Here is a 56,036-nt window from a genome sequence, read left to right on the forward strand (position 1 = left end):
CGGTGATCAGCAATTCGAAGCGGCCGGCCTCCTGGCGACTGTCCACCCCGAGGATGACCGGGCGGCGAGCCTCGGCCGACCAGGGATCGGGATGGGTGCGCTGGTACACCAGCTGGCCGATGATCATGCCGAACAGGCCGGCGCCCAGGGCCGCCGAGGCCAGCCAAAGGGTCAGGCGCTGGCGCTGGCTGCGCCATTCAGCCTTGAGCAGCTCGGGATCCTCCACCCGCGCCAGTTCGTCCCGGCGGGCACGCTGTTCGCGCAACAGCCAGTCGACCAGCCGGTGCCAGAGGTTCATCGCCCTACCCCGCTCGCGACGGCGCGACGGCGGCGCAGTACCATAGGCGCTTTGCCAGGCGCCCTGCCCTTCATGTTCGACATCATCCTCTACCAACCGGAAATTCCGCCCAATACCGGCAACGTCATTCGCCTGTGCGCCATCACCGGCTGCCGCCTGCATCTGATCGAGCCGCTGGGCTTCGCGCTGGACGACAAGAAATTACGCCGCGCCGGCTTGGACTACCACGAGTGGTCCAGCGTGCGGACCCATGCCAGCCTCGCGGCCTGTATAGCAGATTTACAGCCACCCCGACTGCTGGCCTTCACCACCAAGGCCAGCCATCCCTTCACCGAGATCGCCTACGCGCCGGGCGATGCCCTGCTGTTCGGCCCGGAAAGTCGCGGTCTGCCGGCCGAGGTGCTGGAGTCCCTGCCACCCGAACAGCGGCTGCGCCTGCCCATGCTGCCCAATCGCCGCAGCCTCAATCTGTCCAACACCGTGGCCGTGGCCGTCTACGAAGGCTGGCGTCAGCTGGGCTTCGCCGCACCGCCTGGCTGACCGCCAGAACCTTACTGCCAGACGCGCCGTCCCATGACCTACAGGCACATCGCCAGACCGTCACACGAGGCGCACCATGAGCAAGATCGGCAAACCCAAGGTTGAACGCTACGACGCGCCCTCCGGTGGTTGGGGCTCGGCGCGCTCGGTGACCGAGATCGTCTTGCGCGAGCGGGTGCCGCTCAAATCTGGTGCCCTGCTGACCCGGCAGAACAAGCATGGCGGCTTCGCCTGCGTGAGTTGCGCCTGGGCCAAGCCCGGCAAGCCTCACCCACTGGAATTCTGCGAGAACGGCGCCAAGGCCACCGCCTGGGAGGTCACCAGCAAGAGGTGCGGACCGGAGTTCTTTGCCGGTCATTCCCTCACCGAACTGCGCGGCTGGCGCGACTATGATCTGGAAGAAGTCGGACGCCTCACCCACCCCCTGCGCTACGACGCCGCCAGTGATCGCTATCGCCCGGTAAGCTGGGCGGAAGCCTTCGCCGACATCGGCGCCGAGCTCAAGGCCCTGGATCCGGATTCGGTGATCTTCTACGCCTCGGGTCGCGCGGCGCTGGAGACCTCCTACCTCTATCAGCTCTATGCCCGCCTGTACGGCACCAACAATCTGCCGGACAGTTCCAACATGTGCCACGAGAGCACCTCGGTAGCCCTGCCCAAGAGCATCGGCGTGACCGTGGGCACCGTGACCCTCAACGATTTCGATCAGGCCGACTGCCTGCTGTTTTTCGGCCAGAATCCCGGCAGCAACAGCCCGCGGATGCTGCATGACCTGCAGGAAGCACGCAAACGCGGCGCGCCCATCATCACCTTCAATCCCCTGCGCGAGCGTGGCCTGGAGACCTTCGTCAATCCGCAGTCGCCAGTGGAGATGCTGACCGATCACCCCACCCAGATCAGCACCCAGTACCATCAGCTCAAGCCGGGTGGCGACATCGCCGCCCTCGCCGGCATGTGCAAGGCGCTGCTGACCGCCGATGACCTGGCTCTCGAGCAGGGCCAGCCCGCCGTACTCGACCATGCCTTCATCGCCGAGCACTGCCATGGCTTCGCCGAGTTCTGCGAGTGGCTGCAGCGTCAGGAATGGCCGCAACTGGAGCGCCAGTCGGGTCTGACCCGCAGCGCGCTGGAAGCGGCTGCCGCCGTCTATGGCCGTCGCCAGAAGGTCATCGGCATCTATGGCATGGGGCTGACCCAGCATCGCCATGGTGTGGAAACCATCCAGATGCTGACCAACCTGCTGCTCATGCGCGGCAACATCGGCAAACCCGGTGCCGGCATCTGCCCGGTGCGCGGCCATTCCAATGTCCAGGGTCAGCGCACCGTGGGCATCACCGAGAAACCGGAACTGGCGCCGCTGGAGCAGCTCGGCGAGCGCTTCGGCTTCACCCCGCCGCAAGACAAGGGCCGCAACACCGTGGAGGCCTGCGAAGGCATCCTCGATGGTTCGGTAAAGGCCTTCATCGGCCTGGGTGGCAACTTCCTGCGCGCCATTCCCGAGACCAGTCTGATGGAACCGGCCTGGCGCACCCTGCGCCTGTCGGTACAGATCGCCACCAAGCTCAATCGCAATCACCTCGTCCCGGCGGACAAGGCCTATCTGCTGCCCTGCCTGGGTCGTACCGAAATCGATCGCCAGAATGGCGTGGAGCAGGCTCACAGCACCGAGGACAGCACCGGCTGCATTCACGGCTGGCGCGGGGTGGCCGAGCCGCCTGAAGGTGACCTGCTGTCCGAGTCGGCCATCGTCGCTGGCCTGGCCAAGGCCACCCTGCCGGACAACCCCAAGGTCACCTGGGATGCCTGGGTGGCCGACTATGCACTGATCCGCGACGAGATCGCCCTCTCTTTCCCGGAGATCTTCCACGACTTCAATGCCAGGATGTGGGAGGTGGGCGGCTTCCATCGACCGCTGCCGGCGGCCAAGCGCGAGTGGAAGACCGAGACCGGCAAGGCCAATCTCATCGTGCCGCGCAGCCTGGATGCAGACCCGGACATGCCCGCCAGCGGGCGTGACGTCCTCACTCTGATGACGTTGCGCAGCAACGATCAGTTCAACACCACCATCTATGGCTATCACGATCGTTTCCGCGGCGTGAAGGGCACCCGCGCGGTGCTCCTGATGAATCGCAACGACATCGAACGCCTGGGCCTGGCCGAGGGCGACAAGGTGCAGGTGTCGACGGTGGCCGACGACGGCGTGCGTCGTGAGGTCGGGCCGCTGCGGGTCACGCCCTACAACATCCCGGAAGGCGCCTGCGGCGGCTATTACCCGGAATGCAATGCCCTGATTCCGCTCTGGCACCACGCCGAAGGCAGCAAGGTACCGGCGGCCAAGGCCATCCCGGTGCGTTTGAACAAGCTGATCGTCGCCAACGATGGCGGCTTTCCGGTGGAGCCGGAGGGGTATGGGGCGCAGTACTGAAAGTGGATCAAACCAAGCGTAGAAAACGCTGAAGCCTGGTCCATACCACTGCCTTCCGGAAAACGAAAAGCCCAGCATTGAAGTGCTGGGCTTTTTTGCAACGCTCGATCCAATCTACGGGTAACCGAGCTGAGACAGCTCCACCGTCGAAGCCCAACGGCAAGGCTGACTGTTGGGCATCGCTGCGCTCAACCCAACCTACGAGCTGTCCGTGCTACGGACAAGGCTGCGACCGCCCGGAAAGTAAAAAGCCCAGCACTCACGTGCTGGGCTTTTCGTTGCGCTCAGGCTACGCGCTTCGCAGCCCGATACTTCTTAGCCGATCGTCATCAGACTGGCATTGCCGCCAGCGGCCGCAGTATTCACGCTCAGGGCGCGCTCAATGAGCAGGCGCTCTAGCGGAATGGCGGTCTCGCCGCGGGCCAGGCCCTGGACGCCGACGATGGGGCCGTTGCGCTTGGCTACCAACTGGCAGATCTGGCGCAGCTGGTCGGAGTCACCGTGGTGCAGGACCGCCTCGAAGGCGACTTCATCCTTGCGCCAGTCGGCGGCTACCTGCACCCGCGACCGCACCGTTTGCGGCAAACGATTCAGGGTGACCTTGTGCGCCTCCTCGACCAGCGCGGTGCTGCCCACCGCCATGACCGCCGCCAGCTGTAGCAGCAGATCGCTTTCGTCTGCTGCCAGGCACAGTACTCGGCTGCGCGGCAGCAGGCTGTAGCTGTTGCGCTCGCCCGTCGGGCCGGGCAGCAGGCGGGTCAGGCCGCTCAGGGACTCCTCGGCGAATCTCAGGCAGGCCTGCTCCAACTCGCCCAAGCCCTGCTGCTTGGCCCAGTCATGCAGAGCGCCCAGCGGATTGCCGGCCTGTTGACGCAGGGCATCACGCACCTGCCACTCGGTCTCGCCAGTACTACCCTTGGCCAGGGCCACGGCCGGATCGCCATCCGGACGGGTGCTGAGCAGGCGATAGAGGTATAGCGGACCACCGGCCTTGGGACCGGTGCCCGAAAGGCCTTCGCCGCCAAAGGGCTGCACTCCGACCACCGCGCCGACCATGTTGCGGTTGACGTAGAGGTTGCCGGCATGGGCGCGCTCCACCACCTTGGCGATGGTCTCGTCGATGCGGGTGTGGACGCCAAAGGTCAGGCCGTAGCCGGTGGCGTTGATCTGGTCGATGACCTTGTCCAGGTCCTTGCGGCCATAGCGCACCACGTGCAGCACCGGCCCGAAGACCTCGCGACCCAGTTCGGCCAGGCTCTCCAGCTCGATCAGGGTGGGCATGACGAAGGTGCCGCGGTGGATGGCATCGCCTTCCACCCGTCCACCCTGGTGCACCCGGCGGCCTTTGCCGCGCAGGGCCTGGATGTGCTTGTCGATGGTGGCCTTGGCCTCGCCGTCGATCACCGGGCCGATGTCGATGGCCAGGTTCTCCGGGTTGCCCAGGCGGCATTCGGCCATGGCGCCCTTGAGCATTTCCAGTACGCGATCGGCCACGTCCTCCTGTACGCAGAGCACGCGCAGGGCCGAGCAGCGCTGACCGGCGCTGTCGAAGGCGGAGGCGACCATGTCGGCCACCACCTGCTCGGCCAGCGCCGAGGAATCGACGATCATGGCGTTCTGGCCGCCGGTTTCGGCGATCAGCGGGATCGGCCGGCCCTGGGCGTCCAGGCGTCCGGCGATGTTGCGCGCCAGGATCTGGGCCACCTCGGTGGAGCCAGTGAACATCACGCCCTTGACCCGTACATCGTTGACCAGGGCAGCGCCGATGCTGGAGCCCTCACCCGGCAGCAGCTGCAGCACGCCTTCGGGAATGCCGGCTTCCAGCAGGAGGCGCACGGCCTGGGCCGCGATCAGCGGGGTCTGCTCGGCCGGCTTGGCCAGCACGGTGTTGCCAGCGGCCAGGGCCGCGGCGATCTGGCCGCTGAAGATGGCCAGGGGGAAGTTCCAGGGGCTGATGCAGACCACCGGACCCAGCGGGCGGTGGCTGTCGTTGGCGAAGTCGCGACGCACCAGGGCGGCGTAGTAGCGCAGGAAGTCCACCGCCTCGCGCACCTCGGCGATGGCGTTGGCGTAGGTCTTGCCGGCTTCGCGGACCAGCAGGCCCATCAGCGGCTGGATCTGCGCCTCCATCAGTTCGGCGGCACGGTCCAGGGCGGCGGCGCGCTGCTCGGGCGGCGTGGATTGCCAGATGGGCGCGGCGGCCAGGGCTTCTTCCAAGGCGATGTCGACATCGGCGCGGGTGGCGTTGCTGACCTGACCGACGCGGTCGCGGCGATCGGCCGGATTGAGCACCGGCTGCGCAATCGACGGCTCACTGGCGCGACCCAGCAGCGGACGCGCCTCCCAGGCGGTGTTGCCACTCGCCAGCAGCGCAGCGGACAGCGAACCCAGGCGGTGTTCGCTGGACAGGTCCAGACCGCTGGAATTGCAGCGCTCGGCGCCGTACAGGGCACTCGGATGGGGAATGCGCGGATGCGGCAGGCCGATGCCGCCTTCGTTGGTGGACTGCTGCTCGATCTGCACCACCGGATCGGCCACCAGCTCGTCCAGGGAGATGGAGTGGTCGGCGATGCGGTTGACGAAGGAGGTGTTGGCGCCGTTTTCCAGCAGGCGGCGGACCAGGTAAGCCAGCAGCGTCTCGTGGGTGCCCACCGGAGCATAGATGCGGCACGGGCGCGCCAGCTTGCCGTCCTTGACGCTGCCCACCACCTGCTCGTACAGCGGCTCGCCCATGCCGTGCAAGCACTGGAATTCGTACTGGCCGGGATAGTAGTTCTGCCCGCCCAGCTGGTAGATGGCCGCCAGGGTGTGGGCGTTGTGGGTGGCGAATTGCGGGTAGATGGCTTCCGGCGCGGCCAGCAGCTTGCGCGCACAAGCCAGGTAGGCCACGTCGGTGTAGACCTTGCGGGTATAGACCGGATAGCCCTCCAGGCCCTCCACCTGGGCGCGCTTGATCTCGCTGTCCCAGTAGGCGCCCTTGACCAGGCGGATCATCAGGCGGCGACGGCTGCGGCGGGCCAGGTCGATCAAATAGTCGATCACCAGCGGGCAGCGCTTCTGGTAGGCCTGGATGACGAAGCCGATGCCGTTCCAGCCGGCCAGCTGCGGCTCGAAGGACAGGCGCTCCAGCAGATCCAGGGAGATCTCCAGGCGATCGGCTTCCTCGGCGTCGATGTTCAGGCCGATGTCGTAACGCTTGGCCAGCAGGGTCAGCTCCAGCAGGCGCGGATAGAGCTCGCTCATCACCCGGTCGTACTGGGCGCGGCTGTAGCGCGGATGCAGCGCCGACAGCTTGATGGAGATGCCCGGGCCTTCGTAGATGCCACGACCGTGGGAGGCCTTGCCGATGGAGTGGATGGCCTGCTCGTAGGAGGCCAGGTAGCGGCGGGCGTCGGCCTCGGTCAGGGCGGCTTCGCCCAGCATGTCGTAGCTGTAGCGGAAGCCCTTCGCCTCGAACTTGCTGGCATTGGCCAGGGCCTCGGCGATGGTCTCGCCGGTGACGAACTGCTCGCCCATCAGGCGCATGGCCATGTCCACGCCCTTGCGGATCACCGGCTCGCCGCTCTTGCCGATGAGGCGATTGAGCGAACTGGTGAGGCCGGCTTCGTTATGAGTCGAGACCAGGCGGCCGGTCAGCAGCAGACCCCAGGTGGCGGCGTTGACGAACAGCGAGGGGCTGTTGCCCAGGTGCGGCTGCCAGTTGCCGGTGCTGATCTTGTCGCGGATCAAGGCATCGCGGGTGCCCTTGTCGGGGATGCGCAGCAGGGCTTCGGCCAGGCACATCAGGGCCACGCCTTCCTGGGACGACAGCGAGAACTCGCGGAGCAGGCTCTGCACCATTCCGGAGCGCCCGGTTGCACCCTTGGCATTGCGCAGCTTCTCGGCGATGCGGTGGGCCAGTTCATGGGTAGCCTTGGCCTGGGCCGCGGGCAGTCGCGCCTGCTCCAGCAGCAGCGGCAGCAGCTCCTCTTCCGGCCGGCGATAAGCGGCGGTGATGGCCGAGCGCAGCACCGATTGCGGCAGGATGCTTTCGGCGAACTCCAGGAACGGCTGGTAGACCGGATCGGCCAGGGCCTCGACGGCTTCGTTGTCGCCCTCGGCCAGACGCTGGGCGATGCCCTGCAGATCGGCCAGGCTCGCGCCACTTTCCAGGGTCTCCAGATAGGTATAGATGGCCTGCTTGATCAGCCAGTGAGGTGTCCGATCGATACGACGTGCCGCTTCCTTGAGGCGATCGCGGGTGGCTTCGTCGAGCTTTACGCCCAGGGTAGTGGTAGTGGCCATGCGCAGGTCCTCAAGCAAGAAGGCATCGAAATTCGGCGCAGCTTAGCGCCGCTCGAAATAAAAGTGCAACCAAGTGCAACCCTTGATGCTCTACCGTCGATCCGGTTGCACCAGCAGGCGGGTAACAGATCGCAAAACTATGCAGAGATCAGGCCAAGGGGTGCGACCGGGTTGAACCCCTGGCATAGGGGAATCCGGCATCAGGAGGAAATCGTTAGCCCGGCAAGTGTTACCCGGCTTCACACCAGGGCGGCGCTTACTACTGCAGGGAGGGAAAATGCGGCAGCACGAATTCGCCCAATTCCTGGACGACCTCGCTGGCCGGACGCCGGGAGGGACGCAGGTTTAGAGCCAGGTGATTGACACCCGCCTCCTGCAACTGGGCGAGGTAGTCCACCAGCGCCCGGCGTCCACAGGACAGCCCGGCATGGATGGGCCGTGGCGGCTGGGCCGGATCGCTGGCCAATTCAAAGAACAGCCCCTGAGCGAAGGGCTTGAACAACTCGCGCCCGCCGATCTCGTCCAGCGCCTCGCGCCAGACCCGCGTCAGGGCCGGGACGTGTTCGACCGGCACGAAGTAATAGAACCAACCATCGGCCTTGGCGGCGATCCAGTCCACCGTTTGCCGACTACGCCCGGTCACCAGCGCCGGGATGCGACCGTGCACCGGCTTGGGCACCAGATCGGCCTGTCCCTGCAGATCGCCGAAACGGCGGAATTCACCCAGGGGGAAGTTAGTCTCGCCGGCCAGCCGGAACATCTCGAAGGCATCGCGAAAGCGCTCGCCCCGTCGCTCGAATTCGCTTTCCAGGCCGAAGGCCGGGTACTCCACCGGGCGATCGCCGGACGCCACCCCCAACACCAGCCGACCATCGCTCAGCTGATCGACCGAGGCCGCCATCTTGGCCAGGTGCAGCGGATGGCGCAGGGTGATGACGGCGCTGCCGGTGGCCAGGGTCAGGTGCTGGGTGATACCGGCCAGGTAGCCAAGATAGGTGAAGGGCTCGAACACCTGGCCAGCATCGTTGAAGCCAGGGTCATAGAAGGGTACATCGCGCGCCCAGAGCGCGGCGAAGCCCAACTGGTCGGCCAGCCGCGCCAGCCGGGCATGGTCGCGCAGGGTCGGCATGGGGTCATCGGGATAGCCTTCCAGCGGCAGCAGAAAGCCCAAGGTCAGGCGACCGGGCGCGAACAGCCGCGAAAAGCCCGGATGACGAATGAAGGCGCGGCGGCGGTCCGTGGTGGACATGGGACTCCTGGCCGGAAAGGGTAAGCCTAATCTCCTCTATGGAGTCTAACCCTCCGGCAGGGTTCGGTCAGCTTCGCTGCAGCGGACATCCCGCCCCCACCTGGCAGCAGCCCCGAGTCAGGGACTCGCCGGACTCGCGCCAACCATCGCCCGGTCATTCTCAACCTTCCAGAGCCGGAAAATCCGACTCAATCTAGTAATACCTTTGAATTAAAAATATTTACCACTGAACATTCAAATCCAGATAACTACTTATATTCATTGAGTCATTTCTGATGTCGGCAGTTCAGGCCTTGATGCCGAGACGAAACTATTCATAAATAATTATACTAAATAAATAACTTGTTGACAGGGTTGGCAATTTCCATCTTCATTCAATCGCTTAATACCTTACTTTTCAGTGACCGCGGTAGTGCGGCCAGGGTCTCGTCATGCAATTGAAAAATATCAGTGTCCGCTCGAAGCTGTTCCTGGGCTTTGCCTTGCTCATCATCCCTACGCTACTTGTCGCCTATAGCGGCTGGAGTGGCATCGAGTCGCTGAATCGACGCAGCACCCGCATCGAGTCCATCGATCAGCTGGGTTTCTATAGTCGGGACATGCGAATCGAAAGCCAGGCGTTCTCTCTCGACGATACGCCCGAGCAGGCGAACCAGTGGTTAAAAGTCACCAATCTTTTCGCGGACGAATTGCAGAGCATCGGCGCAGGCTCCAAAGTCCTGCGGAATCAACAACTCACTCAACAGGCAGAAGAGTTGCTCAAGCGGTATCGGGCCTTGCAGCAGACCCGAGTGAGCCTGTCAGCGGAGCAGGGCAAAAGTCGCGAGGCAGGAACCAAGATCGGCGATGACCTTACCGAGAGCCTCAAGTCGCTGTTGCACGCTAAGCAAGAGACGGAACAGGTGGCAGCCCAGCAGCAACTCAGCGAACTCTTCGCCGCCAGTCAGAAGATGCGCCTGGAATTACGTTCCTATAGAGCCGCTCCCAGTGCCGCTCAGCAGCAGCGCGTCAACCAGAGCCTCGATCAGGCCAGGACTGAGCTGCAGGACGTGACGACCTACGTACCTGCCGAGCAATTCCAGGCACTACAGAGCCAGATCGACGCCTATGCCCGCTACTTCGCGCAGCAGGTCGACCTGCAGGCGAAGGTGACCGAAGTGCGCCAGGGACTCGACCAGAGCATCCAAAAGCTGCTGGATATCTCCAACGAGCTTAAGAACGTCCAAAGCGAGTTACGCCAGGCCGACATGAGCAACGCCAGGTATTCGCTACTGGGTTGGCTACTCGCCATCATCACCCTGAGCCTGGCCACGGCCTGGATCATCACCCGATCCATCGTGACTCCCTTGCGCGAGACGATACGCCTGGCCGAACAGGTCGCCAGCGGCGATCTGACCGTACAGGTCGCGGTCACGCGTCAGGACGAACTCGGCATGCTCCAGAGCACCATGCAACGCATGACCGGGAATCTACACGCCCTGATCAGCGAACTGCGCGATGGCGTGGTGCAGATGGCCAGCGCCGCCGAGGAGCTTTCCGCCATCACCCAGCAGACCCGCGCCGGCGCCACGGCGCAAAAGATCGAGACCGAGCAGATCGCCACTGCCATGCAGCAGATGAGCGCCACCATCGGCGAGGTGGCCCGCAATGCCGGGCTGGCCTCCCACTCGGCTCGGGATGCCACGCGCAAGACCCGCGACGGCGACACCATGGTCAATCAGGTCATTACCCAGATCGAAGCCCTGGCCCAGGAGGTGAACACCACTCAGGACACCATGGAATCGCTCAAGCAGGACGCCGATCGCATCAATGGCGTGCTGGACGTGATCAAGGCGGTTGCCGAGCAGACCAATCTGCTGGCGCTCAACGCCGCCATCGAGGCCGCCCGTGCGGGTGAGGCCGGTCGCGGCTTTGCCGTGGTGGCCGACGAGGTACGCGGCCTGGCCCAGCGCACCCGTTCCTCCACCGACGAGATCGCCGGCCTGATCGCCAGTCTGCACGGCAGTACCGACCAGATGACCGCCGCCCTGGAGCGCAACATCCAGTTGACCGACAACAGCGTCGCCTTGACGCGCCAGGCAGGGGCCGTGCTCGGCAGCGTCAGCACCGCGGTGGGCGAGATCGAGACCATGAACGAGCAAATCGCTGCCGCAGTGGAACAGCAGAGCGCCGTCGGCGAAGACATCAGCCGCAGCGTGGTCAAGGTGCATGAGGTGACCGACCAGACCGCCGCCGCCAGCGAGGAAACCGCCCGCTCCAGCGGCGAACTGGCGCGCCTGAGTCTGCAGCTGCAGGAGTTGGCGGGCCGCTTCAAGGTCGGCTAGCTCGGGCCCAAGACCGCGGTCAGGGCTCTTGCACCTGTAACCGCGGCCAACGCTCCAGCCAGCCCTTGGTCGCGAGCCGCTGGCGAAAGGCCGCGGGCCGGGGCCGCCAGGGATTGGGCGTGAGGTGCAGGGCGAACAGCCCTTCTTGGGCGAAGGGGCTGACGACTTGGATCTCGCCGTCGGCGGTCAGGCGCGCGGCCAGGGCAGACTCGACCTCGACCCAAAAACGCATGGCGTCCAGGCTATCGCCATAAGGCGCATCGTCATTGCGCAGGTGCATGGCGGCTTGATTGCGTACCGACCAGGGCCAGCCCGGCGCCTGCGCCGCCAACAGCGCTTCGGTTTCCCTGTCCCGCTCGGGCCGGCAATCAGTCGCATCGAAATAGATGACATCCAGATCCGCCAGTGGCGTCGACTCGGCATGGCCATGCAGTCGATCCCACACCAGGTCGCGCACGAAGCCCGCAGCCAGCCAGGCGTCGGGCAGGTGCAGGTCGGCGAGGACGCGCAGCAGGTGCAGACGCTCGGCGTCCGTCTTCAACCAGGACGCTATCTGGGAGAACTCCGGGGTCATGGCACGGCTACAGGGTCGGAAAATCCCGAAGATGACCGTCTACACCCGCTTTCGCAACGTCCATCGCCAATAATCGCAATAACCTTTAGCCCTCTTAAGTTTTACAAACAGATGTCGAAAATGTGACGGCTTCGCTTGATTACGTTTGCGAGGCCAACAGGACGTGGTGACCGGTCAGGACATGACCACTGGCAGCCCTCGCTGAAAAGAGGGCGCCGCACCTCGCTGCTCGCTACTGCCCAAGCTTTCCGAGGTGTAGATGTTCCGTAACCTGTCGCTGACGCTCAAGCTGTCGCTGCTGCCCGCTGCCGCTCTGCTGGGCCTGCTGCTCTACGTGGCCTACACCTCGGCCCAGCTGGCTGGCAACGATCAACGCCTCGACCAGCTGGAAAATCACAGCTATCCGCTGCTGGAAAAGGCTGACGCCGTACTCTTCCAGTTTTCCCGTCTGCCCGGCCTGTTCAACAGCGCGGTGACAGCCAGTGAGCTGGAAACCCTGGGCGAGGCGCGCAAGGTGGTCGACGACATCGACCACCGCCTGCAGGAAATGGCCGATCTCACCCGTCAGACCTCGGCGCGCAACGACGAGATATCCGGCTGGCGCCAGGGCATCCATCGCTATGCGGACAACGCCCTGGGCGCCTCCGAGCAGCTGATCAAGGGCAGTGGCTCCTTCGACTCCCTGCGACCCAACCTGGACCGCATGGCCACGGATCTCGCCGCCGCCCAGCAGCTGGGCACCACCCTGCGCAGCCATGCCTATACCGACTTCCAGCAGACCCTGGCCCAGGCTCGCGACCAGAACGCCGACACCACCCGGGTGGGTATCTGGCTAAGCCTGCTACTGGTGGTGATCCTGGCCGGCGCCGCGGTGCTGACCATCCGCAGCGTGCTCGGCAGCGTGCGCGAGGTGATCGCCTCGCTGCGCGCCATCGCCGAAGGCGACGGCGACCTCACCCGCCGCCTGCAGGTGGGCTCGCGGGACGAGATCGGTCAGATGACCGCGCTGTTCAACGTCTTTCTCGATCAGCTGCAGGGCACCATCAAGGCCATCGTCGATGCCGCCCATCCGCTGGGCCAGGTGTCCGGCGAGCTCTATCGACTCACCCAGACGGTGGAGAACAACGCCCGTTCCCAGCAGGGTCATACCGAGTCCATTGGCCGTGACATCCAGACCATGAACACCAACCTGCACGAGGTGGCCGACCGCTCGCGCGAGGCCGCCGACCAGGCCTCCGCTGCGGCCGAGCAGTCCGCCGCCGCCCGTACCAGCATCGGCCAGCTGTCGCGCAACATGGGCGAACTGGACGACAGCGTGCGCCAGTCGGCCGAGTCCATGCAGCAGCTGGAACAGGAAACCCGCCAGGTCGGGCTGGTGCTGGACGTGATCAAGTCCATCGCCGAGCAGACCAATCTGCTGGCGCTCAACGCCGCCATCGAGGCCGCGCGCGCCGGTGAACAGGGCCGCGGCTTTGCCGTGGTGGCCGACGAGGTGCGCAATCTGGCGCAGAAGACCGCGCGTTCCACCGCCGAGATCCAGCAGATCATCGAACGCCTGCAGGGCAACGCCCAGCGCGTGCTGCAGGCCATGCAGGGCAGCCATACCCAGGCGCAGGTCAGCGCCAGCAGCTCCCAGGCCGCCACCGCGATGCTCGAGGGCATCGCCCAGGCCGTGGCGCGGATCAACGACTACAACGCTCAGATCGCCCTGCTCACCGGCGAGCAGCTGAGCCTTTCCGATTCGATCAGCAGCGACACCCGCCGCCTGCAGAGCGATACCCAGTCCAGTGCGGACAGCACCACCGCCACCGCCCGTATGGGCGAGCAACTGGTGGTGGTCGACACCGACCTCCGGCAGGCGACCTCGCGCTTCCGCATCTAGCCGTCCCCGTACCGATTTTCCCTATACCGAGAAACCTCTAGGAGCACTTCCATGGCTTTTGCACGTCTGCTCGCCTTCGGCGCGGCCCTCACCTGCGCGGGATCCGCGCTCGCCCTCGATCAGGGTGACTATCGCTTCAACGGCTTCGGCACCGCCGGCATCACCCACCTGGGCGGCGAAGACGACGGCCGCAGCTTCGGCATCAACGGTCAGACCAACGACCACTGGCGGGGCGACCAGCTGAGCAAGCTGGGTGGCCAGTTCCAGTACGGCCTGACCGACAAGCTGGACGCCACCGTGCAGGTCACCGCCAAGGCCGAGCAGGATCAGTGGAAAGCCAACCTGGAATGGGCCTACCTGGCCTTTCACGCCACCGACAACCTGACCTTCCGCGCCGGCCGCCTGCGCACGCCGGTGTTCATGTATTCCGAGACCCTGGACGTAGGCATCACCTACCCCTGGCTGCGTCTGCCCGACGAGGTCTACAGCCAGGTGCAGGTCTCCAACTACGAAGGCGCCGATGCCCTCTGGAGCCTGCCGGTCGCCTTCGGCACCCTGAACCTCCAGGTGAGCGGCGGCCAGGCGGTCAATCGCAACTTCTTCGTCAACGACGACCTCTACGACATCGACTACAAGCGCATCGCCGCCGCCAACGTCAGTCTGGCGACCAACGAGTACGGCACCGTGCGCCTGGCCTACACCGAGTCCAGCATCGACCTGCACTATCCGCTGCTGACCCTGGACGACCAGAAGGGCAAGTTCACCTCGCTCGGCTACCAGTACGACAATGGCACCTGGCTGACCAGCAACGAATGGACCCGCCGCGTCATCGAGGGTGACAACCAGGGCAGCAGCAACGCCTTCTACCTGATGGCCGGTCGCCGCTTCGGTGACTTCCTGGCCCACGTGACCTACGCCCAGCTGGACGAGGAGCGCGCCGGTCGCCAGAGCTCCTGGACCTACGGCCTGAACTACAACATCACCCCCAGCCTGGTGCTCAAGAGCGAGTACAAGCGCGTCGATACCCGGGGCGGCTACAGCGGCGCCTTTGTCACCACCGACAGCGAGACCATCGCCAATGCCGTCTACGACCGCAGCGGCGGTCGCTTCGGCGCGCCGGCGCGCAACTTCGACGGCGACATCATCAGCATCGGCCTCGACTTCATCTTCTAAGGAATCCGCCCATGAGTTCTCTCCGCCTGCTCACCGGCGCCGCCCTGCTGTTCAGCGTCAGCCTGGTCCATGCCGAAGTCGCCGTGATCGTCAATCCGGCCGCCACCAAGACACCCGGCCAGGATGAAGTGGCCAATATCTTCCTCGGCAAGGACAAGTCGCTGAAGGGCGTCGACCAGAAGGACTGGTCGGCCACCAAGGAAACCTTCTATGCCAAGGTCGCCAACAAGAACGAAGCCCAGCTGAAGTCCTACTGGTCGGGCCTGGTGTTTACCGGCAAGGGCCAGCCGCTGCCCAGCGTGGCCGGCGACGCCGCCGTGGTCGCCCAGGTGGCCGGCGAAGCCGAAGCCATCGGCTACGTGGACAAGGCCGCGGTCACCGACAAGGTAAAGGTCCTCTTCACCCTGCAGTGATGGCCGCGCCATGAAAAAAGCCGTCTCGCGACGGCTTTTTTCATTTCCGGGGAGGCCTCAGGCCACCGAAGCGATACGGTTGCCGGCGCTGGCCTTCTCGACCTTGATGGCGACGAACTTGGAGGTGGGCGTGAAGCTGCCCTCGCCGTAGCTCTCCAGGGGCACCAGCGGATTGGTCTCCGGGTAGTAGCCCGCAGCCTGGCCGACCGGGATGTCGAACGGCAGCGCGGTAAAGCCGCGGACCCGGCGCTCGAGGCCGTCGTCCCACAGGGCGACCAGATCCACCTTCTCGCCGGCGGCCACGCCCAGGCGATCCAGATCGGCCTGGTTGACGAAGACCACGTCGCGCTGGCCCTTCACGCCGCGATAGCGGTCGTCGAGGCTGTAGATGGTGGTGTTGTACTGATCGTGGGATCTCATGGTCTGCAGGATCAGGTCGGGCTTGATGCCCTGGCGGCGGACCGCGTCCGGCAAGAGGTCATGCAGCAGCGCATTGGCGGCGAAGTTGGCCTTGCCGGTGGGGGTATTCCACTCCCGACGCCCGGCCTTGTTGCCCAGGTAGAAACCGCCGGGTGCGGCGAGACGCGCGTTGAAGTCCTGGAAGCCAGGAATGACGTCGGCGATCAGATCGCGGATGCGGTCGTAATCCTCGATCAGCCAGTCCCAGTCCACCGGATGGTTGCCCAGGGTGGCCTTGGCCAGACCGGCGACGATGGCCGGCTCGGACTTCATCTGCGTCGACAGCGGCCGCAGGATACCGGCCGAGGCGTGCACCATGCTGAAGCTGTCTTCCACGGTGATGGCCTGCTTGCCGCCCTTCTGCACGTCCATCTCGGTGCGGCCCAGGCAGGGCAGGATCAGCGCCTGGCGACCGGTCACCAGGTGGCTACGGTTGAGCTTGGTGGCGATATGGACGGTCAGGTCGCACTTGCGCAGCGCCTTGTGGGTGCGCGGGGTGTCCGGGGTCGCCTGGGCGAAGTTGCCGCCGAGGCCGATGAACACCTTGGCCTTGCCCTGCTCCATGGCGGCGATAGCCTCCACGGTGTTGTGACCGCGATTGCGCGGCGGTTCGAAGGCGAAGCGCTTGGCCAGGGCATCACTGAGCCAGGCCGGGGCCTTCTCGTCGATGCCCATGGTGCGGTCGCCCTGGACGTTGCTGTGGCCGCGCACCGGGCAGAGACCGGCGCCAGGCTTGCCGATCTGGCCGCAGAGCAACTGCAGGTTGGCGATCTCCTGCACCGTGGCCACGGAATGGCGGTGCTGGGTGATGCCCATGGCCCAGCAGATGATGACCTTCTCGGCGCGGGCATACATGCGCGCGGCCTGCTCGATCTCGTGCAGCGACAGTCCCGACTGGTGCTCGATCAGCTCCCAGGAGGTGGCGTCGACCTGAGCCAGGTAGTCGTCCATGCCCAGGGTATGGGCAGCGATGAACTCATGGTCGAAGATACGCTTGGCGCCCTTGGCGGCGGCCTCGCGCTCCCACTGCAGCAGGTACTTGGCAATGCCGCGCAGCGCGGCCATGTCACCACCCAGGGCCGGACGGAAGTAGGCGGTATTGGTCGGCCGCGAGTCGTTGGTGAGCATCTCCAGCGGATTCTGCGGATGCTGGAAGCGCTCCAGGCCACGCTCCTTGAGCGGGTTGAAGCAGACCACCTGGGCACCCCGCTTCACCGCGTTGCGCAAGGTCTCGATCATGCGCGGGTGGTTGGTGCCCGGGTTCTGGCCGATGACGAAGATGGCATCGGCCTCGTCCAGGTCGTGATAGGTCACGGTGCCCTTGCCGACGCCGATGCTGCGGCCCAGGCCCACGCCGCTGGCCTCGTGGCACATGTTCGAGCAGTCGGGGAAGTTGTTGGTGCCATAGGCGCGCACGAACAGCTGGTAAAGGAAGGCCGCCTCGTTGCTGGCGCGACCCGAGGTATAGAACTCGGCTTCGTCGGGGCTGGCCAGGGCCTTGAGCTCCTTGGCGATCAGCGCGAAGGCGGCGTCCCAGCCGATGGGCACATAGCGATCGGTGGCCGCGTCATAGCGCAGCGGCTCGGTCAGCCGGCCCTGGTATTCGAGCCAGTAGTCGCTCTGCTCCTGCAGCGAGGTCACGCTGTGGCGAGCGAAGAAGGCCGCATCGACGCGGCGCTTGGTGGCCTCCCAGTTGACCGCCTTGGCGCCGTTCTCGCAGAACTTCACCAGGCCGTTTTCCGGCGCCTCGCCCCAGGCACAGCCGGGGCAGTCGAAGCCGTGGTCCTGGTTGGTCTTGAGCAGCGTACGCAGATTCTTGAAGGCGTTGCCGCTGTCGAGCCAGAAGTGCACCACGCTCTTCAGGGCGCCCCAGCCGGCGGCGGGGCCTTGATAGGGTTTGAAGGACTGCTGAGGTTTGTTCATGGCGATTCCCGTGGGATCAAGGGGCAACGGGCGCCGGGGCATAGACCCGCGGTGGCGACCGGTGCGGCAGGTGGATCAGATTGAGACGATGGCGGCGCGCCCATTCCACGGCGAGCCCAGTGGGCGCCGACAGGGTGATGAGGGTGGCGAGCCCGGCACGCACCGCCTTGTGGATGAGTTCGAGACTGCAGCGACTGGTGATCACCACGCAGCCCTCGCGCACCGGCTGGCGCTGGCGCAGCAGAGCGCCGATGAGCTTGTCCAGGGCGTTGTGGCGGCCGATGTCTTCGCGGCACAGGGTCAGCTCGCCCTGAGCGTCGATGAACAGCGCGGCATGGACCGCCCCGCTGCGTTGCCCGAGATCCTGGGCGGCGTCGATACGCTGGCGCAGGTCATGCAGATGGGCGGCCGGGGGCAGCCGCACCTTGCGCAGTCGATCCAACTGCGGCAGCGCCTGCTCCAGGGCCTCGACCCCGCACAGGCCGCAACCGCTGGTGCCGACCAGTTGCCGACGCTGCTGCTTGAGCGCCCAGAAGGTGCGGCTGCTGATCTCGACGTCGACATTGAGCGCCTCGCCCACACGCCGCACCTGGATGCCATAGATGTCGTCGATGGCATCGACGATGCCGGCGCTGAGGCTGAAACCGACCACGTAGTCTTCCACGTCGGCCGGCGTCGCCATCATCACCGCATGGCTGATGCCGTTGTAGGCGATGGCCAACGCCACCTCTTCGGCCAGCGGCTGTTCGCCCCGCACGGTAGGCTGCTCCAGCTCGGCGAAGGCATAGCCGGCAGGAGGCGCGGCAACAAGGTCTGGCGATTGCTGGGACATGGGCGAAAACGACCTGCGGCGGTTTGACACAGATCAAAGATTAACCAGCACATCCCGGGGCGTCTAATCGCTATGACCGATGCCTTGATAAACGCTATCTATCACTCTCGGCGTAGAGCGCCTTGACCGCCTGGAAACAGGCATCGGCGACCGCCAGTCGGGGCTCGGTCCGACGAATGAGCAGGCCCAGGGGCGTCAGGGTGCGGGCCGTGTCGATGGGAATCAGCCGGGCATGGGGAGTAAGGCGATCGAAGCCGCCGGCCAGGGGCACCACGGCGCAGCAGAGTCCGGCATTGACCGCCTGCAACAGCAGATAGACCGCATCGGTCTCCAGCACCGGCTGCGGCGTCAGGCCCAGGCTGCGAAAGCCGTGATCCACCGACTGGCGAAAATGCATGGCGCCGGTCAGCAGACCGAGCGGCAACCCGGCCACCGCCTGCCAGTCCAGCGCGGCCTGGTCGAAGCTGAAATGGCGCTCGTCATAGAGCAGGCCCATGCGCGTCTCGGTCAGGGTCAGGCTGTCGAAGCGCGTCGGATCCAGGTGTTCCAGGTAGGAGATGCCCAGCTCCAGGCGATTGCTGGCCACGGCTTCGAGGATGCGCTCAGTGCTCAGCACCTGCAGCTGGAAATGCAGCTTGGGGTGCAACAGGCGCAGGTGCTGCAGCAGCGGCATGGGATCGAAGCTGGCCAGGGGCACCAGGCCGACCCGCAGCGTACCCACCAGTTGCCCCTGGAAGGCCTGGGCTTCGGCATAGAGACCGTCGTGGGCGGCCATCAGGGTACGCGCCCAGGCGAGGATACGCTGACCGGCCTCGGTGAAACCCTCGAAACGCTGCCCGCGGCGCACCAGCTCCACGCCCAGTTCGTCTTCCAGACCGCGCAGGCGCATGGACAGGGTCGGCTGGGTGACGTGACAGCGCGCCGCCGCCTGGCCGAAGTGGCGCGTCTCGTCCAAGGCGATGAGAAAGCGCAGTTGCTTGATATCCACAGATTACCTCCAGGCGCTCTGCCCCCTCTCCCACTGGGAGAGGGCCGGGGTGAGGGTCGCCAGGACTGCGGCAGTCGTCACTGCGGCAGCAACTCCCGATAGTCCCGCACCGCCTCGAATTCCTCGCTGTCCTTGGGCCCGCGGCGGCTGTCCGGCTCGTGGATCGCCAACAGGTGGGCGACCCCGTAGTCGCGGGCGCTGCGCAGGATCGGCAGGTTGTCGTCGATGAACAGGGTGCGTGCCGGATCGAAGGCGAAGTCCGCCTGCAGGGCGTGCCAGAACTGCTGCTCTTCCTTGGGGAAGCCATAGTCGTGGGAGCTGATCAGCCGGTCGAAATAGGGCGCCAGCTCGATGCGCTCCAGCTTCAGCGACAGGGAGTCGCGATGGGCGTTGGTGATCAGCGCCACCCGCTTGCCGGCGCGCTGCAGGGCGGCCAGGAAGGTGTCGGCGTCGGGTCTCAGGGCGATCAGGTGAGCGATCTCCTCCTTGAGTTCGCGCATGGAAAAGCCCAGCTCGGCGCTCCAGAAGTCCAGGCAGTACCAGGTCAGCTTGCCCTGATGGCTGAAAAACAGCGGCTCCAGCTCGGCCTTGGCCAGCGCCAGGGACTGGCCGTGGCGCTCGGCATAGCGCTGCGGCAGGTACTCCAGCCAGAAATGGTTGTCGAAATGCAGATCGAGCAGGGTGCCGTCCATGTCCAGCAACACGGTATCGATACGGCTCCAGTCGAGAGGGGTCATGGTGACTCCGGATCATGTAACAGGCGGGTTATCATACCCGTCCGCCCAGCCCAGGAGCCGTCCATGCGCCAGAAACCCACTGTTCTCGCCCGACAGATCGTGGCCAAGAGCCGTCTGTTCACCGTCGAGGAGATGCAGTTGCGCTTCGCCAACGGCGAGGAGCGCACCTACGAGCGCCTGGCCAACAAGGGCACCGGTCACGGTGCGGTGATGGTGGTGGCCCTGCAGGACGCCACCCGTGCCCTGCTCATCGAGGAATACTGCGGCGGCGTGGAAGACTACGAACTGTCGCTGCCCAAGGGTCTGGTGGAACCGGGCGAAGAGATCCTTGACGCCGCCAATCGCGAACTCAAGGAAGAAGCCGGCTTCGGCGCGCATCAGCTGGAATACCTGACCGCCCTGTCGCTGAGCCCGGGCTACATGAGCCAACGCATCCATGTGGTGCTGGCCCGCGATCTCTATCCCGAGCAGCTGCCGGGCGACGAACCCGAGCCGCTGGAGGTCAGCAGCGTCGACCTGCGCGAGCTGTCGCAGCTGGTGCAGAATCCACGCTTTTCCGAAGGCCGCGCCCTGGCCGCCCTCTACTTGGTGCGCGACCTGCTCACCCAACGCGGAGAACTGCCGGCATGATGGCGCCCGTTTCCATTACCGCTCCGCTGGTACTCAACGTCATCGACCTAGTGCGCCAGGCCGGCGCGGCCATCCTGCCCTACTGGCGCCAGGGCGTGGCGGTGCGGCAGAAGAGCGACGACTCGCCGGTGACCGCCGCCGACCTCGCCGCCCACCGGGTGCTGGCCGAAGGCCTGGCCCGGCTGACCCCGGACGTGCCGGTGCTGTCGGAAGAAGCCTGTGACATCCCCTTCGCGGCGCGCAGCGCCTGGGACGTCTGGTGGGTGGTCGATCCCCTGGACGGCACCAAGGAATTCGTCGACGGCAGCGAGGAATTCACCGTCAACGTGGCCCTGGTCGAGCGTGGCCAGGTGATCTTCGGCGTGGTCGGCATCCCCACCCGGGATGTCTGCTTCAGCGGCGGTCGTGAACTGGGCGCCTTCCGCATCCAGGGTGAAGACGGCGTCGAGATCGGCGTGCGCAACCAGCCGGAAGACGCCTTCACCGTGGTCGCCAGTCGCCGCCACGGCAGTCCGGCGCAGCAACGGCTGCTGGAAGAACTGGGCAACACCCTCGGCGAACCCAAGCTGGTCAGCGTCGGCAGCTCGCTGAAGTTCTGCCTGCTGGCCGAGGGGCTGGCCGACTTCTATCCCCGACTTGCCCCCACTTCTCAATGGGACACTGCCGCCGCTCAGGGCGTGCTGGAAGGCGCCGGCGGCGAGGTCCTGACCCTGGACGGTCAGCCCCTCACCTACGAGATGCGCGAGTCCTTCCTCAATCCGCACTTCCTCGCCCTGCCCCGCGAGGCCGCCTGGAGGCAGCAGGTGCTGGAGCTGGCCGGCTCCTTGGGCGACGCCTGAGCCGTCAGACCACGACCCTGGCCAGCTCCGGCACATCACCCGACAGGCCCAGGGCGCGGCGCACGAACAGCGCCTTGGCCTCGAAATGGCGATCGACCTGCTTGAGCGCGGCGTTGCGCAGCCAGCGTAGCGGCAGGCGGTCGTCCTGGAACAGGCGCTGGAAGCCTTCCATCGCCGCCATCATCGCCAGGTTGTGCGGCATGCGGCGGCGCTCGTAGCGTTCCAGCACCCGCTGTTCGGCGATGGATTCACCGCGCGCCTGGGCATGACGCAATTCCTCGGCCAGCACCGCGGCGTCGAGAAAGCCCAGGTTGACGCCCTGCCCGGCCAGCGGATGGATGACATGGGCGGCATCGCCGATCAAGGCCAGGCCAGGCTCCACATAGCGCTTGGCATGGCGCTGGCGCAGCGGGATGCACAGTCGCGTGTCGCTGCACTCCACCTTGCCCAGGCGATGCTCGAAAGCCTCGCCCAGGGCCTGGCAGAAGGCCGTGTCGTCCAAGGCCATCAGCCGCTCGCCCTGCTTGGGCGTGCAGGACCAGACGATGGAGCACCAGCGGGTATCGCCACCGCGGTCCAGCGGCAGGAAGGCCAGCGGGCCGTCGTCGGTGAATCTCTGCCAGGCGGTGCGCTGGTGCGATTCGGCACAGCGCACGCTGGTGACGATGGCATGGTGCAGATAGTCCCACTCGCGGGTTTCCAGCCCGGCCAGGCGACGCACGGCGGAGGTGGCGCCATCGGCGGCCACCACCAGCGGGGCACGGATCTGACGATCGCCGGCCAATTGCACCAGCCACTGGTCGCCGGAGCGACGCAGCAACTCCAGGCGCGCCTCCGGCAGGAGCAGGACGTTGGCCTCGGCCAGGCGTTCGAGCAGGGCGTCCTGCACCACGCGATTCTCGACGATATGGCCGAGCACCTCGGCGTGCACGCTGGTGGCATCGAAATGCACGGCGCCGGTGCCGGAGCCGTCCCAGACGTGCATCGCCTGGTAGGGACTGACGCGGCGCGCGAGGATGCCGTCCCAGGCACCCAGGCGCTGCAGGATGCGCTGGCTGGCCAGCGACAGGGCGCTGACCCGGGGCTCGAAGGGCAAGTCGCTTTCGACCGCGCCCGGCGTGAGTGGGCCGCGGTCGAGCAGCACCACCGACAGGCCGCTGTCGGCCAGCGCCAGGGCCAGGCCGCTGCCGACCATGCCGGCACCGACGATCACCAGATCCGCATGGGTCAGCATGCTCGTTTCTCCTCGCAGGTCAGGGACGGGTACCCAGGCCCATGGCCTGGCGGGCGAAGGCACTCTTGGCCGGTGGGCACAGCTCCAGGCCGACCAGGCCCAGGTTGCGTCCGGCACTGAGCCAGGGCCGGCTGTTGGAAAACAGCCGGGTGATACGATCGGAAAAGCCGATGGTCAGCTGCTGATCCAGACGCTGGCGCTGCAGATAGTCCTGCAAGGTGGCGAAATCACCGGGCGCCGCGCCGCTTTCCAGCAGGCACTCGGCCAGGCTGTCCACGTCGCGCAGAGACAGATTGAAGCCTTGGCCGGCGATAGGGTGCAGGCTGTGGGCGGCGTTGCCCAGCACCACCAGATGCGGGCGGACCTGTTCGTTAGCCTCCAGCAGGGTCAGCGGATAGGCGTGACGGGTGCCCACCTGGGTGAAGCTGCCCAGGCGATAGCCCACCGCCTGCTGCAATTCGGCGAGAAAGACGGCATCGGTCGCCTGTTGCAACCGCAATGCCTCGGCATCCGGCTGGGTCCAGACCAGGGCGCTGCGCTGGCCCGGCAGGGGCAGCAGCGCCAGGGGACCATGGGGCGTGAAGCGCTCGAAGGCGCGACCCCCATGCCCCAGATTGGTCGAGACGTTGGCGATCAACGCGGTCTGCTCGTAGACCGTGCGGCGCACCTCGATGCCGAGGGATTCGCGCAGCGCCGAACGCCCACCGTCGGCCAGTACCGCCAGGCCGCATTCGAGGACGTCGCCATCATCCAGTTCCAGACGATAGCCATCGGGTATGGCGGTGAGCGTGCGCACCTCGGCCGGGCAGCGCCAGTCCACCACCTCGCGATCCAGCGCCTGCCAGAGCACCTGGCCGATCCAGGCGTTCTCCACCACATAGCCCAGCGCCGGCAGATTCTCGTCACGGGCGAGCAACTGGGTCACGCCGAAGCGGCCCTGGTCGGAGACCTGGATCTCTTGGATCGCCTCGGCATGTTCGGCCAGAGCCTCCCACACGCCGAGACGCTGGTAGATCAGCCGTGAACCATAGGACAGCGCCGAGGAGCGGGCGTCGTAGCTGGGCTGATAGGTATCGCCGGGGGCGAAGGGTTCCACCAGCAGGATGCGCCAGCCGCGCGCCTTGGCGCCGGCCTGCAGGGCCAGGGCCAGGCTGGCACCCACCAGACCGCCGCCGATGATGGCGATATCAGGACGTTGCATGAGCGTTCTCCCGGCGGTCGCGCGCGGCCGCCATCAAGCCTTCGATCTCCGCGACCGCCTTGGGCAGGCCGGCGGTCAGCACCTCGCAACCACTGCGCGTCACCAGCACCTCGTCCTCGATGCGGATGCCCAGGCCACGCCATTTGCGCGGCACCTCGGCGTCCGGCGGGATATAGAGTCCGGGCTCCACGGTCAGCACCATACCCGGCTCCAGCATCCGCCACTGGTCGCCGATGCGATATTCACCCACGTCATGGACATCCAGCCCCAGCCAGTGACCGGCGCGGTGCATGTAGAACTCGCGACAGGCGCCCGCCTCGATCAGGTCGTCCAGTTGGCCCTGGAGCAGGCCCAGGGCCAACAGCCCTTCGGTGATCACCCTGACCGTGGCCTCATGGGGTTCGTTCCAGTGCCGCCCGGGTGCCACGCAGGCGATGGCGGTCTGGCTGGCCGCCAGCACGATGTCGTACAGCTGCCGCTGCTCGGGCGAGAAGCGGCCATTGACAGGAAAGGTACGGGTCACGTCGCTGGCATAGCACTCCAGTTCGCAGCCGGCGTCGATCAGCACCAGGTCGCCGTCGCGCAGGGGCGCGTTGTTGGCCTGGTAATGCATCACGCAGGCGTTGGCCCCCGCGGCGACGATGGAGCCATAGGCCGCCAGCCGTGCGCCCCCCTGGCGAAAGCAGTAGTCCAGCTCCGCCTCCAGGTGATACTCGCGCAGCCCCGGCCGGCAGGCCTGCATGGCGCGCAGGTGGGCGGCGCAGGTCAGCTCGGCGGCGGCCTTGAGCAGGCGCACCTCGGCGGCCGACTTGTACAGTCGGCTGTCGTGCAGCAGGGTATCCAGCGCCAGCAGCTCCCGCGGCGGCGAAGCGCCCTGATCGGCCTTGGCGCGGATCAGTTCGATCCAGTTGAGCAGTTGCCGCTCGAATTCCGGATGGGCACCCATCGCGTAGTAGACCCGCTCGCGGCCTTCCAGCAGGCCGGGCAGGATGTCGTCCAGATCGCCGATGGGAAAGGCGTCGTCCGCGCCATAGTCGGCCAGCGCCCCTTCCTGACCCGCGCGCCGGCCCTCCCAGCGTTCCATCTCCAGATCCCGCTCGCGGCAGAACAGCAGATATTCACCATGGGCACGGCCGGGAATCAGCACGGCCAGGGCTTCCGGCTCGGGAAAGCCGGTGAGGTACTGGAAATCGCTGTCCTGGCGATAGGGCTGCTCGATGTCGCGGTTGCGCAGGCACACCGGCGCAGCGGGCAGCAGGGCGATGCCGCCGTGGCCGATCTCGGCCATCAGGGCGCGGCGGCGGCGGGCGAATTCGGCCTTGTGGATTCGCGGCATGGCCGCTCAGTGCACCACGGGCGCAGGTTCGGGGAGGGAGCCGCGGCCGTACTCGCCATAGAGCAGCAGCGGGGCCACGCGCAGGTATTCGGTGACTTCCATGAAGTCGTTCTCACCCTCTTCGCCTTCCTCGGCGGGCTCCTGAATCTGCGCGATGGCTGCCAGATCTTCGAGCACCTCGCGCGCCTCGCCGGAGACTTCGCCCGTGCGCCCGGACAGGCCGAAGCCGGCCAGAAAGCCCTGGCACCACTCGCCCAGGGCGGCGGTGCGCTCGACCAGGGAGAATTCGTCAGGTGGCAGCATTAGTACCAGGGCCACCTGCTGGCCGGCGAATTCCTGTTGCACCATGCCCAGCAGCCCCGAGAGCGCCGCCTGCAGACGTTCGCCCGGCGCGCCACCGAGCAGCTCGCTGGCCGCGGCCAGCCAGTCGTTCTCGTCGAAGCCCGCGCCGCCACAGACCCGACCGAGCAGGTGACCGTGGAGTTCGGCGGGCGAGACCGGCAGAGCGGCCTCGGCGAGCAGGGTTGAGAAGGCGGCGTAGGCGGATGCTGAGCTGGACATGGCGTCGAGGTGAGGCGCTGGCTAGAATGAAGCCTTATCCTACGCGCTGACCCCGCCGGCGGCCAATCTCGTTGCACCCTTCTGGAGCTGTAGCCCTCATGAGCGAGTCTCGCGACACGCCCCTCGACGCCGATCTGGAAGCCCTCGGTGACCGTGTGGAGCGCCTGCTCCTGCGGCTTGAGGAATTGCAGCGGCAGAATCGACAACTGCGCCAGGGCGAGCGCAACTGGCGCCAGGAGCGCGCCGAGTTGATCGAAAAGAACGAATTGGCCAGATCGAAGGTCGAAGCGATGATTTTACGCCTGAAAGCTTTGGAGCAGGACTCATGAGCATCGAGACCGTGACCGTCCAGATAATGGAAAAGGAATATCGCATCAGCTGCCCGGCTGACGAGCGCGCCAACCTGGAGAGCACCGCTCGCTACCTGGACGGCAAGATGCGCGAGATCCGCGCCAGCGGCAAGGTCATCGGCGCCGACCGCGTGGCCGTGATGGCCGCCCTCAACATCACCCACGAACTGCTGCACCGCCAGGACGACGTCAGCCTGGAAGTCAGCAGCACCCGCGAGCGGGTCCGCGACCTGCTGGATCGCGTCGACCGGGCACTGATCACCGAACACGACACCACTGCCTGACCGCCGACCCGGGGATCGGCGGGGGTTTGCATCCTGGCTCAGGGGCGTATACTGGAGGTCACTCTCTGGTGTGTGCGCCAGTCGGTCATGTCCCCGAGCCGATAAGCAACACCCCGGGGGTTGCTCGTAAGACTGGTGTGCATGTCCGCTACGGCGGAAAGCCTAAAGGTCTACGACTTCTCCCACCTTGAACCAAGGGTTCAAGGGCTACACCGGCAGCGGCATTCCGGAGAGCTCATTTCTTCCATGACCACCCCGCCTTCTACCGATCTCAGCAGGCCCGCGCTGCGCAAGCTTCTCCGCCAGCGACGTCGCGCCCTCACCCCCGTACAGCAACGCCAGGCCGCCCGCGAACTGTATCGCCAGCTTGCCCAGCATCCGCTGTTTCGTCGCGCCCGCCATATCGCCTTCTACCTGCCCAGCGATGGCGAGATCGATCCGCGTCCATTGCTCGAAGAAGCCCAGCGCCGCGGCAAGGCCACCTATCTGCCGGTACTCTCCCGTTGGCCACGCACCGCCATGATCTTTCAGCGCGTCGGCCGCGGTGAATCCTGGGTGCGCAATCGCTTCGGCATCGCCGAGCCACGCCCGGATCGGCGCCTGGGTCGGCCGACCTGGGCTCTCGGGCTGATCCTGATGCCGCTGGTGGGCTTCGATCCGCAGGGCGGACGCCTTGGCATGGGCAAGGGCTTCTATGACCGCAACCTGGCCTATCTGGCACGCCGGCGGCAATGGCGCAGCCCGCAGCTGATCGGCTGTGCCCATGAATGTCAGAAGGTGGAGCGACTGGCACTGGCGGCCTGGGACGTGCCCATGGCGGCCGTGGTGAGCGATGGCGGCTGGTACGGTCAGCGTACCGGAGAGACTTCCCGCGCCGGCTGAGCGTCGCTGGTGTAGCGAGCGTATTGCTGCTGGTTCTGGCGCTGCTCCCAGAAGCTCTGGGTATACCCGGTGGTGACCACGCCCAGGGTAAAGATCAGGACCAGCACCCACAACAGATCAGGTTTGCGTTTCATCGAACTGGGCCACCCCCTTGCTGGCACCTTTGGGCAGGACAGGACGTCGCCCTGTTATGCTCAGCGCGTACGATCAGACTACATCCGGAATGCGCGGCATTCTGCGACAAGCGGTCGCCCCTTGCAATCGACCAGACCCTTTCCTGGAAGCTCCCGAGCCTCCATTCGTCAGGAGACGAACCGTGGCCTGCTGGCTGTTGAAATCCGAGCCCGATGAGTTCTCACTGGACGACTTGCAACGCCTGGGCCAGGCGCGTTGGGACGGCGTCCGCAATTACCAGGCACGCAACTTCCTGCGCGCCATGAAACCCGACGAGCTGTTCCTCTTTCATCATTCAAGTTGCGCCGAACCGGGCATCGCCGGCATCGGCCGGATCGTGGGCGAAGCCTTCGCCGACCCCACTGCCCTCGACCCGGAAAGCCCCTACCATGCGCCCAAGGCCAGCGCCGCAGACAATCCCTGGACGGCGCGCCAGGTGGCCTTCGTCGAGGCCTTTCCGCGAGTGCTGAGCCTACCGCGCCTGCGCCAGTTGCCGGCACTCGCCGACTTCGCCCTGCTGCGCAAGGGCAATCGTCTGTCGGTGATGCCGGTCAGCGCCGAGGAGTGGGCGGCGATCGTCGCCGCGGCCCGCGCCTGACCGCGCTCAGGGCTGGATGATCAGGTTGTTGAACAGCAGGTCTTCCACCAGGGGCTTGCCTTCCTCCTGGGTGAGCACGTTCTGCACCTGCTTTAGCGCCTCCTGGCGCAGTTTCTCGCGGGCTTCCACGCCGGCCAGGGTCTCGTCGGTCTGCTGGGCGAAGAGCATCACCAGCTGATTGCGAATCAGCGGCTCGTGGAACTCGACCTTATCCTTGGCTTCCTTGCCGGTCATCATCAGGGCGATGTCGGCCTTGTAGTACTTGAGCTTGGGCCCGCTGCCATAGTTGCCGACCAGGGCCGGGGTCAGGTTGTAGAATTCGGTCTTGGGGGCCTCCCCTTCCTTTTTCTCTTCGTTCGCCCAGGCAGTGAAGGCCAGGCAGAAGGACAACAAAACGGCGGCGACGGCTTTCACGGCGAATCCTCTAGAGATGGATGGCTGCAGCATAGCCAGCGGAATTCAAGGGGTCACCTCGAACCTGAGGGTTCCGATCACCTGGCCGACGTCCGTAACCACTTGCACCTGCCAACGGCCGGTCACGTCGCCGGGAAAGTTCTGCTTGTGGGTCCAGGCGCGATAACCGGCCTCGCGACCGCCGCTGATATCCAGGGGAATCCGATCCACCTCCTGACCGGCATGACGCCAGACATGGTAGATACGCTCGTTCAGGCCACGCGGTGCGTTGATGGCGGTGAAGGCATAGAGCCCCTGGGCGCGCAGCTGGGCGCTGCTCAGGCTCTTCACCGCATCGCCGGGCTGGCGCTTGAGGCTGTCGAAGTTGGTGCTCATGCCCATGTCGGTCAGCCACAGGGTGGCCGGCGGCACCCAGGCGCGCCCCAGCCAGCCAAAGGCACCGATGGCCAGGCACAGGCCCAGCAGCCCCAGCCAGCGCCAGCCCAGGCGCACCCGGAAGGCCACCGCCAGACTGGGAAAGGACAGCAGCACGGCGACGCCCAGGGCCAGTTCGTAGCTCTGGGTAGTGGTCAGGTGCAGGATGATCGGTAGCGCCGTGAGCAGTACCGCGAACAGCGTCAGGGTGTGATAGCTGAGAAATACCCAGCGCCGCGGCGCCAGGGTCTTGTAGTAGAGCGGATCGATGATGGACACCAGGGCGGCCGCGCCGAGCAGTCCGGTGAACAGCGCCTGGCCGCTGTTCCAGGCCGTGGTGATGGCAAAGAACGGCAGGCAGAAGAACAGACTTTCCTGATGGATCAACTGGGTGGCGTAGCGCAGCAACGGTGGTGGCAATTCCCAGCCGAAACGGCGGCTGACCCAGCCCCGCAGCACGTTTTCCAGCATTAGCCAGACCCAGCTCGCCAGCATGATCACCGCCATCACCGGGGCGAAACCCTTCTGCCGGTCCACCAGCAGGAAGCTGCAGATCCCCGAGATGAAGCCGGCCAGGGCGATCAATCGCGGATAGCGCTCGAACAGGGTGGTGATCAGGGTCAGGGCGCGGGAGGACAGGACTTTCCAGGCAGGCATGATGACTCGTGAAAACGGCAGCAAAGACGCGCCACCCTAGGCGCGCAACCCGTACAGATCAAGGGGAATCCGGGCACCCACTGCCACAGGGCGGAAAAGCCTATGCAGGCTGTAATATCATTGTAATATTCGAAAACGAACCTGGAATGTTCGCTTTCGATTAATACCTATAACAATACCGAGGCTCCCATGCTTGGAATCTTCGCCCCTGCGGCCCATCGCGCGCCGCTGCCCGCCGATCGTATCGATCCCGTCTACCGTCGCCTCCGCTGGCAGATCTTCGCCGGGATCTTTATCGGCTACGCGGGCTACTACCTGTTGCGCAAGAACTTCTCGCTGGCCATGCCTTATCTGGTAGAGCAAGGCTACAGCCGGGGTGAACTGGGCGTGGCGCTCTCCGCGGTGGCCATCGCCTACGGCCTGTCCAAGTTCCTCATGGGCCTGGTCTCGGACCGTTCCAACCCGCGCTATTTCCTGCCCTTCGGGCTGGTCATGTCGGCGCTGGTGATGCTGCTGTTCGGATTCGCGCCCTGGGCGACCTCCAGTGTCAGCATCATGTTCGTCCTGCTGTTCCTCAACGGCTGGTTCCAGGGCATGGGCTGGCCGCCCAGCGGTCGCACCATGGTGCACTGGTGGTCACAGAAGGAGCGTGGCGGCGTGGTCTCGGTATGGAACGTCGCCCACAACGTCGGCGGTGGCCTGATCGGCCCGCTGTTCCTACTTGGCCTGGCCTGGTTCAACGACTGGCACGCGGCCTTCTATGTCCCGGCGGTCGTGGCCCTGGCGGTCGCGGTGTTCGCCTTCATCGCCATGCGCGATACCCCGCAATCCTGCGGCCTGCCGTCGGTGGAACACTGGAAACAGGATTTCCCCGAAGGCTACAGCGAAGGTCATGAACGCGAATTCTCCACCAAGGAGATCTTCGTCGAATACGTACTGAAGAATCGCCTGCTCTGGTACATCGCCTTCGCCAACGTCTTCGTCTACCTGCTGCGCTATGGCGTGCTGGACTGGGCCCCCACCTACCTCAAGGAAGCCAAGCACTTCTCGGTGGACAAGACCTCCTGGGCCTACTTCTTCTACGAATGGGCCGGCATCCCCGGCACCCTGCTCTGCGGCTGGCTCTCGGACAAACTGTTCCGCGGCAACCGTGGCGCCACCGGCGTGGTGTTCATGCTCGGCGTACTGGTCGCCACCCTGGTCTACTGGCTCAACCCGGAAGGCAATCCCGGCATCGACCTGGCGGCCCTGGTATCCATCGGCTTCCTGATCTACGGCCCGGTGATGCTGATCGGCCTGCAGGCGCTGGAACTGGTGCCCAAGAAGGCCGCTGGCACCGCCGCGGGCTTCACCGGCCTGTTCGGCTATCTGGGCGGTTCGGTGGCGGCCAACGCCCTGGTGGGCTACACCGTGGACCACTTCGGCTGGGATGGTGGCTTCATGCTGCTGGTCGGCTCCTGCGTCCTGGCCATCGTCTTCCTGACGATGACTCTGAGACACACCGGCATGGTGGCCAAGTCGGCGCGGTAGCGCCGATTGCCCAGGATGGATGACGGCACAGCCTCATCCACTCTGGGTCCTGGTCGAAAACGCTTTGTGCTTTTCGATCAATCGCGGCCATGGGCCGCTCCTACAGGTAGAGCTTACCCGTAGGAGCGGCCTATGGCCGCGATAGGCTCACCCCCGCGGCGCGTAGGCGAAGACGTCGGCGCGCATCTGGTGCGCGTCCATGCCGGCGTCCACCAGGGCATCCAGGGTGGCATAGACCATCGCCGGCGAGCCGCTGGCATAGACGTGCAGGCCGCTCAGGTCGGCGAAATCCGCGCGCACCACCTCGTGCAGCAGACCACAGCGCCCTTCCCAGCCACAGGCATCGCTCACCACCCGGTTCAGGGTGAGATTGGGCAGTTCCGCCCAGGCGTCCCAGGCCTCGATGGCATAGAAGTCGTCCGGCGTCCGCACGCCCCAATAGAGGTGCACCGGATGAGCGAAGCCCCGGGTGCGGGCATCTTCGATCAGGCTGTGCATCTGCGCCATGCCGGTCCCGGCGGCGATCAGCACCAGGGGGCCAGCCGGCAATTCGGCCAGATGGGCGTCGCCATAGGGCAACTCGACCTGGGCCATGCCCCTGCTTTCCAGTTGCGCCAGCAGCGCCTGGCTGCTCGCCTCGCGGGCCAGCACGTGCAATTCCAGCTCACGCCCCTGGTGGGGCGCCGAGGCCAGGGAAAAGGCCGATTGCTTGCCGTCATCGCGCTGGATCAATAGGTACTGACCGGCGTGATAGCGCGGCGCCCGGCCGGCCGGCGCGCGCAGGCGCACCCGGCGGACATCGCCCCCCACGTCATCCAGGGCAACCACCTGACAGGCCAGCTGGCGCACCGGCAACTCACCGGGCGCCAGGACGCCATCCCACTGCAGCAAGCAATCGCTGAGCGGTACCGCCACGCAGACATAGACCTCGCCGTGATCGACGGTCTTTCCGTGCTGGGTGACCTGCCCCTCCACCAGCAGCGCGGCGCAGAGCTGGCAGTTGCCGTTGCGGCAGCTGTGCGGTCCGCTGTAGCCGAGACGCTGTGCGGCGGCCAGGATGGCTTCGCCGGGCTGGGTTTCCAATACCGCACCCGAGGGCTGCAGGGTGACCTTCATCGTCGTCTCCGTTAATCGATCCCGAGACTGGACCACATCTCGTCCACCCGTTTGACCACCGCTTCGTCCTTGACGATCGCCCGCCCCCACTCACGCGTGGTTTCGCCCGGCCACTTGTGGGTGGCATCCAGGCCCATCTTCGAGCCCAGGCCGGAGATCGGCGAGGCGAAGTCGAGGTAGTCGATGGGGGTGTTGTCGATCATCACGGTGTCGCGCTTGGGATCCATGCGCGTGGTGACCGCCCAGATGACATCGTTCCAGTCGCGGGCATTGATGTCGTCGTCGGTGACGATCACGAACTTGGTGTACATGAACTGCCGCAGGAACGACCAGACACCCAGCATCACCCGCTTGGCATGGCCGGGGTACTGCTTCTTGATGGTCACCACCGCCATGCGATAGGAACAGCCTTCCGGCGGCAGATAGAAGTCGACGATCTCCGGAAACTGCTTTTGCAGGATGGGCACGAAGACTTCGTTGAGCGCCACGCCGAGGATGGCCGGCTCGTCCGGCGGCCGCCCGGTGTAGGTGCTGTGGTAGATGGGGTCGCGGCGGCGGGTGATGCGTTCCACGGTGAACACCGGGAAGGTATCGACCTCGTTGTAGTAGCCGGTGTGGTCGCCATAGGGGCCTTCCGGCGCGGTCTCGCCCGGATGGATGACCCCTTCCAGCACGATCTCGGCACTGGCCGGCACCTGCAGGTCGTTGCCCACGCACTTGATCAGCTCGCTGCGACTGCCGCGCAACAGGCCGGCGAAGGCGTATTCGGACAGGGTATCGGGCACCGGCGTGACCGCACCGAGGATGGTGGCCGGATCGGCGCCCAGGGCCACGGCCACCGGATAGGGCTGGCCGGGATGTTTCTGGCACCACTCGCGGAAATCCAGGGCGCCGCCGCGGTGGCTCAGCCAGCGCATGATCAGCTTGTTGCGGCCGATGACCTGCTGGCGATAGATACCGAGGTTCTGGCGTTCCTTGTTGGGTCCGCGGGTGACGGTCAGGCCCCAGGTGATCAGCGGCGCCACGTCGCCCGGCCAGCAGTGCTGGATCGGCAGCTTGCCGAGATCGACCGCCTCGCCCTCTTCGATCACCTCCTGGCAGGGCGCGTCCTTGAGAACCTTGGGCGCCATACTGATGACCTTCTTGTAGATCGGCAGCTTCGACCAGGCGTCCTTGAGGCCCTTGGGCGGCTCGGGCTCCTTGAGAAAGGCCAGCAGCTTGCCGATCTCGCGCAGGGCGCCGACGTCTTCGGCGCCCATGCCCAGGGCCACGCGCTGGGGCGTACCGAACAGGTTGCCCAGCACGGGCATGGAGAAGCCTACGGGATTCTCGAACAGCAGCGCCGGGCCCTGCTTGCGCAAGGTGCGGTCGCAGATTTCGGTCATCTCGAGGATCGGCGAGACCGGGGCGGTCACGCGCTTCAGTTCACCACGCTGCTCCAGGCTGCGGATGAAGTCACGCAGATCTCGGTATTGCATGCGGCCTCTTGGCGCTGGGGAAAGTCTGGCAGTCTACCGCCTGAGTCGCGCATCGAGAAAGCATTGGTCCAGAAACGCCAAAGGCCGGGATTTCCCGGCCTTTGCTTGCGACTGCGCCTTACTTGCTGCGCTTCATCGAATCGAAGAACTCGTTGTTGGTCTTGGTCTGACGCAACTTGTCGAGGAGGAATTCGATCCCGGCGATCTCGTCCATCGGATGCAGGATCTTGCGCAGGATCCACATGCGCGACAGCTCTTCCTCGTCGGTGAGCAGCTCTTCGCGGCGGGTGCCGGACTTGTTGATGTTGATGGCCGGGAAGACCCGCTTCTCGGCGATCCGACGCTCCAGGGGCAGTTCCATGTTGCCGGTGCCCTTGAATTCCTCGTAGATCACCTCGTCCATCTTCGAGCCGGTTTCCACCAGCGCGGTGGCGATGATGGTCAGGCTGCCGCCTTCTTCGATGTTACGGGCGGCGCCGAAGAAGCGCTTGGGCTTCTCCAGGGCATGGGCGTCGACACCACCGGTGAGCACCTTGCCGGAGCTGGGGATCACGGTGTTGAAGGCCCGCGCCAGACGGGTGATGGAATCCAGCAGGATGACCACGTCCTTCTTGTGCTCGACCAGGCGCTTGGCCTTCTCGATCACCATGTCGGCGACCTGCACGTGGCGGGTCGGCGGCTCGTCGAAGGTGGAGGCCACCACTTCACCGCGCACGGTGCGCTGCATCTCGGTCACTTCCTCGGGACGCTCGTCGATGAGCAGCACGATGAGGTAGCACTCGGGATTGTTGCGGGTGATGTTGGCCGCGATGTTCTGCAGCATGATGGTCTTGCCGGCCTTGGGCGGCGCGACGATCAGACCGCGCTGACCCTTGCCGATGGGGGCGCAGAGGTCGATGACCCGACCGGTGAGGTCTTCGGTGGAGCCGTTGCCGGCTTCCATGGTCAGGCGCTTGTTGGGGAACAGGGGCGTGAGGTTCTCGAACAGCACCTTGTTCTTGGCGTTTTCCGGCCGGTCGAAGTTGATGGTGTCGACCTTGAGCAACGCGAAGTAGCGCTCGCCCTCTTTCGGCGGACGAATCTTGCCGATGATGGTATCGCCGGTGCGCAGGTTGAAGCGGCGGATCTGGCTGGGGGAGACATAGATGTCGTCGGGACCGGCCAGGTAGGAGGAGTCGGCGCTACGCAGGAAGCCGAAGCCGTCCTGCAGGATCTCCAACACGCCATCTCCGGAAATCTCGTCGCCACCTTTCGCATGCTTCTTGAGCAGCGCGAAGATGATGTCCTGCTTGCGGGACCGGGCCATGTTTTCCAAGCCCGCGGCATCCGCCATTTCCAACAGTTCCGTGATGGGCTTTTGCTTGAGTTCGGTCAGATTCATAGACGTATGTTGACGTGAGAAGAGGCGAAGGAGGGAATCGAGCTGAGCGGTCGGATGCGAGAGTAGCTTCGCGGGATGCGTTCTGAAGAGGAGAACTGACGGCTGCAGCAGATGAGAAGACGACCCGCTGATGGGGTCGTGGGCTGGAATCTAGCACCTGCATGGGTGCTCGTCCAGCCGTCCAGGCATAAAAAAGCCCCGCATGGCGGGGCTTTCGACTGGATTCCTCAGACGTTGGCGTCGAGGAAGGCGGCCAGTTGCGACTTGGACAGGGCACCGACCTTGGTGGCCTCGACCGCGCCGTTCTTGAACAGCATCAGGGTCGGGATGCCACGCACGCCGTACTTGGGCGGGGTGTCCTGGTTTTCATCGATGTTCAGTTTGCAGACCTTGAGCTTGCCCTGGTAATCCTTGGCGATCTCGTCCAGGACCGGGGCGATCATCTTGCACGGACCGCACCATTCGGCCCAATAGTCGACCAGCACGGGGCTGTCGGACTTCAGCACGTCCTGCTCGAAGCTGGCGTCGCTGACGTTGGTGATGTATTCGCTCATTGACTCTCTCCGAATTCGGGTGCGACTTGAAGTATGGCCATGATAGCCCTGCTGCCGTCACTTCGAAAGCATTCGAACATTGATGGTGACTATGACGGGCATTGATGGCAGAGGCAGCTCACGATCCGGCGAGCCGGCGATAGGGTCTTTTTAGCACCGTTTGACCACCGCGCCGCCGATCATGGACAGCTGGTTAGACAGCGGGCACCGGGAAAGGGGTTCCACTGCGCAGCGCCGCATTGCGGATATGTTCGCGCATGGCCTTTTGCGCCGCTGCCGGCGAGCGGCGACTCAGGGCCCGAAGGATACGCCGGTGTTCCTGCCAGGTTTCCAGTGCCCGCTCGGGCCGGACGAAGGGCAGCTTCTGACTTTCGTGAAAGCGCTCGGGGCTGGTGGTGATCACTGCCAGCATGGCCGGATTGTCCGCGGCCAGCAGCAGCTGGCGATGGAAATCGAAGTCCAGCGCGGCCGCTTCTTCCAGCTCATTGGCCCGCAGCGCCCGGTGCAGGGCGGCGAGATTGACCTCCAGGCGATCCAGGTCGGCGGGGCCCAGGGTAACGGCGGCCAGACCGGCCGCGAAGCCTTCGAGGGCAAAGCGCAGCTGGAAGACATGGGCGGCGGCGACCTCGCCAGCGAAGGGCCAGTGTCCGTCCGCCGTGCTCGCCGTCTCCTGGACATAGACCCCACGTCCAGGCTGCACGCTGACCAGGCCCAGAGCGCTGAGGGTGGACAGCGCCTCGCGCAGGGAGGCGCGACTCACCCCCAGCCGCTCGGCCAGCTCACGCTGCGCCGGGAGCGCCGCGCCGGGGGCATAGCCTTCGGTCTCGATCAGCCGGCGAATGGCGTCGACGGCATATTGGGGTACGGCGCGGGTGGCAGCGAAGGGCATGGGGTGGTCAGGCCAGTCAGTCCGGAAGTTCGCCTTTTATGCCGATTTTCCCGCCAGTTCAAGCCTGGCCCCATGGCGGAGCACGGCACGGCAAGCGCGCACCAAAGCGGCCCACGACCACTAGGCAGAGGCAGCCAGGCACCGGCGAACTGTTCAGACCAGTAAGACCAATCCTCAGGTCTGACGGCCCTCGCGCCCGTCTGGCCAGGGACTGGCACATGAAATGCACTGGGCATAGCCATCCCATCCTGCTTCCGGAGTCTCGTCATGCTCAAGCGCTGGACAGCCCTCTCCCTGCTCGCCCTGGGCCTGACCGCCCTGCACACCCCCGTCCAGGCCGACCAGCTGGCCGATATCCAGCAGCGCGGCACGGTGCGCATCGCCGTGCCCCAGGACTTTCCGCCCTTCGGCACCGTGGGCCCCGACCTCAAGCCCCGCGGCCTGGACATCGACACCGCCCAGTTGGTCGCCGACAAGCTGGGCGTCAAGCTGGCGCTGACCCCGGTCACCAGCACCAACCGCATCCCCTTCCTGACCACCGGCAAGGTGGACATGGTCATCTCCAGCCTGGGCAAGAATCCCGAGCGCGAACAGGTCATCGACTTCACCAAGCCCTATGCGCCCTTCTTTCTCGGCGTCTTCGGCGCCAAGGGCAGCGGCCTGAGCACGCCCGAGGAGCTGGCTGGCAAGACCATCGCCGTGACCCGCGGCGGTATCGAGGACATGGAGCTGAGCAAGGTGGCGCCCAAGGAGGCGGTGATCAAGAGATTCGAGGATAACAACGCCACCATCGCTGCCTATCTCGCCGGCCAGACCGAATTCATCGCCAGCGGCAGCTCGGTGATGGCTTCCATCGCCGAGAAGAAGCCCGAGCGCGCGCCGGAAATGAAGCTCACCCTGAAGAATTCGCCCAACTACATCGGCCTGGCCAAGCACGAACCGGCACTCAAGGCCAAGCTGGACAGCATCATCGACGCCGCTCGCGCCGACGGCAGCCTGGATCGCCAGGCCGAGAAATGGCTGGGCCAGCCGCTGCCCAAGGACATGTAAGGCATGGCCTATCAGTTCGACTTCCAGCCGGTCCTGCAGCAGGGTGACCTGCTGCTCAAGGGCGCCCTCTTCACCCTGGAGCTGACCGCCATCGGCGCGGTGCTGGGCATCGCCCTGGGCATCCTGGGCGCGGTCTGTCGCGCCTGGCAGCTCAAGCCCTTCGACCGGGTGTTCGGCGTCTATGTCGAGCTGATCCGCAACACGCCCTTTCTGATCCAGCTGTTCTTCATCTTTTTCGGCCTGCCCTCGCTGGGGGTGCACATCAGCGAATGGCAGGCGGCGGTGCTGGCCATGGTGATCAACCTGGGCGCCTACTCCACGGAGATCATCCGTGCTGGCATCCAGGCGGTACCCAAGGGCCAGCTGGAAGCCGCCGCGGCCCTGGCCATGACCCGCGCCGAGACCTTTCGCCACGTGATCCTCAGGCCCGCCCTGGCCAAGGTCTGGCCGGCGCTGTCGAGCCAGGTGGTGATCGTGATGCTGGGTTCGGCGGTCTGCTCGCAGATCTCCACCGAGGAGCTGACCTTTGCCGCCAACTTCATCCAGTCGCGCAACTTCCGCGCCTTCGAAACCTATCTGCTGACCACCCTGCTCTATCTGGTCATGGCCATCGGCGTACGCCAGCTGCTGCACTGGATCGGTCGGCGCTTCATCCAGGGAGGCCGCTGATGGACTTCACCCTCTGGGACATCGTCCGCAACCTGGGCACCGGGCTGTACTGGACCTTTGTCCTCTCGCTGGCGGCCTTTGCCGGCGGCGGTCTGGCCGGCCTGCTGGTGCTCTGGGCACGACTGTCGCCGCTGCGGACGCCACGCACGCTGGCGCGCCTGCACATCGAGCTGTTCCAGGGCACGCCACTATTGATGCAGCTGTTCCTGGTGTTCTTCGGCGTCTCGCTGCTGGGGCTGGAGATTCCCGCCTGGCTGGCCGCCGGCGTGGCCCTGACCCTGTTCACCAGCGCCTACCTCGCCGAGATCTGGCGCGGCTGCGTCGAGGCCATTCCCCATGGCCAGTGGGAAGCCTCGGAAAGCCTGGCCCTGACCCGCTTCGAGCAGTTGCGCCACGTCATCCTGCCACAGGCCCTGCGCATCGCCGTGGCGCCCACCGTGGGCTTCTCGGTACAGGTGGTCAAGGGCACCGCGGTGACCTCCATCATCGGCTTCACCGAGCTGACCAAGATCGGCGGCATGCTCGCCAATGCCACCTACCAGCCCTTCACCGTCTACGGCCTCGCCGCCCTGGGCTACTTCCTCCTCTGCTACCCCCTGTCGCTGGCCGCGCGCTGGCTGGAAAGGAGACTGCATGCCGCTGCTTAGAGTGACCGCCCTGCACAAACACTATGGCAATCACCATGTGCTCAAGGGCATCGACCTGACCGTCGAGGAAGGCCAGGTGGTGGCCATCATCGGCAAGAGCGGCTCGGGCAAGAGCACCCTGCTGCGCACCCTGAACGGTCTGGAGTCGATCAACGACGGCGTCATCGAGGTGGATGGCGAGTACCTGGACGCCGCGCGGGTCAATCTGCGTTCCCTGCGGCAAAAGGTCGGCATGGTCTTCCAGCAGTTCAACCTCTTCCCGCATCTCACGGTGGGCGAGAACGTGATGCTGGCGCCCCAGGTGGTCAAGAAGACGAGCAAGGACGAGGCCCGCGCCCTGGCCCGACAGATGCTCGACCGGGTCGGCCTGGCGGAAAAATTCGACAGCTATCCGGATCGGCTGTCCGGCGGCCAGCAGCAGCGGGTGGCCATCGCCCGCGCCCTGGCCATGTCGCCCAAGGTGCTGCTGTGCGACGAGATCACCTCGGCGCTGGACCCTGAGCTGGTCAACGAGGTGCTGGCGGTGGTCAAGCAACTGGCCAGCGAAGGCATGACCTTGATCATGGTCACCCACGAGATGAGATTCGCCCGCGAGGTGGGCGACAAGCTGGTGTTCATGCATCAGGGCAAGGTGCATGAAAGCGGCCATCCCCAGGCGTTGTTCGCCCAGCCGCAGACCCCGGAACTGGCCCAATTCATCGGTCAAGTGGCCTCCTGAGCCGAAAAACCCCATTTTTTCTGCCACTTTGCGCAACCGTCACCGCTGTGCGCTTGAAGCCGTCACCGGCTAGCTGGCACGATGGCGCGGTTTATCGCCGAGAGCCTCCAGATGCAGCCTTCGCCAGCCGAACCCCACGAACTGATCGCCGCCATCGATTTGGGCTCGAACAGCTTTCATATCGTCCGGGCACGCAATTTCCACGGGGAGATCCGCATCCTTGAGCGGCTGGGCGAAAAGATCCAGCTGGCTGCCGGCCTGGACGACTCGCGTCTGCTCAGCGAAGAGGCCATCCAGCGTGGCCTGGACTGCCTGCGCCGCTTCGCCCAGCTGATCGCCGGCATGCCGCGCGGCGCCGTGCGGGTGGTGGGCACCAACGCCTTGCGCGAGGCACGCAATCGCGCCGAATTCATCCAGCGCGCCGAAGCCGTGCTCGGCCATGCGGTCGAGGTCATCTCCGGTCGCGAAGAGGCGCGTCTCATCTATCTGGGCGTGTCCCACTCCATGCCCGATGTGCCCGGGCGTCGCCTGGTCACCGATATCGGCGGCGGCAGCACCGAATTCATCATCGGCCAGCGCTTCGAAACCCTGCAGCGCGAGAGTCTGCAGATGGGCTGCGTCAGCTTCACCAAGCGTTTCTTCGCCGACGGCAAGATCACCGCCGCCCAGTACGCCCGTGCCTATACCGCCGCGCGTCTGGAATTGATGAACATCGACCAGGGTCTGCGCGAGATGGGCTGGCACCAGGCCCTTGGCGCCTCCGGCACCATTCGCGCCGTGGCTCTGGCGATCCAGGCCGCCGGTCGCGGCACTGGCGAGATCACCCCGGACGGCATCGAGTGGCTCAAGCGCAAGCTGCTCAAGCAGGGCGACATCAACCTGCTCAACATCGACGGCGTGAAGCCGGATCGGCGCGCCATCCTGCCCGGCGGCCTGGCCATCCTCGAAGCCCTGTTCAAGGCCCTGGAACTGCAGGAGATGCACCTCTCCGAAGGCGCCCTGCGCGAAGGGGTCCTTTACGACATGATCGGCCGGCACAGCCATGAGGACGTGCGCGAACGCACCCTCAAGGGCCTGGCCGAGCGCTACCACGTCGATCAGCGCCACGCTGAACGGGTGGAAAAGCGCGCCCTGAAGTCCCTGGCACAGGTCGCCGAGGCCTGGGCCCTGACCGACGAGAACCATGCCGAACTGCTGCGCTGGGCGGCGCGCCTGCATGGCGTGGGGCTGGACATCGCCCACTACCAGTACCACAAGCACGGTGCCTACCTGATCGAGCACTCGGACCTGCCCGGCTTCTCCCGCCGCGATCAACAGGCCCTGGCCCTGCTGGTACGCGGCCATCGCCGCAACATCCCCTTGGAGCGCCTGCAGGAGCTCGGCCCGGAAGGCGAGCCGCTGCTGCGCCTGACCCTGCTGCTGCGCTTCGCCATCCTCTTCCACCACATCCGCCACAAGAGCATCCCGGACGTCCAGCTCAGCGCCGGCGAGCGCAGCCTGGACGTGCAGTTCCCCGACGGCTGGCTGGAGGAAAATCCCCTGACCCAGGCCGACTTCGAACTGGAAGCCCAGTGGCTGGAGCGGGTGGGGTATCGGTTGAGCGTGCGCTGAGGGGATTTTTCGTAGGTTGGGCTGAGCGCCAGCGAAGCCCAACTGTTGGCTTTTTACCGCCCTAACTGATTATCGTGTTTTGTTGATGGCTCTTGTTTCGCCTGGCCGGCGACTTACTTTTCTTTGCTTGTGCAAAGAAAAGTAAGCAAAAGAAAGCACACCCCAACAGTTCGGCCCTACGCTGCGCTCCGGGTCCCCTCGTCCCGGCGCCGTGGCGGGGACGGGGCGCCAGCCGGAGGCCACAGTGTTTACAGAGAGAACTAGAGCGGATTCGTAGCGTGGAAAACCGCGCAGCGTTTTCCACAGGTGAATACCAACGTCATCAGTGGACAAGACTTGGCTGTTGTCCACGCTACTAGTCGGCTCTGGTTTTTCAACCAAAACTTTCAGGCTGGCGAAATCGCCCCGTTCAGGAGGACGAACCCTAGCGTCGTGGAGTGGGTCGAGCCGCATGGATGCGGCGAGAGGCCTAACGGGCCATGGACGGCCTGTGTAGGCCGATCCCGGAACGGCGCTGGGGTGAGCGAAACGTAGCGTAGCGAAGTAACAGCCGCAGGCTGGCCCGAAGGGCGAGCAACGCGAGTCACCCGAGGCGCAGCGGAGGGCCGGATGTCCGGGGCAAGCGTTTTTGGTTACTTTTGTCCGGGGCGCGCAGCTGCGACTGGCAAAAGTGACTCGCCCGGGTGGGCGAAATAAGAGCAATCTGCAGAGTTCGATAAGCAGCTATGGCACCAATAAAGCCGAGCTGAAGTACCGCAACGTTGGGCTTCGCTGGTGTTCAGCCCAACCTACGGAACGGCCAGGGCCCATGGTGGCATGGGCCCGAAACTCCTTCAGCGGGTATTCACCACCGGACTGGCCAGCCGCTCCAGCAGCGTCGCCTGCACGCTACGGGCGTTCTGGTTGCCAGTCGGCGATTGCCGGATGTAGCTGCCGTCTTCCTGCAGCACCCAGGCCTGGGTGTTGTCGGTGAGGTAGCCTTCCAGCTCCTTCTTGACCCGGCTGATGAGCTTCTTGCCTTCCACCGGGAAGCAGGTCTCGACGCGCATGTCGAGGTTGCGCTCCATCCAGTCGGCGCTGGAGAGATAGAGCTTCTCGTCGCCGCCGTTGAGGAAGTAGTAGATGCGGCTGTGCTCCAGGAAGCGGCCGATGATGGAGCGCACCTGGATGTTGTGGGACACGCCCGGTACGCCCGGACGCAGGCAGCACATGCCGCGCACCACCAAGTCGATCTTCACCCCGGCCTGGCTGGCCTTGTAGAGGGCGCGGATGACCTTGGGATCGGTGAGGCCGTTGACCTTGGCCATGATCTGCGCCGGGCGCCCCTCGCTGGCCGCCACCGCTTCGCGGTTGATCATCTCCAGCAGGTTCTTCTTCAGGGTAAAGGGCGCGTGCAGCAGCTTCTTCATGCGCAGGGTCTTGCCCATGCCGATCAGCTGGTTGAACAGCTTGTGCACGTCCTCGGTGAGGGCCACGTCGGCGGTCAGCAGGCTGTAGTCGGTGTACAGCTTGGCGTTGCCGGCGTGGTAGTTGCCGGTGCCCAGGTGGGCATAGCGGCGCAGCTCGCCGTTCTCACGGCGCAGGATCAGCATCATCTTGGCGTGGGTCTTGAAGCCCACCACGCCATAGATGACCACGGCGCCGGCCTGCTGCAGGCGGCTGGCCAGCTGCAGGTTGGATTCCTCGTCGAAACGCGCGCGCAATTCGATGACTGCGGTCACCTCCTTGCCGCTACGCGCCGCGTCAACCAGGGCGTCGACGATCTCGGAGTTGGCGCCGCTGCGGTAGAGCGTCTGCTTGATCGCCAGGACGTTGGGGTCCTTGGCCGCCTGGCGCATCAGGTCGATCACCGGGGTGAAGGACTCGAAGGGGTGCAGCAGCAGCACGTCGAGCTTGCCCAGCACGTTGAAGAGGTTGTCCTTCTTCTGCAGCAGCTTGGGAATGGTCGGGGTGAAGGGGGCGTTCTGCAGCTCCGGGTGGCTGTCCAGGCCGGTGATGGAGAACAGCCGGGTCAGGTTGACCGGGCCGTTGACCTTGTACAGCTCGTTTTCGCCCAGGCCGAACTGCTTGAGCAGGTAGTCGGTGAGGTGTTTCGGGCAGATGTCCACCACCTCGAGCCGTACCGCATCGCCGTAGCGCCGAGAGAACAGCTCGCCGCGCAGGGCGCGGGCCAGGTCTTCGACATCCTCGGTGTCCACCGAGAGATCGGCGTTACGGGTAAGACGGAACTGGAAGCAGCCCTTGACCTTCATGCCGGGGAACAGATCGTCGGCATGGGCGTGGATCATCGAAGACAGGAAGACATAGTTGTCCCCGGGTCCGGCGACCTCCTCCGGCACCCGGATGATCCGCGGCAGCAGGCGCGGCGCCGGGATGATGGCCAGGCCCGAGTCGCGGCCGAAGGCGTCCATGCCCTCCAGCTCGACGATGAAGTTGAGGCTCTTGTTCACCAGCAGCGGGAAGGGGTGGGTCGGATCCAGGCCGATGGGGGTGATGATGGGCGCGATCTCGTCGCGGAAGAACTTGCGCACCCAGGCCTTGATCTTGACGTCCCAGTAGCGCCGGCGGATGAAGCGGATCTGCTGCTCGGCCAGGGCCGGCAGCAGCACGTCGTTGAGGATGGCGTACTGCCGCTCCACCTGGCCGTGGACGATGTCGCTGATGCGCGCCAGCGCCTGGTGCGGCAGCAGGCCGTCGGCGCCGGCCTGCTCACGGGCGAAGGTGATCTGCTTCTTCAGGCCCGCCACGCGGATCTCGAAGAACTCGTCCAGGTTGCTGGAAAAGATCAGCAGGTACTTGAGCCGTTCGAGCAGCGGATAGGATTCGTCGAGGGCCTGCTCCAGCACCCGGATGTTGAACTGCAGCTGCGACAACTCGCGATGGATGTAGAGGCTGCTGTCATCCACATTGGCCGCCGGCACGCTAGGCACGGCCGGCAATTCGGCGGGGGCCGGCACCTCGGCGTCCAGCGCCAGCGTCTCTTCCGTGGATTCTGGAGACTCGGCGGCGACGGACTGTTGCAGATCGGTTTCGACGAAATCCTGGCTACTCATTGAAGCTCCTTAGGAACGCGAAGGCCCCTGGCAAAGTTGTTGGGCGGCGCGCTTGGCGAAATAGGTGAGGATGCCGTTGGCCCCGGCACGCTTGAAGGCCAAGAGCGACTCGAGGATGACGGCGTCGGACAGCCAGCCGTTCTGGATCGCGGCCATGTGCATGGCGTACTCACCGCTCACCTGGTACACGAAGGTCGGCACGCGGAATTCCTCGCGGACCCGGCGGACGATGTCCAGATAGGGCATGCCCGGCTTGACCATCACCGAGTCGGCACCCTCGGCCAGATCGCCGGCGATTTCGTGCAGCGCCTCGTCGCTGTTGCCCGGATCCATCTGGTAGGTGGCCTTGTTGCCCTTGCCCAGATTGGCGGCCGAGCCAACGGCGTCGCGGAACGGCCCATAGTAGGCACTGGCGTACTTGGCCGAGTAGGCCATGATCTGCACGTTGTGATAACCGGCGTCTTCCAGGGCGGCACGAATGGCGCCGATGCGACCGTCCATCATGTCCGAGGGCGCGATCACCTGGGCCCCGGCGGCGGCGTGGGACAACGCCTGCTTGACCAGCACCTCGACGGAGATGTCGTTGAGCACGTAGCCGCGCTCGTCGAGGATGCCGTCCTGGCCGTGGGTAGTGAAGGGATCCAGGGCCACGTCGGTGATCACCCCCAGCTCGGGGAAGTGTTCGCGCAAGGCACGGGTGGCGCGCTGGGCGATGCCGTCGGGGTTGTAGGCTTCGGCACCGTCCAGGGACTTGCGCTCGGTAGGGGTGACCGGGAACAGGGCGACCGCGGGGATTCCCAGGGCCACCAGCTCGGCGGCCTCTTCCAGGAGCAGGTCGATGGACAGCCGCTCGACGCCAGGCATCGAGGGGATCGCCTCGCGGCGGCCTTCACCGTCGAGCACGAAGACCGGCAGGATCAGGTCATCCACCGTCAGCACATGCTCGCGCATCAACCGACGGGAAAATTCGTCACGGCGCTGACGACGCATGCGAGTGGCAGGATAGCTACGGTTGATGGGGGTAAAACTCACGATCGACTCCCGGACCCGGATCACGGGTCAGTGTGAGGGGTTATAGGCCACAATCATGACCGATTGGTAACAACGGATGACAATATGGTGTGCCTATAGGTGCTATCCAAGGCAGACGCCGGCTGGACCCGGCGTGACACAGAGTCGCATGGAAATCGCGGACTGACCGTCTGGCACCCGGCGGACGGAAGTTCGTCACACTTTCTTTCCAGACGCCAACCGGGGTAGGCTGCGCCATCCTTATCCACCTCGTGTAGCGCCGAATGCTCCAGCAATTCCTCCACGATTTCGGCTATTTCGCCCTTTTTCTCGGTACCTTTTTCGAGGGCGAAACCATTCTGGTGCTGGCCGGCTTTCTTGCCTTTCGCGACTACATGAACATCCAGACGGTCATCCTGGTCGCCTTCTGCGGCAGCTACGCCGGCGATCAGCTCTGGTATTTCCTCGGCCGCCGCCACGGGCGCAAACTGCTGGCGCGCAAACCCAAATGGGAAGCAGCTGGCGAGAAGGCCCTGGCGCATATCCGGCGCCACCCGGATCTTTGGGTGCTCAGCTTTCGCTTCGTCTATGGCCTGCGCACGGTGATGCCGGTGGCGATCGGCCTGTCGGGTTATCCCCCGGCGCGCTACCTGATCCTCAATGGCATCGGCGCCATTGTCTGGGCCACGGTGCTAGGCTATGCCGCCTACCACTTCGGTGCAGTCCTCGAAGGCGTGCTGGGCAATCTCAAGCGCTATGAACTGATGGTGCTGGGCGGTCTGGTAGTCATCGGGCTGCTGCTCTGGCTGTGGCGACGCAGCCGTACGCCCAAGACCTGATTGCCAGCCAGCTCTTTACTCGGTACGTCTATCGAAACCGGATTAAAGGCTCGGTCAGCGCTGCCGATGCCCTGAGCATCAACCTCTTTCAACGCCCCGTGCGGCAAGCTGGCGATCGAGCATGCTGAACTTCTCCACCTTGCTTCCCCCCGGCCATCAGATCCTGGCTGCCAACGAGTACGAAAGCGTACTCGTGGTCCTGTCGTACCTGATTGCCAGCGCCGCTGGCTATACCGCCCTGGCCATGGCCGACTGGGTCACCAATAGCCGCTCCCGTCGCGGCAGCGAGCTGGCCAAGCTGATCGGCGCCATCGCCCTGGGCGGCGGCATCTGGTCGATGCACTTCCTCGCCATGCTGTCATTCAAGATCGGCATCCATGTGCACTACGCGCCGTGGCAGACCCTGGCCTCGTTGCTGATCGCCATCGCCGTGTCCTACACGGTCATGCATCTGATCGGGCGTGAATCCCTCACCGCACCTCAGTACCTGCTCGCCGCCCTGGCTGCCGGCCTGGGCATCGCGACCATGCACTACACCGGCATGCTGGCCATGCAATCGGTTGCCGTACAGCTCTATGATCCGCTGCTGGTGGTGGTCTCGGTGATGATCGCCAGCCTCGCCTCCCTGGGCGCCCTGCTGCTGGCCTTCCGCCTGCGTGGCAGGACCGGTATCAGGACCTTCTGGCTGCGCCTGCTGGGCAGCCTGGCCCTGGGCTTCGCCATCGTCTCCATGCACTTCACCGGCATGGCCGCCCTCACCCTGGCCGTACCCATCGGCTTCGAACCCGATGGCCTAGCAGAAGTGAATCAGCACCTGGAGCTGGGCATGGGCATCGCCCTCGGCACCCTGTTCATCATCATGGTGGGCCTGCTCGCGGCCTGGGCCGGCGAACGCTTCCATGCCCAGCGCCTGCGGCTGGAGCGGGTCTCGACCACCCTCGACCAGATCACCCTGCACGATCCCCTCACCCACCTGCTCAACGGCGGCAGCTTCATCCAGACCGTCGACCGGGCCATCGGCCAGGCCCGCACCGGTGAGCAGTTCGCCCTGCTGATGCTGGACATCGACCACTTCAAGCGTATCAACGACAGCCTCGGCCATGCCCTGGGCGATGAACTGCTGATCCAGATGGCGCAACGGATCCGCGCGGTCCTCGACAACGACCTGCCACTGGCCCGCTATGCCGGTGACGAATTCAGCCTGCTGCTGCCCCTCGGTCAGCGCGGCGACAGCCAGCCCTTGGCCATGCGCCTGCTGGAGCAGTTGCGACCGCCCTTCGAGCTGGCTGGACAGCGTATCGCCATGACCTTCAGCCTGGGTATCGCCCACTATCCCCAGGACGGTGCCAATGCCGGCCAGTTGCTGCGCAGTGCGGGCCTTGCGGTCGGCCATTGCAAGCGCAGCGGGCGCAATCGCAGCCAGAGATTCACCACCGAACTCCAGCGCGATGCCGACGACCTGCTCAGCCTGGAGATGGACCTGCGCCATGCCCTGAGCCAGGGCGGCCTGCATGTGGCCTATCAGCCCATCGTCGATCCCGCCGGTGCTCCGGTGGCCCTGGAGGCCCTGGTCCGCTGGCAGCATCCGGTGTTGGGTCCGCTGAGTCCCGAGCGCTTCGTCCGCGTCGCTGAGGAGACCGGCTTGATCGCCGACCTGGATGGCTGGGTCATGCGCCAGGCCTGCGCCGATTTGGCCCAGCTGCATCGCGAAGGCCATGCGGCCCTACGGGTATCGGTAAATTGCTCGGCGCTGAATCTGAGCGATCGGCTGCTGCCTCAAGCCATTGCCCGGACGCTGCAGGCCGAGGATCTGCCGGCGTCGGCACTGATTCTCGAGGTGACTGAGAATGCGCTGATGCACAGCCTCAACGTCGCCGTCGAGGTGCTCAACGAAATCCGTACCCTGGGCGTGCGGGTGTCCATCGACGATTTCGGCAGCGGCTATTCGTCCCTGGCCTACCTGAGCCGGCTGCCCGTGGACTCGCTCAAGGTGGATCGCGCCTTCGTCCGCACCATTCCCAAGCAGAGCAACGACATGGCCATCGCCGCGGCGATCATCGCCATGGCCCACAAGCTGGGCCTCAATGTCGTCGCCGAAGGGGTGGAAACCGTCGAGCAACGCCAGTTCCTGCAGGCCAATGACTGCAACTTCATGCAGGGCTACCTGTTCGGGCGACCCATGCCGTTGCCGCACTTGCGCACCTGGCTGCAGCAATCCGCCATCGCGTCCGTGCCGGCCTAGCCGGCTGCAGATCGCAGCTAGCCCGCGGCGCTGCGCTGGAGGCGGGTGATCAGCCGATCCAGGGCATTGGCGAAGGCCTGGCGATCACGCTCACCATAGCCGGCCTGGCCCCCACCCATCTGCCCTTGGTCGCGTAGATCGGTCATCAGGTTGCGCATGGCCAGGCGCTGGCCCATGTTGCGCTCATCGAATTCCTGGCCACGCGGATCAAGGGCGACCACGCCCTTCTTCACCAGCCGGTCGGCCAGGGGGATGTCGCTGCAGATCACCAGGTCACCCGGCTGCGCCTGCTCGACCAGGTGGTCGTCGGCGGCATCCGGTCCGCTGGGGACCACCACCAGGCGTACGCAGGCGAACGGCGGCTTGATCTGCGGCTGACCGGCCACCAGCACCACCTCCAGCTTGCGCTTGAGGGCGAATTTGCAGACCAGCTCCTTGGCGGCGCGTGGACAGGCATCGGCATCGACCCACAGGATCACGAGGGATTTCTCCGGCAAAAGCCCAGGATACCGCGCCGCGGCGACGCACCCCAGCGCAGCGGTGCGGTCGGACAGGGATAGCGATCGGATTGGAGCTCCCCATGACCTTCTGGCAACGCCTGGAGCAACCTGCCCAGGCGCTGGTGTATGGCGCCACCGGCGGCCTTGGCCTGGCCCTGTGCGAGCAGCTGCTGGCCCGCGACGACGTCGCGCGGGTCTGGGCCTGCGCGCGCCACGCCGAGACGCATGAGGCCCTGGCCGCACTAGCACGGCGACATGGCCCGCGGCTGTGCCGACTCGACCTCGATCCGTTGGCCGCAACCGACGTGGCGGCCCGGCTGGCGGCCGAGACGCCACGCCTGGATCTGCTGCTGTGCGCCTCTGGGCTGCTGCAGGGCGAGCGGGCGCGCGCCGAGAAGAGCCTGGCGCAGGTGGACCAGGCCGGACTGCTGGAAAGCTATCTGGCCAATGCCGTGCTGCCGCTGCTGCTGATCCGCCAGCTGACGCCGCTGCTCAAGGGCCAGCACCCCTGTCAGATCGCCGCGCTCTCGGCGCGGGTCGGCTCCATCGGCGACAATCATCTGGGTGGCTGGTACGGCTATCGGATGGCCAAGGCCGCGCTCAACCAGGGACTGCGCTGCGCCAGCATCGAACTCGCCCGGCTCAACCCTCAGAGTTGCGTGCTGGCCCTGCACCCCGGCACCACCGACACGGCCTTGTCCCGCCCCTTCCAGGCGCGGGTACCGGTAGACAAGCTGTTCACGCCCGCCTATGCGGCCGAGCGACTGCTGGAGGTGCTGGCCGCGCGCACGCCGGCCGAAACCGGCAGTTTCTGGGATTGGCAGGGGCACCCGGTAGTCTGGTAGCGCCTGGCTTCACACCGCGGCGCGGCGCACCGTGGACAGCAGCGCCGCGGCGGCGAGGAACAGGCTGGCGAAGACCCGGTTGGTGATGCGCTGCTGACGCGGGGTGCGCAGTAGGGTCAGCACCCGGGCGGCCAGACCGGTGTAGCCGGCCATCACGATCAGGTCGACGGTGACCATGGTCACCCCGATGAGCAGATACTGCGCAGCCAGGGGCGCCTGGGGATCGACGAATTGCGGCAACACCGCGAGCAGGAAGATCAGCGCCTTGGGGTTGCTCACGTTGACCAGGAAGCCGCGCATGACCAGGGCGCCGATCCGCGGTGGCAGACGTTCGCCGACCAGCTGCTCGCCCAGGTCCAGCGGCGCGGCGCGCCATTGGCGGATGGCCAGGTAGGCGAGATAGGCCACGCCGAACCACTTGATCAGGGTAAAGGCCAGCTGCGAGGTCGCCAGCAAGGCGCCGACGCCCACGGCGACCACGGCGATCTGCAGCGCCAGGCCCAGCTGCAGGCCCAGCGCCGTCCAGTAGCCACGCCGGAAACCGTGGTTGACGCCTGCGCTCATGGAGGCAACGGCGCCTGCACCTGGCGAGAGGCTGATCATCCAGCAGGCGATGAAGAAACCGGTCCAGACCTGCAGACTCATGGGTTCACCTGTCGAGATGGAAATCGAAGGAGCCATCGGCATCGCGCCAGCGGCGTACCGACTTCTGGAAGAACTGGGTGTTGGGAATCTGCACCAGTGCGCCCTCCTGGTTGTCGTCCAGTTCCTGCAAGGTCACGAAGAGCATGTTGATGGCCACCACCCGGCCCTTGATGCCGGGCTTGTCCGAGGCGTCCAGCACCTCGATGCGATCACCCAGGCGGAAGGGTCCGACGGTAAAGATCAGCACTGCGCAGAACAGGTTGGAGAGCACGCTCCAGATGGCGAAGAAGGCCACCGCGGCCACGGCGACGAAACCGGAGATGGCCGTCCAGAGCACCGCCGCGGACACCCCGAAGCGCTCCAGGGCCATGAGGATGGCGCTGCCCATGATCAACCAGCGCAGGGTCCCGCGCAGCCCCAGGACGATCTGCGGCGGCAGCGGATAGCGCTCGCCCAGGCCGGTGACCGTGCGGGCCACGATGCGCTGCAGCACGTAGCCGATCAGCAGCACCAGGGCGACCTGGCCGGCCACCAGCAGGTAGTCGCCCCAACCCGGTAGCCAGGTGTGCAGCCACTCGATCATCAGGCCCCCTCGAGTTCGGCTTGCAGGCTTTCCAGCCGTTCCAGGGCCTCCAGCCACTGCTCTTCCAGTTCGGCCTCGCGGGTCTTGGCGGCGGCCTGATCGGCCAGCACCTGGCGCAGCTCCTCCTTGCGGGCCGCGTCATAGAGGCCGCTGTCACCCAACCGAGCTTCCAGGGCGGCGAGTTTTTCCTGCAGCTTGCCGAGTTCGGCTTCCAGCTTGTCGGCGGTCTTCTTCAGCGGCGCCAGCTGCTGGCGCAGGGCGGCAGCGGCCTGGCGCTGGGCCTTGCGATCGGTCTTGTCGACCGCGGCGCCCTCGCCGGCGGCGAGGCCTGGCTCCTGACGGGCGCGGAAATCCACCAGCCAGCGGCTGTAGTCGTCCAGATCACCGTCGAAGGCCTGCACCTTGCCATCGGCCACCAGCAGGAATTCGTCGGTGGTGCTCTTGAGCAGGTGACGGTCGTGGGAGACCACCAGCACCGCCCCGGCGAATTCCTGCAGGGCCAGGGTCAGGGCCAGGCGCATGTCCAGGTCCAGGTGGTTGGTGGGTTCGTCCAGCAGCAGCAGGTTGGGCTTCTGCCAGGCGATCAGCGCCAGGGCCAGGCGCGCCTTCTCGCCACCGGAGAAATTCAGCACCGCTTCGTCGCAGCGCGGCCCGCGGAAATCGAAGCCGCCGAGAAAGTCGCGCAGGCTCTGCTCGCGCTCGCCGGGGGCGATGCGCTGCAGGTGCAGCAGCGGACTGGCCTTGGCGTCCAGCGAATCGAGCTGATGCTGGGCGAAATAGCCGATGGCCAGGTTCTCACCACGCTGCAGCCGGCCGCCGAGGGGCTCGAGTTCCGCGGCCAGGGTCTTGATCAGGGTCGACTTGCCGGCGCCATTGGGGCCGAGCAGACCGATCCGTGCGCCCGGCGTCAGTTGCAGCTTGACCGGATGCAGGATGGTGGTCTCGCCGTAGCCGAGCCGACCCTCGGCCAGATCGAGCAGCGGGCTGGACAGCTTGTCTGCCTCGCGGAAGACGAACTCGAAGGGCGAGTCGACATGGGCCGGCGCCAGCTCTTCCAGGCGCTCCAGGGCCTTGATCCGGCTCTGCGCCTGACGGGCCTTGGTGGCCTGGGCCTTGAAGCGGGCGATGTACTTCTCCATGTGGGCGCGCTGGGCCTGCTGCTTGTCGTAGGCCTGCTGCTGCTGCGCCAGGCGTTCGGCGCGGGTGCGCTCGAAGCTGGAATAGCCGCCGCGATAGAGCACCAGTTTCTGCTGGTCCAGGTGCACCACATGATCGACCACGGCATCGAGGAAGTCGCGGTCGTGGGAGATCAGGATCAGGGTGCCGGGATAGCCCTTGAGCCAGTCTTCCAACCAGAGGATGGCGTCCAGATCCAGGTGGTTGGTGGGTTCGTCCAGCAGCAGGAGGTCCGAGGGGCACATCAGCGCCTGGGCCAGGTTCAGGCGCATCCGCCAGCCCCCGGAGAAGTCGCCGACCTGGCGCTCCATCTGTGCGGCGGTGAAGCCCAGACCGGCCAGCAGCTTGCGCGCCCGGGCATCGGCGGTATAGCCGTCGGCGGCCTCGAAGTCGGCATGCAGCCGGCCGAGGGCGTTGCCGTCCTGGGCGGCTTCGGCCGCCGCCAGCTCGCGCTGAATGCGGCGCAGGTCGATGTCGCCGTCCAGCACATAGTCCACCGCCAGCCGCTCCAGGGTATCCACCTCTTGGCGCATGTGGGCGATGCGCCAGGCCGCCGGGATGTGGCAGTCACCGGCGTCGGCCCCGAGCTGCCCACGCAGGAGGGCGAACAGACTGGATTTGCCGGCGCCATTGGCACCGATCAGACCGGCTTTCTGGCCGGGATGCAGAGTCAGCTCAGCGCTTTCGAGCAGACGCTGGGGACCACGCTGTAGAGTAAGGTTCTGTAGTCGGATCATGGCGGCGGAGTGTAGCAGCTCCACCACCCACGAATGGGGAGGCGGACATGCAAGAGGACCTGTGGGAATTCGCGTTGGCAGTATACGCCCGGCCCGGCGTGGAAGGCGCCTGTTTGCGTCTGCAGGAAGCCGGTGCCGATGTCTGCCTGGTGCTGACGGCGCTCTGGCTGGATCGGCGCGCCTGCGCCCTGGATGCCGAGGGGCTGACCCGGCTGCAGCGCGCCTCGCAGCACTGGCAGGACACGGTGGTGCGCCCCCTGCGCCAGTTGCGGCAGGCCTGGAAGGCGCCGTCCGGCGCCGACGAACGCCTGGCGGCGCTGCGCGAACAGCTCAAGGGATTGGAATTGGCCGCGGAGCGTGAACAGCTCGCCCGCCTGGCGCGACTGGCCGGACATTGGCCGTGCCGCGATGCGCAGGACTCAAGGGGCTGGCTGCATGCACTGGCACCGCGCGAGGCAGTGCCAGCGGACCTCGACCTGCTGGCCGAGGCGGCACGAGCGATCCGGGTCTAGACCGAAGCCAGACGCGGTTGCTGGTGCGAGGTGTGCAGCACCTCGATCAGGCAGTCTTCCAGCTCGAAGCGCTCGCGCAGGGTTTCACCCAACAGCTTGAGTTCGATGGTCAGCAAACCCGGGTCCCGATAGGCCCCGCGCTCGAATCTGTCGTTGAAGTTCAGCGCGGCGTCGGTCAGGGCCTGCAGGCGCGGATAGACGCTGTCGGCGAACTCGATGGCGCGCTCGTCCTGGAATTCCCGGGCTTCGGCCACCAGTTGCTCGTAGATCTCGAAATGCGCGGTGGACATGTAGTCGACCAGCATGTCGCAGAGTCGCTCCAGTTCGCTCACCTCGCGTACCGGTGCCAGCAGGGGCTCCATGTCCAGGGTTTCATAAGCGGTCACCAGCTCGCGGCGGGCAATCAGCCAGCGGTCGATCAGCTGGTGGACCCCACCCCAGCGTTCCTGGGCATTGCGGCAGGTTTCTAGCATGACGGCAGCTCTCTATGCGGGCGAAACGATCCGGGCGCAGGCACCCGGCTGTTATCAGGAACTATACCGACATCGTCCCGCCAGGCGAGTGCCGTTGCTCGGAGAAAGGCCTGGTGTGGTATTTCAGAAGTTACCTCCACAATTTTGGCGGCGCTTTTTCTCCGCAGCGGCGGACCGCCTTGGACGTCGTTGCCACTCCTCGCCATAGCCCTGCTATGACTCGTCCCGGCGCCTAGTCCATTCGGGGCGCCGAACCGAACAGAAATCACTCGCCAACTCTTGCGCGAACTTCAGAAACACCACATTAGCGACGGCGGAAGATCTTGATCAGGCTCAAGGCCATGAGCACCACGAAGGCCAGCAGGCTCCATTCCGGGATGCTCAGGCCGAACAGCGTCCAGTTGACCTCGGCGCAGTCGGCGGTGCCGTGCAGCACCAGGCGGATGATCTCCTGGAAGGGCAGTGCCTGCATCATGTAGTCCAGGCTTGGCAGGCAAGCCGCCAGCTCTTCCGCCGGTACCGTCTGCAGATAGACCTGGCGACCCGCGGTGGCGGCGCCGGCCGCAGCCAGCAGCAGCAGGACCACGCCATAGATGCGCCGCCCACGCTTGCCGGGCGCCTGGATGCCCGCGATCAGCGCCACCACCCCGACCAGGATGAAGAAGATCCGCTGCACGACGCACAGCGGGCAGGGCTCGAGGCCGACCACGTGTTCAAGATAGAGACCGACACCCATGAGCACCGCACAGGTGGCGGCCATGAACAGAAAGATGAAGCGGGGACTATTCACGGACGCGCCGTCTCCAGCAAGGAATTGGGACGTTACGGTAGTGAAAGCCCGGGCACCTTTCAAGGACCCGGGTAGACGAGACGCGCCGTCAGACCCTAGGGGTCGGCAGCGACGTGGCATCCGACTCGCGCCATTGACTCTGCAGGAGCTGCTGGCTGCGGTTCACATCGCCAAGCTGGATGGCCACCCGGGCCAGTTCGCCGGCGGTAACGGCGGACGGCCGCTGCGCCAGGCTGCGCTCCAGGTACTCCCGCGCCTTGCCCCACAGCTGGTTGTTCATGCACAGCCGCCCCAGGGCCAGCAGCAGCACCGGATCCTGGGGCCGATCCTTGAGCCAGCCTTCGGCATGGTGCAGCGGCCGGCTGGCGTCACGGGGACGCAATTGGCCATAGAGTTCGACCAGACGCTCGTCCCACTGGCGATTGAGGGTGATGTGCAAGACCTCTTCGGCCAGATCGTCGCGGCCTATGGCACGCAGCTGACGGGCATAGGCCAGCACCACCGAGGCATCGCCCTTGAGCGCCGTCGGTACCTGCTGCCACTGGGCATCCACCGCCGATTCCGCGCCCTGGGCGGGGACCTCGTCGAGGGTGGCGATCCAGACCTTGCGTTCCAGATCGTCCTGCTCCTGGGGCCGCAAGACCTGCTGCTTGCGCAGCTGCGGCAACAGGGCGATCAACGCCGGCCAGTCGCGCAGGGTCACCTGCAGGCGCTGCAGTTGCAGCAGCACCTCGCCATTCTTCGGATACTTGGCCTGCAACGGCGCCAGGCTGTCGCGGGCTTCCAGGTACTGGCCACGATCGATTTGCAGCCGGGCCTGCTGCAGGCCGATGGCCAGGTCGGCCTGGGGCTCACGCTCACGGGCCTGGCGCAGCAGGCGATCGCGCTCTTCCAGGTCGCCGAGTTCATTGGCGGCGCGAGCCGCGCCCAGCAGCACGAACAGCGGCTGGTCGGCGTGCTCGGCGGCGCCTTTCAGGTGCTTGAGCGCACCGCTCCAGTTGCCTTCGGCCAGTTCCAGCTGGCCCTTGTGGCGCGCCTGCTCCAGACGGCGTTGGCGGTTGTGCCGTGACCAGGGATTGAGCACCTTGCCGGTCAGGCCCAGGGCGCCCAGCACCAGCTTGAGGATGTAGAGCGCGAGCCAGACCGCCACCAGCAGGGCCAGGAAGGCCCAGAGACTCGATTCGTAGCGGAAGTTGCTGTAGGACAGCAGTACGTAGCCCGGCTCCTTGGCCAGCACCACGGCAACGCCCAGGCCGACGAGCAGGGCGAACAGGAACAGCAGGTACAGGCGCTTCATGGGCGATTCTCCTGA

General features: G+C 65.6%; 52 protein-coding genes, 1 other RNA gene and 1 pseudogene (2 of these 54 running past the window's edge). 24 read left to right on the forward strand and 30 right to left on the reverse strand.

Annotated features, from left to right (window positions below):
• On the reverse strand, positions 1-298 hold the 5' portion of the coding sequence (locus V6W80_RS22185) for a hypothetical protein (protein WP_338545393.1). Its footprint begins 260 nt before the window's first position; the window shows 298 of its 558 coding nt (coding positions 1-298); it begins with the start codon at positions 296-298; its stop codon lies off the left edge, out of view.
• 72 nt (positions 299-370) lie between these two features.
• On the opposite strand from V6W80_RS22185, the gene V6W80_RS22190 reads away from it, so the two are divergent.
• The gene (locus V6W80_RS22190) at positions 371-838 is read left to right on the forward strand and encodes a tRNA (cytidine(34)-2'-O)-methyltransferase (RefSeq protein WP_007161318.1); all 468 of its coding nucleotides are present in this window, start codon (positions 371-373) and stop codon (positions 836-838) included.
• 76 nt (positions 839-914) lie between these two features.
• Positions 915-3,263, forward strand: a complete 2,349-nt coding sequence (locus tag V6W80_RS22195; RefSeq protein WP_338545394.1) for an FdhF/YdeP family oxidoreductase — start codon at positions 915-917, stop codon at positions 3,261-3,263.
• A gap of 315 nt (positions 3,264-3,578) precedes the next feature.
• On the opposite strand, the gene putA is transcribed toward V6W80_RS22195, so the two are convergent.
• Positions 3,579-7,547, reverse strand: coding sequence for a trifunctional transcriptional regulator/proline dehydrogenase/L-glutamate gamma-semialdehyde dehydrogenase (gene putA, locus V6W80_RS22200; RefSeq protein WP_338545395.1), 3,969 nt, complete (start codon positions 7,545-7,547; stop codon positions 3,579-3,581).
• Positions 7,548-7,806: 259 nt separating this feature from the next.
• Positions 7,807-8,796 carry an LLM class oxidoreductase gene (locus V6W80_RS22205; RefSeq protein WP_184289817.1) on the reverse strand — a complete coding sequence of 330 codons (990 nt, stop codon included), beginning with the start codon at positions 8,794-8,796 and terminating at the stop codon, positions 7,807-7,809.
• Positions 8,797-9,227: 431 nt separating this feature from the next.
• On the opposite strand from V6W80_RS22205, the pseudogene V6W80_RS24185 reads away from it, so the two are divergent.
• Together V6W80_RS24185 and V6W80_RS24190 are read left to right on the forward strand one after the other, a co-directional pair.
• A pseudogene (locus V6W80_RS24185) lies at positions 9,228-10,214 on the forward strand (methyl-accepting chemotaxis protein); the annotation flags it as partial.
• 198 nt (positions 10,215-10,412) lie between these two features.
• Positions 10,413-11,120: a methyl-accepting chemotaxis protein gene (locus tag V6W80_RS24190; protein ID WP_430707826.1), complete on the forward strand. Its 708-nt coding sequence runs from the start codon at positions 10,413-10,415 to the stop codon at positions 11,118-11,120.
• Between the two features lie 19 nt (positions 11,121-11,139).
• Here V6W80_RS24190 and V6W80_RS22215 read toward each other — a convergent pair whose 3' ends face one another.
• Entirely contained in the window at positions 11,140-11,694 is a 555-nt protein-coding gene (locus V6W80_RS22215; protein ID WP_338545396.1) for a nucleotidyltransferase family protein, read from the reverse strand.
• A 259-nt stretch (positions 11,695-11,953) separates the two neighbouring features.
• Here V6W80_RS22215 and V6W80_RS22220 point away from each other — a divergent pair, with 259 nt between their 5' ends.
• Genes V6W80_RS22220 through V6W80_RS22230 form a run of 3 tightly spaced genes read left to right on the forward strand, consistent with a single transcriptional unit; the run spans position 11,954 to position 15,162 of the window.
• On the forward strand, positions 11,954-13,576 hold the full coding sequence (locus V6W80_RS22220) for a methyl-accepting chemotaxis protein (RefSeq protein WP_042135324.1): 1,623 nt from the start codon (positions 11,954-11,956) through the stop codon (positions 13,574-13,576).
• Between the two features lie 51 nt (positions 13,577-13,627).
• Positions 13,628-14,749: a hypothetical protein gene (locus V6W80_RS22225; RefSeq protein ID WP_312378006.1), complete on the forward strand. Its 1,122-nt coding sequence runs from the start codon at positions 13,628-13,630 to the stop codon at positions 14,747-14,749.
• Between the two features lie 11 nt (positions 14,750-14,760).
• Positions 14,761-15,162: a phosphate ABC transporter substrate-binding protein gene (locus V6W80_RS22230; RefSeq protein WP_338545398.1), complete on the forward strand. Its 402-nt coding sequence runs from the start codon at positions 14,761-14,763 to the stop codon at positions 15,160-15,162.
• A gap of 57 nt (positions 15,163-15,219) precedes the next feature.
• Here V6W80_RS22230 and V6W80_RS22235 read toward each other — a convergent pair whose 3' ends face one another.
• The 4 genes from V6W80_RS22235 to yrfG all read right to left on the reverse strand — a co-directional run bounded on the left by V6W80_RS22235 (position 15,220) and on the right by yrfG (position 20,101).
• Positions 15,220-17,544: an FdhF/YdeP family oxidoreductase gene (locus V6W80_RS22235; RefSeq protein ID WP_338545399.1), complete on the reverse strand. Its 2,325-nt coding sequence runs from the start codon at positions 17,542-17,544 to the stop codon at positions 15,220-15,222.
• Between the two features lie 16 nt (positions 17,545-17,560).
• Positions 17,561-18,376, reverse strand: a complete 816-nt coding sequence (fdhD, locus tag V6W80_RS22240) for a formate dehydrogenase accessory sulfurtransferase FdhD (protein ID WP_338545400.1) — start codon at positions 18,374-18,376, stop codon at positions 17,561-17,563.
• A 94-nt stretch (positions 18,377-18,470) separates the two neighbouring features.
• Positions 18,471-19,364, reverse strand: a complete 894-nt coding sequence (locus V6W80_RS22245; RefSeq protein ID WP_017639436.1) for a LysR family transcriptional regulator — start codon at positions 19,362-19,364, stop codon at positions 18,471-18,473.
• A 77-nt stretch (positions 19,365-19,441) separates the two neighbouring features.
• Positions 19,442-20,101 carry a GMP/IMP nucleotidase gene (yrfG, locus tag V6W80_RS22250; RefSeq protein ID WP_068384705.1) on the reverse strand — a complete coding sequence of 220 codons (660 nt, stop codon included), beginning with the start codon at positions 20,099-20,101 and terminating at the stop codon, positions 19,442-19,444.
• 63 nt (positions 20,102-20,164) lie between these two features.
• Between yrfG and nudE the strand changes: the two genes are divergently transcribed.
• Together nudE and cysQ are read left to right on the forward strand one after the other, a co-directional pair.
• Positions 20,165-20,731: an ADP compounds hydrolase NudE gene (gene nudE, locus V6W80_RS22255; RefSeq protein WP_183631719.1), complete on the forward strand. Its 567-nt coding sequence runs from the start codon at positions 20,165-20,167 to the stop codon at positions 20,729-20,731.
• Positions 20,728-21,570, forward strand: a complete 843-nt coding sequence (gene cysQ / locus V6W80_RS22260; RefSeq protein ID WP_338545401.1) for a 3'(2'),5'-bisphosphate nucleotidase CysQ — start codon at positions 20,728-20,730, stop codon at positions 21,568-21,570. Before nudE ends, cysQ begins: the two co-directional genes overlap by 4 nt.
• A 4-nt stretch (positions 21,571-21,574) precedes the next feature.
• Here the strand turns inward: cysQ and V6W80_RS22265 are convergent, their stop codons facing one another.
• From V6W80_RS22265 to V6W80_RS22280, 4 genes are read right to left on the reverse strand one after another with little or no spacing between them, the layout of a single operon-like run.
• Positions 21,575-22,804, reverse strand: coding sequence for a 2-octaprenyl-3-methyl-6-methoxy-1,4-benzoquinol hydroxylase (locus V6W80_RS22265; protein ID WP_338545402.1), 1,230 nt, complete (start codon positions 22,802-22,804; stop codon positions 21,575-21,577).
• 19 nt (positions 22,805-22,823) lie between these two features.
• On the reverse strand, positions 22,824-24,005 hold the full coding sequence (gene ubiH / locus V6W80_RS22270) for a 2-octaprenyl-6-methoxyphenyl hydroxylase (RefSeq protein ID WP_017639431.1): 1,182 nt from the start codon (positions 24,003-24,005) through the stop codon (positions 22,824-22,826).
• Complete coding sequence (pepP, locus tag V6W80_RS22275; protein WP_338545403.1) at positions 23,992-25,341, reverse strand: Xaa-Pro aminopeptidase; 1,350 nt, start codon at positions 25,339-25,341, stop codon at positions 23,992-23,994. The genes ubiH and pepP overlap by 14 nt, the downstream gene beginning before the upstream one ends.
• Positions 25,342-25,347: 6 nt before the next feature.
• Positions 25,348-25,902 (reverse strand): UPF0149 family protein, encoded by a 555-nt coding sequence (locus V6W80_RS22280; RefSeq protein ID WP_173148662.1) that lies wholly within the window; start codon positions 25,900-25,902, stop codon positions 25,348-25,350.
• Positions 25,903-26,000: 98 nt separating this feature from the next.
• Between V6W80_RS22280 and V6W80_RS22285 the strand changes: the two genes are divergently transcribed.
• The 4 genes from V6W80_RS22285 (at position 26,001) to V6W80_RS22300 (ending at position 27,418) form a co-directional block, all read left to right on the forward strand.
• The gene (locus V6W80_RS22285; protein ID WP_017639428.1) at positions 26,001-26,231 is read left to right on the forward strand and encodes a TIGR02449 family protein; all 231 of its coding nucleotides are present in this window, start codon (positions 26,001-26,003) and stop codon (positions 26,229-26,231) included.
• The gene (locus V6W80_RS22290) at positions 26,228-26,536 is read left to right on the forward strand and encodes a cell division protein ZapA (RefSeq protein WP_017639427.1); all 309 of its coding nucleotides are present in this window, start codon (positions 26,228-26,230) and stop codon (positions 26,534-26,536) included. Before V6W80_RS22285 ends, V6W80_RS22290 begins: the two co-directional genes overlap by 4 nt.
• A 59-nt stretch (positions 26,537-26,595) precedes the next feature.
• A non-coding RNA gene (ssrS, locus tag V6W80_RS22295) (6S RNA) lies at positions 26,596-26,773 on the forward strand.
• 9 nt (positions 26,774-26,782) lie between these two features.
• Entirely contained in the window at positions 26,783-27,418 is a 636-nt protein-coding gene (locus tag V6W80_RS22300) for a 5-formyltetrahydrofolate cyclo-ligase (RefSeq protein WP_068384686.1), read from the forward strand.
• On the opposite strand, the gene V6W80_RS22305 is transcribed toward V6W80_RS22300, so the two are convergent.
• Entirely contained in the window at positions 27,385-27,552 is a 168-nt protein-coding gene (locus V6W80_RS22305; RefSeq protein WP_017639425.1) for a hypothetical protein, read from the reverse strand. The genes V6W80_RS22300 and V6W80_RS22305 overlap by 34 nt on opposite strands.
• Before the next feature lie 182 nt (positions 27,553-27,734).
• Between V6W80_RS22305 and V6W80_RS22310 the strand changes: the two genes are divergently transcribed.
• Positions 27,735-28,190 (forward strand): EVE domain-containing protein, encoded by a 456-nt coding sequence (locus tag V6W80_RS22310; protein ID WP_338545404.1) that lies wholly within the window; start codon positions 27,735-27,737, stop codon positions 28,188-28,190.
• 6 nt (positions 28,191-28,196) lie between these two features.
• Here the strand turns inward: V6W80_RS22310 and V6W80_RS22315 are convergent, their stop codons facing one another.
• Both V6W80_RS22315 and V6W80_RS22320 read right to left on the reverse strand, forming a co-directional pair.
• Positions 28,197-28,604 carry a flagellar basal body-associated protein FliL gene (locus V6W80_RS22315; protein WP_017639423.1) on the reverse strand — a complete coding sequence of 136 codons (408 nt, stop codon included), beginning with the start codon at positions 28,602-28,604 and terminating at the stop codon, positions 28,197-28,199.
• 45 nt (positions 28,605-28,649) lie between these two features.
• Positions 28,650-29,675 (reverse strand): DUF5924 family protein, encoded by a 1,026-nt coding sequence (locus V6W80_RS22320; RefSeq protein ID WP_338545405.1) that lies wholly within the window; start codon positions 29,673-29,675, stop codon positions 28,650-28,652.
• Positions 29,676-29,864: 189 nt separating this feature from the next.
• Between V6W80_RS22320 and glpT the strand changes: the two genes are divergently transcribed.
• Positions 29,865-31,205, forward strand: coding sequence for a glycerol-3-phosphate transporter (gene glpT / locus V6W80_RS22325; RefSeq protein ID WP_338545406.1), 1,341 nt, complete (start codon positions 29,865-29,867; stop codon positions 31,203-31,205).
• A 147-nt stretch (positions 31,206-31,352) separates the two neighbouring features.
• Here the strand turns inward: glpT and V6W80_RS22330 are convergent, their stop codons facing one another.
• The 5 genes from V6W80_RS22330 to V6W80_RS22350 all read right to left on the reverse strand — a co-directional run bounded on the left by V6W80_RS22330 (position 31,353) and on the right by V6W80_RS22350 (position 36,623).
• The gene (locus V6W80_RS22330) at positions 31,353-32,321 is read right to left on the reverse strand and encodes a CDP-6-deoxy-delta-3,4-glucoseen reductase (RefSeq protein ID WP_338545407.1); all 969 of its coding nucleotides are present in this window, start codon (positions 32,319-32,321) and stop codon (positions 31,353-31,355) included.
• 11 nt (positions 32,322-32,332) lie between these two features.
• Positions 32,333-33,799: a 4-hydroxy-3-polyprenylbenzoate decarboxylase gene (gene ubiD, locus V6W80_RS22335; RefSeq protein WP_017639419.1), complete on the reverse strand. Its 1,467-nt coding sequence runs from the start codon at positions 33,797-33,799 to the stop codon at positions 32,333-32,335.
• 118 nt (positions 33,800-33,917) lie between these two features.
• The gene (rho, locus tag V6W80_RS22340) at positions 33,918-35,180 is read right to left on the reverse strand and encodes a transcription termination factor Rho (protein WP_017639418.1); all 1,263 of its coding nucleotides are present in this window, start codon (positions 35,178-35,180) and stop codon (positions 33,918-33,920) included.
• Between the two features lie 227 nt (positions 35,181-35,407).
• On the reverse strand, positions 35,408-35,734 hold the full coding sequence (gene trxA / locus V6W80_RS22345) for a thioredoxin TrxA (protein WP_017639417.1): 327 nt from the start codon (positions 35,732-35,734) through the stop codon (positions 35,408-35,410).
• Positions 35,735-35,927: 193 nt separating this feature from the next.
• Positions 35,928-36,623, reverse strand: a complete 696-nt coding sequence (locus V6W80_RS22350; RefSeq protein WP_017639416.1) for a FadR/GntR family transcriptional regulator — start codon at positions 36,621-36,623, stop codon at positions 35,928-35,930.
• A 267-nt stretch (positions 36,624-36,890) separates the two neighbouring features.
• On the opposite strand from V6W80_RS22350, the gene V6W80_RS22355 reads away from it, so the two are divergent.
• From V6W80_RS22355 to ppx, 5 genes are all read left to right on the forward strand, one after another.
• Positions 36,891-37,673, forward strand: coding sequence for a transporter substrate-binding domain-containing protein (locus tag V6W80_RS22355; protein ID WP_017639415.1), 783 nt, complete (start codon positions 36,891-36,893; stop codon positions 37,671-37,673).
• 3 nt (positions 37,674-37,676) lie between these two features.
• Entirely contained in the window at positions 37,677-38,342 is a 666-nt protein-coding gene (locus V6W80_RS22360; protein WP_160922037.1) for an amino acid ABC transporter permease, read from the forward strand.
• A complete protein-coding gene (locus V6W80_RS22365) occupies positions 38,339-38,989 on the forward strand; it encodes an amino acid ABC transporter permease (protein ID WP_173148739.1) in 651 nt (216 codons plus the stop codon). Before V6W80_RS22360 ends, V6W80_RS22365 begins: the two co-directional genes overlap by 4 nt.
• On the forward strand, positions 38,976-39,707 hold the full coding sequence (locus V6W80_RS22370) for an amino acid ABC transporter ATP-binding protein (RefSeq protein WP_160922038.1): 732 nt from the start codon (positions 38,976-38,978) through the stop codon (positions 39,705-39,707). Before V6W80_RS22365 ends, V6W80_RS22370 begins: the two co-directional genes overlap by 14 nt.
• A 111-nt stretch (positions 39,708-39,818) precedes the next feature.
• Entirely contained in the window at positions 39,819-41,318 is a 1,500-nt protein-coding gene (ppx, locus tag V6W80_RS22375; protein ID WP_026083659.1) for an exopolyphosphatase, read from the forward strand.
• A gap of 833 nt (positions 41,319-42,151) precedes the next feature.
• On the opposite strand, the gene ppk1 is transcribed toward ppx, so the two are convergent.
• Both ppk1 and hemB read right to left on the reverse strand, forming a co-directional pair.
• Positions 42,152-44,371: a polyphosphate kinase 1 gene (gene ppk1 / locus V6W80_RS22380; RefSeq protein WP_173148654.1), complete on the reverse strand. Its 2,220-nt coding sequence runs from the start codon at positions 44,369-44,371 to the stop codon at positions 42,152-42,154.
• A 9-nt stretch (positions 44,372-44,380) separates the two neighbouring features.
• A complete protein-coding gene (gene hemB, locus V6W80_RS22385) occupies positions 44,381-45,403 on the reverse strand; it encodes a porphobilinogen synthase (protein ID WP_017639409.1) in 1,023 nt (340 codons plus the stop codon).
• A 263-nt stretch (positions 45,404-45,666) separates the two neighbouring features.
• Between hemB and V6W80_RS22390 the strand changes: the two genes are divergently transcribed.
• Together V6W80_RS22390 and V6W80_RS22395 are read left to right on the forward strand one after the other, a co-directional pair.
• Positions 45,667-46,221 carry a DedA family protein gene (locus V6W80_RS22390; RefSeq protein WP_017639408.1) on the forward strand — a complete coding sequence of 185 codons (555 nt, stop codon included), beginning with the start codon at positions 45,667-45,669 and terminating at the stop codon, positions 46,219-46,221.
• Between the two features lie 121 nt (positions 46,222-46,342).
• The gene (locus V6W80_RS22395) at positions 46,343-48,463 is read left to right on the forward strand and encodes a putative bifunctional diguanylate cyclase/phosphodiesterase (RefSeq protein ID WP_017639407.1); all 2,121 of its coding nucleotides are present in this window, start codon (positions 46,343-46,345) and stop codon (positions 48,461-48,463) included.
• Positions 48,464-48,480: 17 nt separating this feature from the next.
• On the opposite strand, the gene V6W80_RS22400 is transcribed toward V6W80_RS22395, so the two are convergent.
• The gene (locus V6W80_RS22400) at positions 48,481-48,942 is read right to left on the reverse strand and encodes a YaiI/YqxD family protein (RefSeq protein ID WP_338545408.1); all 462 of its coding nucleotides are present in this window, start codon (positions 48,940-48,942) and stop codon (positions 48,481-48,483) included.
• Between the two features lie 101 nt (positions 48,943-49,043).
• On the opposite strand from V6W80_RS22400, the gene V6W80_RS22405 reads away from it, so the two are divergent.
• Complete coding sequence (locus tag V6W80_RS22405) at positions 49,044-49,808, forward strand: SDR family NAD(P)-dependent oxidoreductase (protein WP_338545409.1); 765 nt, start codon at positions 49,044-49,046, stop codon at positions 49,806-49,808.
• 9 nt (positions 49,809-49,817) lie between these two features.
• Here the strand turns inward: V6W80_RS22405 and rhtB are convergent, their stop codons facing one another.
• The 3 genes from rhtB to V6W80_RS22420 are packed head-to-tail and all read right to left on the reverse strand — an operon-like array spanning position 49,818 to position 52,949.
• Positions 49,818-50,453 (reverse strand): homoserine/homoserine lactone efflux protein, encoded by a 636-nt coding sequence (gene rhtB, locus V6W80_RS22410; RefSeq protein WP_093253353.1) that lies wholly within the window; start codon positions 50,451-50,453, stop codon positions 49,818-49,820.
• 4 nt (positions 50,454-50,457) lie between these two features.
• On the reverse strand, positions 50,458-51,036 hold the full coding sequence (locus V6W80_RS22415; protein WP_017639403.1) for a mechanosensitive ion channel family protein: 579 nt from the start codon (positions 51,034-51,036) through the stop codon (positions 50,458-50,460).
• Entirely contained in the window at positions 51,036-52,949 is a 1,914-nt protein-coding gene (locus V6W80_RS22420) for an ATP-binding cassette domain-containing protein (RefSeq protein WP_338545410.1), read from the reverse strand. Before V6W80_RS22420 ends, V6W80_RS22415 begins: the two co-directional genes overlap by 1 nt.
• Positions 52,950-52,996: 47 nt before the next feature.
• Here V6W80_RS22420 and V6W80_RS22425 point away from each other — a divergent pair, with 47 nt between their 5' ends.
• Positions 52,997-53,461 (forward strand): TIGR02444 family protein, encoded by a 465-nt coding sequence (locus tag V6W80_RS22425; RefSeq protein ID WP_064307789.1) that lies wholly within the window; start codon positions 52,997-52,999, stop codon positions 53,459-53,461.
• On the opposite strand, the gene V6W80_RS22430 is transcribed toward V6W80_RS22425, so the two are convergent.
• The 4 genes from V6W80_RS22430 to V6W80_RS22445 form a co-directional block, all read right to left on the reverse strand.
• Complete coding sequence (locus V6W80_RS22430; RefSeq protein ID WP_017639400.1) at positions 53,458-53,934, reverse strand: Rsd/AlgQ family anti-sigma factor; 477 nt, start codon at positions 53,932-53,934, stop codon at positions 53,458-53,460. The genes V6W80_RS22425 and V6W80_RS22430 overlap by 4 nt on opposite strands.
• Before the next feature lie 304 nt (positions 53,935-54,238).
• Positions 54,239-54,694, reverse strand: coding sequence for a disulfide bond formation protein B (locus V6W80_RS22435; RefSeq protein ID WP_051226133.1), 456 nt, complete (start codon positions 54,692-54,694; stop codon positions 54,239-54,241).
• Positions 54,695-54,812: 118 nt separating this feature from the next.
• A complete protein-coding gene (locus tag V6W80_RS22440; protein WP_093253348.1) occupies positions 54,813-56,021 on the reverse strand; it encodes a heme biosynthesis HemY N-terminal domain-containing protein in 1,209 nt (402 codons plus the stop codon).
• Positions 56,018-56,036 carry the 3' end of a uroporphyrinogen-III C-methyltransferase gene (locus V6W80_RS22445; protein WP_338545411.1) on the reverse strand. The gene runs 1,145 nt beyond the window's last position, so 19 of the gene's 1,164 nt are visible here — the last part of the coding sequence; its start codon lies off the right edge, out of view — the gene reads right to left on this strand; it ends in the stop codon at positions 56,018-56,020. Before V6W80_RS22445 ends, V6W80_RS22440 begins: the two co-directional genes overlap by 4 nt.

The sequence above is a fragment of the Pseudomonas benzopyrenica genome, from assembly GCF_036884265.1.
GTDB classification, from domain to species: Bacteria; Pseudomonadota; Gammaproteobacteria; order Pseudomonadales; family Pseudomonadaceae; genus Chryseomonas; species Chryseomonas benzopyrenica.

Coding starts and splice junctions, on each gene's coding strand:
- fdhD (WP_338545400.1), bottom strand. CDS start 18,376: ATGTCCCAGCAATCGCCAGACCTTGTTGCCGCGCCTCCTGCCGGCTAT.
- V6W80_RS22350 (WP_017639416.1), bottom strand. CDS start 36,623: ATGCCCTTCGCTGCCACCCGCGCCGTACCCCAATATGCCGTCGACGCC.
- cysQ (WP_338545401.1), top strand. CDS start 20,728: ATGATGGCGCCCGTTTCCATTACCGCTCCGCTGGTACTCAACGTCATC.
- V6W80_RS22265 (WP_338545402.1), bottom strand. CDS start 22,804: ATGCTGACCCATGCGGATCTGGTGATCGTCGGTGCCGGCATGGTCGGC.
- V6W80_RS22220 (WP_042135324.1), top strand. CDS start 11,954: ATGTTCCGTAACCTGTCGCTGACGCTCAAGCTGTCGCTGCTGCCCGCT.
- V6W80_RS24190 (WP_430707826.1), top strand. CDS start 10,413: ATGAGCGCCACCATCGGCGAGGTGGCCCGCAATGCCGGGCTGGCCTCC.
- rhtB (WP_093253353.1), bottom strand. CDS start 50,453: ATGAGTCTGCAGGTCTGGACCGGTTTCTTCATCGCCTGCTGGATGATC.
- V6W80_RS22415 (WP_017639403.1), bottom strand. CDS start 51,036: ATGATCGAGTGGCTGCACACCTGGCTACCGGGTTGGGGCGACTACCTG.
- V6W80_RS22370 (WP_160922038.1), top strand. CDS start 38,976: ATGCCGCTGCTTAGAGTGACCGCCCTGCACAAACACTATGGCAATCAC.
- V6W80_RS22235 (WP_338545399.1), bottom strand. CDS start 17,544: ATGAACAAACCTCAGCAGTCCTTCAAACCCTATCAAGGCCCCGCCGCC.
- rho (WP_017639418.1), bottom strand. CDS start 35,180: ATGAATCTGACCGAACTCAAGCAAAAGCCCATCACGGAACTGTTGGAA.
- ppx (WP_026083659.1), top strand. CDS start 39,819: ATGCAGCCTTCGCCAGCCGAACCCCACGAACTGATCGCCGCCATCGAT.
- V6W80_RS22290 (WP_017639427.1), top strand. CDS start 26,228: ATGAGCATCGAGACCGTGACCGTCCAGATAATGGAAAAGGAATATCGC.
- yrfG (WP_068384705.1), bottom strand. CDS start 20,101: ATGACCCCTCTCGACTGGAGCCGTATCGATACCGTGTTGCTGGACATG.
- V6W80_RS22205 (WP_184289817.1), bottom strand. CDS start 8,796: ATGTCCACCACGGACCGCCGCCGCGCCTTCATTCGTCATCCGGGCTTT.
- V6W80_RS22440 (WP_093253348.1), bottom strand. CDS start 56,021: ATGAAGCGCCTGTACCTGCTGTTCCTGTTCGCCCTGCTCGTCGGCCTG.
- V6W80_RS22330 (WP_338545407.1), bottom strand. CDS start 32,321: ATGAAGGTCACCCTGCAGCCCTCGGGTGCGGTATTGGAAACCCAGCCC.
- pepP (WP_338545403.1), bottom strand. CDS start 25,341: ATGCCGCGAATCCACAAGGCCGAATTCGCCCGCCGCCGCCGCGCCCTG.
- V6W80_RS22225 (WP_312378006.1), top strand. CDS start 13,628: ATGGCTTTTGCACGTCTGCTCGCCTTCGGCGCGGCCCTCACCTGCGCG.
- V6W80_RS22305 (WP_017639425.1), bottom strand. CDS start 27,552: ATGAAACGCAAACCTGATCTGTTGTGGGTGCTGGTCCTGATCTTTACC.
- V6W80_RS22280 (WP_173148662.1), bottom strand. CDS start 25,902: ATGTCCAGCTCAGCATCCGCCTACGCCGCCTTCTCAACCCTGCTCGCC.
- V6W80_RS22425 (WP_064307789.1), top strand. CDS start 52,997: ATGCAAGAGGACCTGTGGGAATTCGCGTTGGCAGTATACGCCCGGCCC.
- V6W80_RS22230 (WP_338545398.1), top strand. CDS start 14,761: ATGAGTTCTCTCCGCCTGCTCACCGGCGCCGCCCTGCTGTTCAGCGTC.
- V6W80_RS22405 (WP_338545409.1), top strand. CDS start 49,044: ATGACCTTCTGGCAACGCCTGGAGCAACCTGCCCAGGCGCTGGTGTAT.
- ppk1 (WP_173148654.1), bottom strand. CDS start 44,371: ATGAGTAGCCAGGATTTCGTCGAAACCGATCTGCAACAGTCCGTCGCC.
- glpT (WP_338545406.1), top strand. CDS start 29,865: ATGCTTGGAATCTTCGCCCCTGCGGCCCATCGCGCGCCGCTGCCCGCC.
- putA (WP_338545395.1), bottom strand. CDS start 7,547: ATGGCCACTACCACTACCCTGGGCGTAAAGCTCGACGAAGCCACCCGC.
- ubiD (WP_017639419.1), bottom strand. CDS start 33,799: ATGCAATACCGAGATCTGCGTGACTTCATCCGCAGCCTGGAGCAGCGT.
- V6W80_RS22285 (WP_017639428.1), top strand. CDS start 26,001: ATGAGCGAGTCTCGCGACACGCCCCTCGACGCCGATCTGGAAGCCCTC.
- V6W80_RS22355 (WP_017639415.1), top strand. CDS start 36,891: ATGCTCAAGCGCTGGACAGCCCTCTCCCTGCTCGCCCTGGGCCTGACC.
- V6W80_RS22435 (WP_051226133.1), bottom strand. CDS start 54,694: ATGGCCGCCACCTGTGCGGTGCTCATGGGTGTCGGTCTCTATCTTGAA.
- V6W80_RS22390 (WP_017639408.1), top strand. CDS start 45,667: ATGCTCCAGCAATTCCTCCACGATTTCGGCTATTTCGCCCTTTTTCTC.
- V6W80_RS22420 (WP_338545410.1), bottom strand. CDS start 52,949: ATGATCCGACTACAGAACCTTACTCTACAGCGTGGTCCCCAGCGTCTG.
- V6W80_RS22215 (WP_338545396.1), bottom strand. CDS start 11,694: ATGACCCCGGAGTTCTCCCAGATAGCGTCCTGGTTGAAGACGGACGCC.
- V6W80_RS22430 (WP_017639400.1), bottom strand. CDS start 53,934: ATGCTAGAAACCTGCCGCAATGCCCAGGAACGCTGGGGTGGGGTCCAC.
- trxA (WP_017639417.1), bottom strand. CDS start 35,734: ATGAGCGAATACATCACCAACGTCAGCGACGCCAGCTTCGAGCAGGAC.
- nudE (WP_183631719.1), top strand. CDS start 20,165: ATGCGCCAGAAACCCACTGTTCTCGCCCGACAGATCGTGGCCAAGAGC.
- V6W80_RS22320 (WP_338545405.1), bottom strand. CDS start 29,675: ATGCCTGCCTGGAAAGTCCTGTCCTCCCGCGCCCTGACCCTGATCACC.
- V6W80_RS22190 (WP_007161318.1), top strand. CDS start 371: ATGTTCGACATCATCCTCTACCAACCGGAAATTCCGCCCAATACCGGC.
- V6W80_RS22360 (WP_160922037.1), top strand. CDS start 37,677: ATGGCCTATCAGTTCGACTTCCAGCCGGTCCTGCAGCAGGGTGACCTG.
- V6W80_RS22195 (WP_338545394.1), top strand. CDS start 915: ATGAGCAAGATCGGCAAACCCAAGGTTGAACGCTACGACGCGCCCTCC.
- V6W80_RS22300 (WP_068384686.1), top strand. CDS start 26,783: ATGACCACCCCGCCTTCTACCGATCTCAGCAGGCCCGCGCTGCGCAAG.
- V6W80_RS22395 (WP_017639407.1), top strand. CDS start 46,343: ATGCTGAACTTCTCCACCTTGCTTCCCCCCGGCCATCAGATCCTGGCT.
- ubiH (WP_017639431.1), bottom strand. CDS start 24,005: ATGCAACGTCCTGATATCGCCATCATCGGCGGCGGTCTGGTGGGTGCC.